The following is a 42,463-nucleotide window of genomic DNA, read 5'->3' as shown; positions in this document are numbered from 1 at the left end:
CGACTCGGTGTCGGGGTTGAGGCCGTCCGGTGCGCGCCGACCGCTCGGCTCACCGCGGTCGCTCGGCCCGCGGTCGTGGGCGGGGGGGGGGGGGGGGGGGCCCGGGGGGCCGCGGGGGGGGGGGCGGGGGGGGGCCGGGCGCCCCGCGCGGGCCGCGGCCGCGCTGCCGCCGCCGCCCGCCCCGCCCCCCATCCTGGCCGGACGGCTGCACCTGCCGAGCCCCGCCCAGGCCGACCCCGACCGTCCCCCCGTACCCGACACCACCCCCGGCGTGGGCCCGTCCGACATGGAACCGGCGGACGTGGGCCGGGCAGATGTGGACCTGGCGGACGTGGACCCGGCCGAGGTCGAGCTGGCGTATCGGGGGTGGCTGCCGGCCTGGCGGATCTGGGCGTCGCGCGCGCGGGCGGACAGCGAGCGACGGGCTCTGCACAACACGTTGCACGCCCTGGCCGCCCGGCTCGCGCAGGAAGGCGACGCGCTGGAGCTAGTGCTGGCCACCGGTCTGCTCACCTGGGCTCCGCCGGATGGTCCGCCCATCCGCGAGCATCTGCTGTCGACCCGGGTGCGCTGCGAGATCGACCCGGTCACCTCCGACATCCGGGTGCGGCTGCCGGCGGACGCGACGACCCGCCTCGCCGATGGCCACCTGCTCGACGGTGTCGCGTCGTTCCACCGGGAGCGCACGAACAACCTCCACGATCGTCTGCGGCACCGCGCCCCGGCACCGCTGGGCCCGGACGACACTCGGCTGCTGCGCGAGTGGCTCACCCTGGCCGTGGACGTCCCCGCCGCCGGCTTCGACCCCCAGACCGCTCCACCGCCACCGCCACCGGCCACCGCTGCGGCCGCGGCCTCGCGAGCCGGCGGCGGGAGCGGGCCGCAGGTGACGTTCGCTCCGGCGCTGGTGCTGCGGGTGCGCGACTCGGCCGCGCTGCTGAGCTACTACGAGCGGATGCTGGACGCGTTGCGCGGTGACGGTCCGCCGCCGCTCGGACTCGCGCAACTGGTGGCGACCCTGGACACGGACGAGCGGCTCGCGTGGCTCGCCGCGGAAGGCGCCACCGACGGCGCGGTGCTCGGCGCCGACCCGTTGCTGCCGCTGCCCACCAGCCCCGAGCAGGCCCTGGTGCTGGAACGGCTGCGCCATGACAACGGCGTCGTGGTGGAGGGACCACCCGGCACCGGTAAGACCCACACGATCGCGAACCTGATCTGCGCGCTGCTCGCCGAGGGCCAGCGGGTCCTCGTCACCAGCCAGAAGGCGCAGGCCCTGCGGGTGCTGCGGGCGAAACTGCCCCCCGACCTGCGCGACCTGTGTGTCTCCCTGACCGACACCGCCGAGGACACCGAGGACACCGGCGCTGCGAGCGGAACCGGCGGCGATCACCGCGCCGATCCCGGCGATGTCACCACCGGGATCGGCGCGCCAGAGCTGGCCCTGAGCGTGAGCGCGTTGGCCGCGCAGCGGGCCGCCTACCGCCCCGAGGCCCTCGACCGTCGCATCGCACGGGCCACCGAACGCCGCGACCAGGCACTACGGGAGCGGGACGCGCTGGCCGCACGCGCCCGGGACGTGCGGGCGGCCGAGGGCACGATCCACCCCGACACGGCGATCGCCGCGGGCTGGGGCGGAACCCGGGCGAGCGTCGCGGCCCGGGTCCGCGCGGCCCAAAGCGCACACGCCTGGCTGCCGCTGCCCATCCCGACCCCGGCCGGCCGATCCGTCCTCGCCACCGCCGGGCCGCCGCTGACCGACGACGAGGCCGTCGAGCTGCGCGCTCTGCTGCGCCGGTACCCCGCGGACCCGTCGAATCCCCCGCGTCCCACGGGTCACGTCGACGCGGACGAGTCGACGTGGCCGGTGCTGGCGGCCGACCGTTTCGCCACGTTGGTCGCCGCCGGCGCATCGGCCCAGACCGCGGCCGCGACCGCACGGGAGAACCTCACCCCGGCGGCCAGCGCCCTGCTCGCCACCCTGATCGCGGCCTCCCCCGCGTCCGCCGACGAGTTGCGTTGCGCCGTGCGCACCCTGCACCAGGCGCTGGACGAGGTGCACAGCCGCGCCGCCCGGGTGGCCGACCGGGCCTGGGTTCCGGCCGCTGTCCACGACGCGCTCACCGGTCACGACCGGCTGGTGTGGGCGAAGATCGACACGGCCGCGGAGCAGGTCGCCGAGGCTGCCCGGCAGCTGACCGAACTCGGTCTGCACGAGGTGCTGCTGCCCGCCGAGGCCACCAGCGGCGACGAGGCCACCGCCAGCGAAGAAATCACCGCCAGCGAAGAGGTCACCGTCAACGACGACACCACCGGCGACGCGGCGGTGCGGATGTCCGCACCGGCGGTGTTGTTGGCGCGAGGTGAGGCGCTGCGGGCGCACTTCGACGACGGGGGCGGGCTGCGCCGACGGTTCAAGGGGAAGGCCCAGCGGGCCGCCGGGACCCTGCTCGCGCAGGTGACCGTGGACGGACTCGCCCCGACCACCCCGGAACTGCTCGACCTGGTGTTGATCCGGCTGCGGGCGCAGCTCGCCCTGGACGCCGCCGGACGGGCCTGGGTGCTCGCCGGTCATCCGCCGCAGCCGGGTCTGCCGGTCGAGATCGCGGTGTCCCGGCTGCTGGAACGACACGAGGTGATCGAGGCGATCGGCGCCCTGGTGACCGCCCGCGACCACCTGCTCGCGACGGCGGCGAACCACGGCGACGAGGCCACCCCGACAGCCCCGACAGCCCCGATCGTCAGCGCCATCACCAGTGCCGAGACGATCGGCGAGCTTGCCGCGGCGCTCGCCGCCGAACAGCCGGCACGCGCCGCGGCCGCCGCCGAGGCGGAACTCACCCAGGTGCGGGACGACCACGAGCGACTCGCCGCCCATCCGGCGGCACCCGTCCCGCTGGCCGCCCTGCTCGCGGCCACCCACGCCCGGGACAGCGCCGCCTACACCGCCGCCACCGAACGGCTCACGGCCCAGCTGGCTCAGGACCGGGCCACCGTCCGGCGCGACACGCTGCTCGCCCGCCTCGACGCCGCCCATCCCGACCTCGCCCAGCGGCTGCGCACCGGGCCGACCGACCCGCCCACCGGCGGGAAGGATCGCGGCCTCGAGCTGGACGACTTCGGTGCGGCCTGGTCCTGGGGGCTGGCCACCGGCTGGCTGGACGCCACCCGTGCCATCGACCACGCCGGCACCGAGCCGAACAGCGCCCAGCAGCCGAACAGCGCGGCGCCGGCCGACCTCGACGCCGATCTGGACGCGGCCGAGGACGTCCTGGCCGCCGCCACCGCGGAACTCGCCGGCGCCCGGGCCTGGCGGCACTGCCTGGAGCGCCTCGGCGCCGGGCAGTCCGCCGCCCTGCGTGCCTACAGCGAGGCGGTCGCCGCGGGCGCGACCCACGGCGGACGGCAGGCCGAGCGCTACCGACAGGCCGCCCGGGAGGCGATGGCGATCGCCCAGACGGCCGTCCCGGCCTGGGTGATGCCGATCCGCGAGGTGCTCTCGACCATCCCACCGGTGCGTGACAGCTTCGACGTCGTCATCGTGGACGAGGGCAGCCAGGCGGGCCTGGACAGTCTGTTCCTGCTCTGGCTCGCCCCGCGGGTGATCGTCGTCGGTGACGACCGGCAGTGCACCCCGGCGGCGGTGCCCGGGCGTGACCTCGATGACGTCCTCGACCGGCTTGACGCCCTGTTGCCGGACGTCCCGGCCTGGCTGCGGGTCGGGTTCAGCCCGCGGTCGAGCCTGTTCAGTCTGCTGCGCACCCGGTTCGGTGAGGTCGTGCGCCTGCGCGAGCACTTCCGGTGCATGCCGGAGATCATCGAATGGTCATCCGCGATGTTCTACCGGGAGGCGCCGCTGGTGCCGCTGCGCCAGTTCGGCGCCGATCGCCTGCCACCGCTGGTCGCCCGGCATGTCCCGCACGGCTCCACCATCCCGACGTCCACCGGTCCGCGTAACCGGGCGGAGGCGGAGGCGCTGGTCGGGCAGGTGCTGCTCAGCGCGCAGGACCCCCGCAACGCCGGGCTGACCTTCGGCGTGGTGGTCATGGCGGGCCAGGCGCAGGCGACCCTGATCCGTGACCTGCTGGCCGAGCGGCTGTCCGCGGCCGAGCACCGGCGCCGCCGGCTGCGGGTCGGTACCCCCGCGGACTTCCAGGGCGATGAACGCCACGTCGTGTTCGTGTCGCTGGTCGTGGCCCCCTCGACCCCGCCGACACCCCTGACGACGCTGGAGTACCAGCGCCTGTTCAACGTCGCCGCCTCCCGCGCCCGCGACCAGGTCTGGCTGTTCCATTCGGTGGCCCTCACCGACCTCGATCAGCACGACCTGCGCCACAGCTACCTGGCCCACGTCCTGTCCACCACCCAGTCCGCGACCGCCATCCAGCTCACGGCGGCCACCCGGCCCGGCCGGGCCAGCGCGCCACCGGGGTCCCCGGACCCGCGGCTGGTACCCGAGGACCGTCCGCATCCGGCGTTCGGCTCGTTGCTCGCGCAGCGGGTGTACCGGCGGGTGGCCGGCCGCGGTTATCTGGTCGCCCCCCAGGTGGAGATCGGCGGGCTGCACCTGGACCTGGTGGTCAGCGGTGGACGGTCCCGCTTCGCGATCGGCTGCGACGATGACGCCGGCGACGCCGACATCACCCGGGGCTTCGACCGCGAGCGCGACCTGCGCCGGGTCGGTTGGCGGTTCTGGCGGGTGCGCCAGTCCGACTTCGAGCTCAATCCCGAGGCGGCCCTCGCCACCCTCTGGCCGCGCCTCGCCGCCGCCGGGATCACCCCCGTCCTCACCCCGCCGGACGCCACCCCGCGGACCGGCCCTACCCCGGACGGCCCCACCCCGGACGGCACCGACCCGGACGGCACCGACCCGGACGGCACCGACCCGGACGGCACCGACCCGGACGGCGCGGTGCTCTCAGACGGGGGTGCCGTCGGTCATCTCGTCCGACTCGCGCGCAACCGCGAGCCCGCGGGTCAGGTCGCCGTCGGACAGGTCCCGCCGCCCTGAACCCGCGCCGCCACCCGCGCTCGCGGTCGGCGGGTCCAGCGGTGTGGGATCCAGGCGTGTGTGGTCCGGCGACTCCGAGTCCACAGGCACGGCGTCATGGTGGTCGGGGTCGTCCTCGGTGGCACCGACGATGCGGGCGAAGGGCTGGCGGGCCAGCCGGGAACGGGCAGCCGGCGGTTCCAGGAAGTCGGCCCGGCGGATGCGACAGAAGGCCGTCTGTGGGCCCGGGCCGACGTGGCACACCCCGATCTGCGCGGCGGCCGACAGATAGGCCATGGCCTCGGACCGTTCCAGCCCGATCCGGCTGGTCAGGAACAGCATCGCCGAGCGGGCGGCCCGGCGGACCGCCTCGGACAGCTCGGCGTCGACACCCATCGTCACCCAGGCCGTCTCGGTCTCGACGAACGGTTCGCGCAGCGCCCCCAGCACCGCACCCGCCGCCCCCTCCCGCAGCGTGGACAACCGCAGGGTCGCCCGCAGCGGCCCCTCGAGCGCGGTCGCACCCAGCCGTCCTTCACTGAGCGCATAGTGCGGGTCGCCCACCGCGAACAGCCCGCCGGCCACCTGGACGGGTAGGTACAGGTGACCACCGACGCCCAGATCGACGCAGTCCAGCGCGCCTCCGTGCAGTCCGACCGATGTGGACGCGATGACCTCGGTGGTACTGTCCACCGCGACCGCCATGACGCCGAGAAAGGGCGTCAGCGGGAAGCGGGTCCGGGTACCGCCGACGCTGGTCAGCGCACCGAACAGCCGCCCACGGCGGCGTTCGATCGCGCAGAGGGTGGTGACGGTGCCAAAGCGCTGCCAGTGCCGCGCGCTGGCGCTCGCCTCGGGCGGTGGCCCCTCCGGAAACTCCCCGGCGAACAGCCCCTCGCCATGGCGACTCGACACGATGCCGTACCGCGCCCGCGGGTGCAGCGAGAGCACGTCGACGCGCAGCATGTCACCGGGCTCCGCGTCCCGGACGAACACCGGCCCGGTCACGATGTGCGGCGCGTCCACACCGTACTGGTGCGGCAGGCCGGACGCGGCGATCGCCCGCGCGTCCACGAGCACCTCGGCGGGCACCACGCCGAGACCGGCGAGAAAGGACTCGGGGTCACGACCCTGGTCACCGAGGATGCCCTCCTGGCTGACCGTGTCGATGGTGACGGTGGCACCGGGATCGATGGACAGGACCGGTCGGGAGCGGGCGTTCGGCAGTTCACCCCAGGTGACGGTTTCGGGGGTGGAGGGCAGATAATGTCTACCCTCGATCTTGCCACGGCCTGGTTGCAGCGCCACGGGCGGCTCTACCGGGTCCGGGACCGTCCGGGCGGGCTCCCACCGTGACGAGCCGCCTGGACCCACGCCCGCGCACCGTCCTGCCTCCCGGCAGGGGGTACGCAGGATGCACATCGACAGCGCAGGTTCACGCGCGTCACATTTTCAGTGGAATGTGACAAAAAGGTCACATATATGTTGCGATCACCGTCATTCCGAGGTGCGGAAGGTGGATGGCCCGTGGATGCGGACCTTTTTAGCCCCAGTGGTCCGCATGTGCGGGATCTGGGGGAGTTCGAACTCATCCGGGCGATCACCGCTCGCTTCGGTCGCAGCCCTGACGTCCTCGTCGGGCCGGGCGACGACGCCGCCATGCTCGCCGCACCCGACGGCCGCGTCGTCGTCACCACCGACCTTCTCGTCGAGGGACGTCACTTTCGCCGGGACTGGTCCGGCGGCGCGGACGTCGGCCACAAGGCCGCCGCCCAGAACCTCGCCGACGTCGCCGCCATGGGTGCCCGTCCCACCGGCCTGTTCGTCGGCCTGGCCACCCCCGGCTCCACCGAACTCGACTGGGTCCTGTCCCTCGCGGACGGCCTGGCCGCCGAATGCGCCCGCGCGGGCACCACCGTCGCCGGCGGCGACATCAGCTCCGCCGACACGATCATGCTCGGCGTCACCGCCCTCGGCGATCTGGGCGGGCGCGCGCCCGTCCTGCGCTCCGGCGCCCGCCCCGGCGACATCGTCGTCCTGGCCGGCACCGTCGGCCCCTCCGCCGCCGGCCTCGCCCTGCTCACCGCCACTGCCCGCACCCCGCCGGCCCCCGGCGGTGGTTCCCCGCGGCCCGCATCCGACGGCTTCAGCCCCACCCGAGCGGACGACGATTCCCTCACCGCCCGCGGCTGGGACCACCTCCTCACCGCGCATCGTCGCCCCCGACCGCCCTACCACCTCGGCCCCGCCCTCGCGGCCCTCGGCGCACGCGCCATGTGCGACGTCTCCGACGGGCTCCTCCAGGACGTCGGGCACCTCGCCGCCGCGTCCGGCGTACGCATCGACCTCACCACCGACGCCTTCCCGATCGACGACGCCCTGCGCGGCGCCGCCGACCACCTCGGCGTTGATCCCCTCGACTGGGTCCTCACCGGCGGTGAGGACCACGCCCTGGTGGCCTGCCTGCCCCCGCTTCCACCGAGCGTCGCGCTGCCACCCGGCTGCGTGCGGATCGGCTCCGTCCAGTCCGACGGAACGGGCGTGACCGTCGACGGACGCACCCCGACCGGTGTGGGCGGCTGGACCCACTTCGGCCGATCCACCTCGAACCACCCCGACCGACCACACTCGCCCGAGTGAACCGACCCACCACCGCGTAACAGCGCCACCCCCACCCGCACCGACCACCGCGACCACCCCTGATCGCCCGCCTGACCGCACCCTGATCAGCATCCCGACCGGCCCCGACGACCAGCATTCCTTCGCCACGGGAATGTCCGGTGCCGACCACGGCCCGACCGGCCTCGAGTCGACTCCGGATGGCCGACCCAGCCATCATCCCAGCCATTCCGAACACCCGGTCAGGTTGGCGCTCAACCCATTCAGCCGTCGTTCTTTCGGCCCATCCAGCGGTACCGGCTCCGCACGTGAACGCCCACCCGTTGGAACGCGAACAAAGCGCATATCGGACGTCTCGTACACGCCGACGATGACTGGTCCGGGCCGACCCTGCACCGCACCGCAGGCGATGGAAAGTCACCTGTCGCGACGGCGATGCCCATCCACCGGCTCACACCAGTCGGCGGCCACCACGGCAACGGTCGACGGCCACGGCGCCCAAGGCGCTCGGGAGAGGAGAAGTCCAGGTGCCGACCCGCCAGGTCGCCTCACGGGCGTAGGCCGCTCGAAGCGGCGTTCATTGGGTCCGGGGGCCATGATGCGGGCCGGCACTGACAAGTCTAACGGATAGTCGCGCCACCGTGTTCCCACCCGCATGACCTGGTCCGATGACCCGCGACCCGTCCATCCCGCCTGGCCTGGAGACCGCCTGCCCCCGTTGCTCCGCCCGCCCCGCCCACCCGGGGGTCACCCGCCCCGCCCGTCGAACATCGCCGTGCGGATCCGAGCACGCGGACCGCCATGGGACATACCGGACAGGGATGCCTCCACAGGCCCGTGTGGAGCTCCACTCCGCCGCGGACGACCTGGGCGCTCTCCATGGATCCGAGGCCGGTGTGATCGGGGTCGAAGCAGGCTCGCCGGGCACGGTGATCGTCGGGACAGGCGAGCCCGAATCGGGGATGGCGTCGAGGCTGGCGACGAGCACACCGTCATGAGCGCTCCTGGTGGTCTCGCGATGGCGCTTCGTGGATGACGGGGGCGGTCGAAGATCCATGGGAGGCGAGGCCGTCGCCGCGGACCGCATCCCCGCTTCGGGACCCTCGCCGCCAGCTCCAGGCGAACCAACCGCGCCGGAATCATCAGCCGATGTGGGAGACCCTCTCGTCACGAGGGCGCACGGTCGCGGGTCGGGGTCGAGGCCGGTGCGATCAGGCCTTCACGCGGTGGGAGCGGGGTGGCGGAAGCGGGCTTGTGGAAGCGAGGCACGCAAGCCGGACAGAGAGGGACAGGAAAGGGACGAGATCAGGACGAGATGATGGCCGGATCTGGGCGGACACAGGGCAGGAACCGGGCGGTGTCGGGACGGCGCCGGGTGGGTACCGAGGGTCCGTGTGACCGGACCGGGCAGGTCCGGTCGTACCAGCTCTGGCCGCAGCGGGTAGCCTGAGCAGACGGTGACAGAAGGGCCTTTCGGAGGCCGTGAAGTGAGACCGTGGATAGAGGCGAATGGCCCCGTGACAGCACCGACGGTTCCTGCGTCCGGACCTGACTTCGGACCCAACGAATGGCTGGTCTTCGAGATCTACCAACAGTTTCTCGAAGATCCGGAGAGTGTCTCGCCGGAGTGGCGTGAGTTTCTCTCCGACTATCGCCCGACCATGCCGCCGACGACTCCCGGCGCCACCGGAGCGCCGGCCGACGTCGCGTCGAACGGGGCACCTTCGGGCGGTGAGTCAGCCCACGACACACCCGCCGCCGCGCCGGCACCCGTGAGCACCGCCGGCCCAGCCGCGGCGCCGGCACCCCCGGCCCCCTCGGCCGCCAGCGCGGCTCCGGCCGTCAGCGCGACCAGGGCGCCGACAGCGCCCGCGGCCGCCGCACCGCGCTCGGAGCCGGCGCCCGCCGCGCGGGCCAAGCCCGCGACGAAGCCGGCCGCACCGGCCGCGGCCGCGAAGCCGGCGGCGTCGTCGGGGTCGGTCAGCACCCCGCTCAAGGGGGCCGCGGCCCGCGTCGTCACCAACATGGAGACGTCGCTGCACGTCCCGACCGCCACGTCGGTCCGGGCGTTCCCGGCAAAGCTGCTCGCGGACAACCGGATCGTGATCAACCGGCACCTGGCCCGCTCGAGCGGTGGCAAGGTGTCGTTCACCCACCTCATCGGCTATGCCATGGTGCGGGCGCTGGCTGACCATCCGGCGATGAACGCGTCGTACGCGGAGGTCGACGGCAAGCCCACGCACGTCCAGCCGGAGCATGTGGGGCTTGGCCTCGCGATCGACCTGGTCACCCCGAAGGGGCGCCAGCTCGTCGTCGCGGCGGTGAAGAACACCGAGACCATGGACTTCCGCGACTTCTGGGTCGCGTATGAGGACCTGGTCCGCCGGGCCCGGGCGAACAAGCTGACGATGGACGACTTCACCGGCGTCACGATCAGCCTGACCAACCCGGGTGGCATCGGAACCGCGCACTCGGTGCCGCGGCTGATGCAGGGGCAGGGCACGATCATCGGCGTGGGTGCCATGGAGTACCCGGCCGAGTTCTCCGGGGCGTCCTCGACGACCCTGGCCCGGCTCGCGATCTCCAAGACGATCACGCTGACCAGCACGTACGACCACCGGATCATCCAGGGCGCGCAGTCGGGTGAGTACCTGCGCCGGATGCACCAGCTGCTGCTCGGCCAGGACGGCTTCTACGACGAGGTCTTCCGCTCGCTGCGGGTCCCGTACGAGCCGGTGCGCTGGGTTCCGGACAAGGCGGTGGTGCACGAGGGCGACCTCGACCACAACGCGCGGGTGCTGGAGCTGATCCACGCCTACCGGGTCCGTGGGCACCTGATGGCCGACACGAACCCGCTCGAGTTCGCCATCCGCAGCCACCCCGACCTGGACATCATCAGCCACGGGCTGACGCTGTGGGACCTCGACCGCGAGTTCGCCGTCGGCGGTTTCGCCGGGCAGCGCACCATGTCGCTGCGCGACGTCATGGGGGTGCTGCGCGACTCGTACTGCCGCCGTGTCGGCATCGAGTACATGCACATCCAGGAGCCGGACGAGCGGGCCTGGATCCAGGCGCGGGTGGAACGCTCCGCCGAACGTCCCGACCCGGCCGAACAGCTCTACGTGCTCGAGCGGCTCGGTGCCGCGGAGGCGTTCGAGTCGTTCCTGCAGACGAAGTACGTCGGCCAGCGGCGGTTCTCCCTCGAGGGCGCCGAGTCGACCATCCCCACCCTCGACGAGGTGCTCGACCGGGCCGCCGACGCCGAGATGGACGAGGTCGTCATCGGCATGGCCCACCGTGGCCGGCTCAACGTGCTCGCGAACATCGTCGGCAAGTCCTACCGGCAGATCTTCGACGAGTTCGAGGGCTACCTCGACCCGCAGACCGCGCACGGCTCCGGTGACGTGAAGTACCACCTGGGTGCCGAGGGCGTCTACCGGGCCCGTTCGGAGCGCACGGTGAACGTCTCGGTGGTGGCGAACCCGTCCCACCTGGAGGCCGTCGACCCCGTCACCGAGGGTGTCGTCCGCGCCAAGCAGGACATCCTCGACAAGGGTGTAGCCGGCTTCACCGTGCTGCCCGTGCTGGTACACGGCGACGCCGCGTTCGCAGGGCAGGGGGTCGTCGCCGAGACGCTGAACCTCTCCCAGCTGCGCGGCTACCGCACCGGCGGCACCATCCACCTGGTCATCAACAACCAGGTCGGGTTCACCACCTCGCCCGAGTCGAGCCGCTCGTCGGTGTACGCCACCGACGTCGCCCGGATGGTGCAGGCGCCGATCTTCCACGTCAACGGGGACGACCCGGAGGCGTGTGTGCGGGTCGCGGCGCTGGCGTTCGAGTACCGCCAGGCGTTCCACAAGGACGTCGTGATCGACCTGGTCTGCTACCGGCGGCGCGGCCACAACGAGATGGACGAGCCGTCGTTCACCCAGCCGCTGATGTACGACACGATCGCCAGCAAGCGTTCGGTGCGCAAGCTCTACACCGAGGCGCTGATCGGCCGCGGGGACATCACCCGTGATGAGGCCGAGGAGGCGATGAAGTCCTACCGGGCGGAACTGGAGAAGGCGTTCGCGCAGACCCGGGACACCACCCCGTCGGAGAACGCGCCGCAGCCGCGGATCGTCACCACTCCGGAGGAGGCCGCCGCGGCCGCCGCCGTGAGCACCGCGGTACCACTCGAGGCCGTCAAGCGCATCATCGAAACGCAGATCACGCTGCCGGACGGCTTCACCGTGCATCCCCGGCTGCGTCCGCAGATCGAACGGCGCGCGCAGATGGTGGAGACCGGTGCGATCGACTGGGCGCTCGCCGAGACGCTCGCCTTCGGCACCCTGCTGCTGGACGGCCGCTCGGTGCGCCTCACCGGGCAGGACAGCCGGCGCGGCACCTTCGGTCAGCGCCACGCCGTCCTCGTCGACCGCAACAGCGCCGAGGACCACACCCCGCTGCGCACCCTGCGTCACGGTCTGAACGGCACCGAGAACCGTGAGGGTGTCGGCACCTTCTACGTCTACGACTCGCTGCTCAGCGAGTTCGCGGCGATGGGCTTCGAGTACGGCTACGCGGTGGTCCGCTCGGACATGCTGGTGCTGTGGGAGGCGCAGTTCGGCGACTTCGCCAACGGCGCCCAGTCGATCATCGACGAGTTCATCACCGCCGGTGAAGCCAAGTGGGGGCAGCGGTCCTCGCTGGTCCTGCTCCTCCCGCACGGCTACGAGGGCCAGGGGCCGGACCACTCCTCGGCCCGCATCGAACGGTTCCTGTCGCTGTGCGCGGACGGCAACATGACCGTGTCGGCCCCGTCGTCGCCGGCCAGCTACTTCCATCTGCTGCGCCGCCAGACACTGTCGCCGGTGCGCCGTCCCATGGTCGTCTTCACCCCGAAGTCGATGCTGCGGGCCAAGGCCGCCACGTCCACCGTCGAGGACCTCACCGGCGGCAGCTGGCAGCCGGTGATCGACGACCCGACGGTCACCGACCCGACAACGGTGCGTCGAGTTCTGCTCACCGCGGGCAAGGTCTTCTACGACCTGGCCGGGGCTCGGAACAAGCACAGCGACCCCCAGCGGTTCGCCCTGCTGCGCGTCGAACAGCTCTACCCGACCCCCGGTCCGGAGCTGGCCGCCGTGCTCGAGCGCTACCCGAACGTCACCGATGTCGTCTGGGTGCAGGAGGAGCCGGCGAACCAGGGCGCCTACCCGCACATGGCGCTCAACCTCGCCGAGTCGCTGCCCCGCAACATCCGGTTGCGTCGGGTCTCCCGGCGGGCCGCGGCCGCCCCCGCGTCCGGCTCGTCCCGGGTGCACGAACGCGAGCAGCAGGCTCTCGTCGAAGCCGCCCTCGACGACTGACCCACCGCACACCCGCACGGCACGCACGGCCAGACGGTCGCCGTCCGCTCTCCCCCCGGGAGTGGACGGCGACCGCTCGGCTCTGTGCCCACCGCCACCAGCCCGACGGCCACTGTCTGCTCGGACGGGTCACCGTCCAGCCTGCTGGTGGTCGTCTCCTCGATGGCCGTAGCCTGGTCGGATGGTCAACCGCGTGGCGGGCCAACCGGATGGGAGCACGGATGTACTTCACCGATCGCGGTCTTGAGGAACTGGTCGACCGCCGCGGCGAGGAGACCGTCACCTACGAGGGTCTCGCCGACGCGATGCGGGCGTTCGTCGACGTCCACCCGCAGTTCGAGGAGGCCGTGGAGCGCCTGGCCACCTGGCTCGCCCGCCCCGACGACGACGCAGACCTCTGACCGCGGGCCAGTACCCCTGACCGCGATCCGAGCCCTGACCGCGAGCCAGCCCGTGACCGGGGACCTCTCCCGGTCCCGTCAGGGAGTCAGGACGAGTTTGCCGAACACGTCGCCGGCGGCCAGCCGGGCGAAGGCGTCCCGAGCCCTCGCCAGCGGCCAGACCTGTTGGACGGGCGGACGGATACCGGTGCGTACCAGCAGCGCCAGCAGATCGACCAGCTCGTCGCGGCTGCCCATCGTGGAGCCGACCACCGACAGCTGCTGGAAGAACACCCGGTTGAGTTCGGCCGGCGGGTTCGGCCCGCTGGTCGCCCCGGAGACGACGATCCGCCCGCCGGGACGCAGCGCACGCAGCGAATGCCCCCAGGTGGCCGCGCCGACGGTCTCGAGCACCGCGTCCACGCGGCGCGGCAGCCGCGCCCCGGACTCGAACACCGCGTCCGCACCGAGCGCCGCCGCCCGCTCCCGCTTCCCGGCGTCCCGTGAGGTGACGAGAACGGTGTGCCCCACGGCCTTGGCGATGAGCACCGCCGCCGTCGACACGCCGCCGCCCGCGCCCTGCACCAGCAGCGTTCCACCGCCCTCAGCCGGCAGCCCCGCCCGCGACACCACCATCCGGTACGCGGTGAGCCACGCCGTCGGCAGGCACGCCGCCTCCTCGAAGGACAGCTCCGGCGGTTTGGGCACCAGGTTGCGCCGCGGCACCGCGACCGCTTCGGCGAGCGTGCCAGGATGCAGCTCGGACAGCAGCGTCCGCCGCGGGTCAAGCGTCTCGTCCCCGCCGCCCGCCGCCGGATCGCCGATCACCGCGTGGACGACGACATCCTCCCCCTCGGGGGTCACGCCGGCGGCATCACAGCCAAGAATCATCGGAAGCCGGTCAGCCGCAAGCCCCACCCCACGAAGGCTGAAAAGATCGTGATGGTTCAGCGAAGCCGCGCGCACCCGCACGCGCACCCAGTCCGCCGGCAGATCCCCCGGATCCGGCTGGTGCCCCACGGACAACGCCGCGAGCGGATCCTCGGGGTCGAGCCGAACTGCGGCGGCGGCAAGCACATCCGGAATCTACGACCGCCACGCCCCCCGCGCGAGCTCCTCCCCCTGGACGCGGGCGAGCTCGTCGGGTCGGACGGGGGCGAACCATCCCCCGTGGATGCGCGCGAACCGTCCACATCGGACGCGCCGCCGAACATGGACAATCCGCCCCGGCGCACGCACCTGACCCGCCGGTGTGTTGAACTCATCGCCGTGCCCACGACCAACGCCGACCCCGCGCACCATCCGGCGGTCAGCCCGTGGTGACCCACAGCGATGACCCGCGTCCCTCCACCGCGGAGTCCACCCCACTCGCAGACCTTGGTACCGGTCCCGCCGGCGACCCTGACGCCAGCCCCGGCGGCGAAGGTGACCTGGCCGGCGCCGGCGCCGGCCGCGGGCGACGTGGCGGACGGCGCCGACTGGGCTGGCGGCGGCATCGGGTGGCACCCGCCCCGGAGGCGCCGGTCACGGTCATGGTCGACGGGACCGCGGTCATCACCGTGGCGGCGGCCGACTTCGTCTGCTGCTCCTACCAGGGATGCGGCACGCTGCGCCCACTCGCCGAGGCGGTCGAGCACCGTCCCTGCCCCGGTTGCGGCCGGGTCTGACCGTCCGCCGCCCATCCCGCTCCTCGCCGCCCCCGCGGCGGATCCGACGGGATGTCCCGGGACCGCGAACGTCCCGGGACCGCGGACGGGCCGGGGACGGCGGACGGCCGCGGGAACCGGGGCGGATGCCCGGCAGGTCCCACGGCCGTCGGATGCCCTGTCGCCCCTTTCGGGGCGACAGGGCTGAAGAGCGGAAAAGAAGGGGATCGGGGAGAAACGGAAGGGACTAGCGGCGGGCGACGCCGTCCGCGCGAGCGGCGGCGGCCACGGCTGCGGCCACAGCCGGACCCACCCGGGCGTCGAACACGCTCGGGATGATGTGGTCCTCGCTCAGCTCGCCGTCGATCACGGCGGCGAGCGCGTCGGCGGCGGCGAGCTTCATGCCCTCCGTGACCCGGCTGGCCCGCACGTCCAGCGCGCCCCGGAAGATGCCGGGGAAGGCGAGCACGTTGTTGATCTGGTTCGGGTAGTCGCTACGGCCGGTCGCGACGATCCGGGCGTACCTGTGGGCGAGTTCCGGGTCGATCTCCGGGTCCGGGTTCGCCATCGCGAAGATGATCGCCTCGGGGGCCATGGTGGCGACGGCCGATTCGGGCACCTTGCCGGAGGACAGGCCGAGGAACACGTCGGCGCCATTGAGCGCGTCGTTGATCGAGCCGGTCAGGCCGGCACGGTTGGTCTCGGCCGCGAGCGCCGCCTTGACCGAGGTGAGGTTGTCCCGACCCGGGTAGATGATCCCGCGGCTGTCACCGACGGCGATGTCACCGATGCCGGCGGCCAGCAGGATACGGGTGACGGCGACGCCAGCCGCGCCCGCACCGGACACCACGGCACGCAGGTCGCCGAGGGTGCGCCCGGTCAGCTTCGCGGCGTTCTCCAGGGCGGCGAGGGCCACGATGGCGGTGCCGTGCTGGTCGTCGTGGAAGACGGGGATGTCGACGCGCTCCTGCAACAGCCGCTCGATGGCGAAGCAGCGGGGCGCGGAGATGTCCTCGAGGTTGATGCCGCCGAAACTGGGGGCCAGCCGCACCACGGTGTCGACGATCTGCTCGACGTCGGTGCAGTCCAGCGCGATCGGCACGGCGTCAACCCCACCGAACTGCTTGAACAGCGCCGCCTTGCCCTCCATCACCGGCAGGGACGCGGCCGGGCCGATGTCACCGAGACCGAGCACGGCGGTGCCGTCGGTCACCACGGCGACGGTGTTGGCCCGCCAGGTGTACTCGTCCGCGAGGGCGGGAGCCTCGGCGATCGCGGTGCAGACCCGCGCCACGCCGGGGGTGTAGGCGAGTGAGAGGTCCTCGCGGTTGTCCAGCGGCACGGTGAGGGCGATCCCGATCTTTCCGCCGCGGTGCAGCGCGAAGGCGGGGTCGTCGTCGGACGGCCGGGGGCTGACCGCGGCGAGATCCGCCGGGGCGCTGGTGGGAAGAGTCGAGTGGTCAGTGGTTGCGGTCACGGAGGCTGCTCCTCGGACAAGCCGGCGGTGGACCCGCTGGGGCGGTCGTGGTCCCTTTACCGGGGCCGCGGCTACAGGTCGCCCGCCCTGGCTGCGTGCGTCGTCCACGCAGAAGGCGAGCCTGAGTCGTCCCACCTCATGATGTGAGACAGGACAGGGACCGGGGGGTGGCCCGGGGGTAGGTTCAATATGGCACGCGGACCGTCACCGTACGCGTGGACGCATCGCTGGGCAGGCTGCCAGCGAGGCCGTGGCGAGGGTGTTCGGGCCGGTGCCGACACAGCGGGCGTCGACACCCACGCTGTCGACGCTGGCGGGGCTTTCGACACAGGATGGACGGCCAGCAGACGCACATCGCAGGACACCCGATGCACATCGGCGAGGCACGGCACTCCCATGTCTCCCACCCGAGGCAACGGTGACGCGGTCGGAAATCATCCGGGAGACCCGGATACCAGCCAGGTCAACGCCGCCCGAAGCCGGGAATCATTGGTGCATATCGGCGCCCTTCTGCATAGCTAGAGGATAGCTGTCGGGGCCTCCGGAAGCCCGTGATCGCAGCCCGCCGAACGCTCATCGGTGACCCGCGGATCAGCCCGCGGGCTGATCCGCGGGTCACCGAACCGACCATCCACCCCGACATTCACGCAGATCAGCGACATGATCGCGGGATCGGGGCGGGCGGGAGTCCGGTGCGGACCCCGGTGGCCGCGCGCCGCGAGGTCTTCACCACGACGCAAAGAACAATCGACCAGCCGGAATCCGGATGTTCGCGTGCGCGACGCCCGGGCCGCCCGCCCGTTCCAGCCGGGCGGCCCGAAGTCCCAGCCCAGAGCGTGGGTGACGACGCCGGACGAAACCGGGACAGCCGGCCATGACGCGGCCGCGACCGGGCGATGACCGCGCCATGGCGCGTAGCCGGGCCGATGCCGGCCCCACACCTACGAGCACCGACGGCCCGCCGGGGCGACGCGGACCGGGCCAGGCACGACACGCAGCGTCGCGGCCGGCGCCGGCATCCCACCGGCCGAGCCAGCCGTGCGCAAGCACCACACCTGGCCGCCAACGCATCCGGGCGGTGCGGTGCGGCCTGCGGGGACACGTCCGAGCGAACCGGTACCGTCCCAGTGGTGGAGATCAGCGAACTATCGGTCCCCGACGCCTGGGTGTTCACCCCGCGTCAGCACTCCGACAGCCGCGGGACCTTCCTGGAGTGGTTCCGCTCCGATGCGCTGGCCGAGGCGGTCGGGCATCCGCTGGCGCTGTCGCAGGCCAACCACAGCGTCAGCCGCAGCGGGACGTTGCGTGGTGTGCACTACGCACAGGTACCACCGGGTCAGGCGAAGTACGTGACCTGTATGCGCGGCCAGGTACTCGACTGCGTCGTCGACATCCGCACCGGTTCGCCGACCTTCGGCGCTTTCGACGCCGTCCTGCTCGACGATGTGGACCGCCGTGGGCTGTACGTCGCCGAGGGACTGGGGCATGCGTTCATGGCCCTCACCGACGACGCGGCGATCAGCTATCTGTGTTCGGCGCCGTACACCCCGGGCCGGGAGCATGGCGTTCATCCCCTCGACCCGGATCTCGACCTCCCCTGGCCAGCCGAGATCACACCCCTGCTCTCGGAGAAGGACGCCGCGGCGCCCACGCTGCGCGAGGCCGAGGCCGCGGGCCTGCTGCCGAGCTACGCCGAGTGCCAGGAGTTCTACGCCCTGCTGCGGTCCGGCCACGCACTCGGCGCGGCCAGCGCGTCGGCGGGCACCGGGGCCGGGGCCTCGAGTGCGGGCGCCACGGCGGGCGCGGGTGCCGGCGGCGCTCGTTGATCCGGGCGGCGCGGCCGGCGGACGTCCCCGCCATCCTGGCGCTGGTGCGCGCCCTCGCGGCCTACGAGCGGGAGCCGGACGCGGTCGCGATGACCGTGGACGACCTGCACCAGGCCCTGTTCGGCCCCACCCCGAGCGCTTCCTGCCTGGTCGCCACGGCGGACATCACCGCGGACACCACGGCGGGCGGTCCGTCCGCGCCGGTGGTGGGGTTCGCGATCTGGCATCAGACGTTCTCCACCTGGACCGGGCAGGCCGGCATGTACCTGGTGGACCTGTTCGTGCGGCCGGAGCACCGACGCGGCGGCCACGGCCGTGGCCTGCTCGCGGCGCTCGCCGAGATCTGCGTGCGACGGGGGCTGCGGCGCCTGGAGTGGGCCGTGCTCGACTGGAACACCCCGGCGCAGGAGTTCTACCGCTCGCTGGCCGCCGGCCCGATGAACGGCTGGACGACGTGGCGCCTCGACGGCGACGCCCTGCGCGCCCTGGCCATCCCCACCTGATCCGTCCGTTCACGGGCGGATGCGACCCTCCCCGTTCGGGCCCACCCGGGTTGGGGTGGACGAACCTTTCGATCACCCGACCTGCGGCACCCCCCGACGGCTGGGTACGGTGGAGGCGATGGCCAACGCTGGCCGCCGACGCGGGTACCCGGTACGGACATGAGGGACATCACGACCGTCCGGGTGGCGATTTACCGCGCCGGTTGGCGGGAAGACCATCACCCGCACCATGACTGATCACCCGGCTTCGGCCACCGCGAGGGCAGCACTCCTCGCTCTACGCAGGCTCTTTGGGGGTAGGAACGTGGATCCGACGCCTTCGTCCGGCGGCGCGGAGATCTCCGACACCATCGACGGCCCCACCGCCCACTCCGGCGGCCTGCGCGACGTCGTCGCGCTGACGCTGCCCGCGGCCAGCGCATATCTGACGGTGCTTCGCACGGCGACGGCGTCGCTCGCGGCCCGGCTCGACTTCACCCTCGACGACATCGAGGACCTGCGGATCGCCGTCGACGAGGCGTGCGCGCTGCTTCTCGTCTCGGCGGTGCCAGGCTCGTCGCTGGACTGCACGTTCACGCTGTCGCCGGGTGTCATGCACGTGCTGGTCACGGTCGAGAGCCTTGACCGTGAGCCGCCATCGGAGGACACCTTTGCCTGGACGGTGCTCAAGGCCCTCGCCGGCGACGTCGAGACCTTCACCGGTCCCGGCTCGAAGGTGAGCATCACGCTGCAGAAGCGTCAAGGGGTCCGGGCTGACCTCGGTGAGCCGCCCGCCGGGCACGTCCGCGGTTCCGGCGCGGCCAATGCGACTCCGCTGGGTGACGCAGTAGGTACGCCATGACATCAACCGGGAGAACTCCGACTCCACCCCGGACGGCACCCGACCAGGCCGGGCCCGCCGACCCGGTCGCCTCACTCAGCCAGCGGGCGGGCACCGTCGACGAGCATCCCGACGCTCCGCTGCGCGCCGCACTGCCCACCGCCGCCACCAGCGGCCACGGTGGTACCAGCCATGACGGTGCCAGCCACAGCGTTGCCGGCCATGACAGTGGCACCGCTGTGGGTGCCACGGCCCAGACCGCGGGCCCCGACAGCGCGCTCGGGCACCCAGCCACCATCGGTGGTCAGGCCAGCGGCAGCGGCACGACCACCGGCGCGCCGACCAGCGGCGGCGCTACCGACGCCGCCGTCACCGACAGCGACCCGTCGGCCGGCGGCAACGCCGACAGCACCGGCGCTGCGGCGCCGAGCGAGACCGCGAGCGCCACCACCACCGGCACCGAGCGGACCCACTCGCCCGACCGTGCGCTCGCCCGGGCGCTGTTCGTCCGGCTCGCCTCACTGCCCGAGGGCGACGCCGAGCGGGCCGCTCTGCGCGACCAGCTCGTGCGAATGCACCTGCCACTGGTCGAGTACCTCGCCCGCCGGTTCCGTAACCGCGGCGAGCCGCTCGACGACCTCGTCCAGGTCGCCACCATCGGTCTGATCAAGTCGGTGGACCGGTTCGACCCCGAGCGCGGCGTGGAGTTCTCCACCTACGCCACACCCACGATCGTCGGCGAGATCAAGCGGCACTTCCGGGACAAGGGCTGGGCGATCCGCGTGCCCCGCCGGCTGCAGGAGCTCAAGCTCTCGCTGACCAAGGCCACCTCGGAGCTGTCACAGACCCTCGGCCGCTCACCGACGGTGAGCGAGATCGCGCGGCATCTGCAGATGACCGAGGAAGAGGTGCTCGAGGGCCTGGAGTCGGCCAACGCCTACTCCGCGGTCTCCCTCGACGCACCGGACTCCGGCGACGACGAGGCGCCCGCCGTAGCGGACACCCTCGGCGTCCAGGACGAGTCGCTCGAGGGGGTCGAGTACCGCGAGTCCCTCAAGCCGCTGCTGGAGAAGCTCCCACCACGGGAGAAACGGATCCTGTTGCTGCGGTTCTTCGGCAACATGACCCAGTCGCAGATCGCCACCGAGCTCGGTATCTCCCAGATGCACGTCTCCCGGCTGCTCGCCCGCACCCTGGCCCAGCTACGCCGCGGCCTGCTCGAGGACAGCTGAGTCACCACCTGATCCCCGAGCCCGAGCCGCTTCCGCCCGCGTTCACGGGCGCCGCTGCCCGGGCCGCGGCGGGATGTCGCTGGGGTCATCCTGCTCGGACGGCCCGAGCCCGGCCGCGGCGAGCAGCGCGACCACGATCACCAGCGGAACGACGATCAGCGCCACACCATAGGTGTGTTCGCCGGCCTGGATGAGACCCCAGCCGACCGGCAGGCACAGCAGCTGCACGACGAGGGTCGGGGAGCGAAACGACCCGCTGCGGCGCAGCACTCCGATGGCCAGCGCGGCGACCCCGGCGCCACCGAGCAGCGCCAGCAGGCCGCCCATCTCCGCCCGGGTGACATCGTCGATACCCGAACCGAACCCCCGCAGGACCTGCAGCACGCCCAGCGCCAGCAGCGTGAGCGCCTCCAGGGCGAGCAGCAGACTCGCGATTCGCGCCGGCACCGGAGCGCTGCGTGCCGCCGCGCGCAGTCCACCCAGATGCCCCAGGGCGGGACGCCGCTGCCCGTCGCTGCTCGAACCCATACTGCGACACTATGCCGTAGGTCGCCCGCACCGGTCGCCGCGCCGGTGGCCTGTTCGGGGTGGCGCACGTCCGGGAAGTTCCGTCGATGTGAGAGTTTTCCCAGCCGACGCCTGACCTGGGTGGACGGACTACGGTAGAGGCATGCGAGGGCTGCTGGTCGTCAACCCCGTCGCGACCACCACAACCGAACGTGTTCGGGACGTCCTCGCTGCCGCGCTCGCCGCGGATCTCGCACTGGACATCATCCCCACCAAGGGCCGGGGCCACGGGGTGGAACTTGGGGCGCGGGCGGTCGAACTCGGCGTTGATGTGGTGATCGCCCTGGGTGGCGACGGTACCGTCAACGAGATCGTCAACGGTCTGCTGCAGAACGGCCCGGTGGCCGACGGCCCGGCCTTCGCGGTCGTCCCCGGCGGGAGCACCAATGTGTTCGTCCGCGCGCTCGGCTACTCCGCGTCCCCGGTCGAGGCGACCGGGGAGCTGCTGAACGCCCTGCGGGAGGGCCGTAGCCGGCGGATCAGCATCGGTCACGCCGAGTTCGGCGAACAGAGCCGCTGGTTCAGCTTCTGCTTCGGAGTCGGGCTCGACGCGCGCGTGGTGGAGCGGGTCGAGGCCAAGCGCAGCGGTGGCCGCCGCAACAGTTCCGGTCTGTTCCTGCGCGCGGCCGCTGCCCAGCTGCTCAGCGGTGCCGGCCGCCGCGCCCCCGTCCTCGAGCTGGAGACGACACCCGCCCACTCCCCCGGCTCCGCCGCCCGCCGTCAGGCGCAGGCCGACGAGGCCGAGGCCGAGCAGAGCGCGGCGACCGCCGAGGCCGATGACCGGGACGCGCGGATCACCCTCGGGCTGGTCTGCAACACCCGCCCGTGGACCTACCTCGAGCAGCGACCGGTCCTCGCCTGCCCGCAGGCCTCGTTCGACACCGGCCTGGATCTGCTCGCGCTGCGCCGGGTCCGCACGTCCGCGGTGCTGCGCACCGGGCGGCAGATGCTCGCCGAGGGCCGCGGACCGCACGGGCGCAACGTGGTGAGCCAGCACGACAGGGCGACGATCCACTTCCGCTCGGACGAGCCGGCGCCCATCCAGATGGACGGCGAGTACCTGGGCGAAAGCACCGACATCCGCCTCACCCATCATCCGCGGGCCCTGCGCGTCATCGCCTGACCCGCTCCACCAGGCTGACCCGCCCCGCCAGGCCCGTCGGCCCCGCCGGCCGCGGGCCGAGAGCGGAACTACTCGGTCAGGGCCGCGCGCACCCCCACCGGGTCGTCGCAGATCGCCCCGGACACCCCGGCGTCGCGCAGCGCGCGGGCCTCGGTGTGACCGGTCACCGTCCACACCACCAGCCGGATGCCGGCCGCGCGGGCCCGGGCGACCGCCGCCGGGCCGTGTGAGCCGCCCGAGCCAAGCACCGCGCTGGTGTGCGCGTGCAGTTCGGCGTGGCCGGCGGACTGGACGTAGGTGAGCCCGCCGCCCACCGACATCCGCGGCATGGTGAGAAACGCCGTGGTGACGGCGAGCTCGGCATCCCGGACGGCCTCGATCGCGAACCAGTCGAACGAGGAGACGGTGATGCCGCCCATGCCGGCGTCGAGGTCGGCCGGGTCCGGGCGGGTACCGATGTGGCCACGGGCGCGCAGCACGTCGACGAGGGCGCGCGCGGTGCGTTCGCGGGGGGCGTCGAAGTCCGGCTGGCCGGGCTGGTTCTTGATCTCGCAGATCAGGCGCCCGCGGCCCGCCCAGGCGTCGAGGACCTCGTCGAACAACGGGATGCCATGGGCCCGCAGAGCCGCGGTCGACTGGCGGATGACCGCTCGACCCACCGGACGCGACAGCCGGGCGTCATGCACACAGACCAGGTCGCCGTCGGCGCTGCGGCGAACATCGACCTCGACGCCGTCGGCACCGGCCCGCAGCGCCGCGTCCACGGCCTCGACCGTGTTCTCCGGACCTGGAACCCTACTACCCCGATGACCGAGTACCTCCATGGGCCCAACCCTGCCATCCGCGCCCAGGAGGTGTGTCGCGGCAGGCTGGACAGCCGGCGCCGGTCGCCCCTCAGGGTCCCCCACATGCACCGGGCGGACCGCCGATGCCGAGATGGCATTTTCCGCCCGTTCCAGGGCCTCTCAGCGGCCGTCTCCGGCCCGCCCAGAGCGCCCCTGACGCCTCGACAACCCCTGGCAACCAGTACTTATGTCCCGGCTGCATGCTGGGGAGAAGTGTCGCCGTGCGTGGCCCATCTGTGTCCCTGCCGGACAAGTGCAGGCCAGGGAGGGTGTGAAGACGCTTGCAGGTTCTTGCGCCCCTGCCCGTTCCGGTGGGAGGGTGGCGAATGTCCGTGGTGGATGCACGTGCACCTGGACTTACCGACCGCCAGGAACCCGCTCTACGGCTCGCCGTCGGGCCGAGCAGACATCCTGCTCATCCGAATTTCATCCGCGGCACAACCGTAGCGGCTCGCAAAGCGTCTCATGTGCAGTGTGGCCCGAGACGAGAGAGGGAGTTGGACGCATGGACTGGCGCCACAGAGCGCTCTGCCGTGACGAGGATCCCGAGCTCTTCTTCCCGATCGGTACTACCGGTCCGGCGGAACGCCAGGTCGAAGAGGCAAAGGCCGTCTGCGCGCGGTGTGCAGTCACTAGTGACTGTCTGAACTGGGCAATGGACACCGGGCAGGACTCCGGAGTCTGGGGTGGACTGAGCGAGGATGAGCGCCGAGCGCTCAAGCGCCAGGTCCGCCTTCGGGTTCGGACTGCCTGACCGCACCATCCCCGGTGGCCCTGTGCCACGGAACGGGGTGCACCATCCACCCGCGTCGGATCCCCGACATCCGCCCGCGGCGACCTCTGAGCGTCGGAACGCATCGGTTTCACGCCGACCGACCCCAGCGGCTCCCGCATGACGTCAGGCCACGTGGCGCGCCCCCGCGCCGACGAGACTGGCAGCAACATCGGCCGTTCTGTCCACGCGTCCGCCGCAGTGATGCGGCGCGACGCGGGCGGAGCGGCCGTATCGCTTTGTGCCCCTGCTACTCCCGCTGATGTTCCACCCGCCGGTGCCGTGGCCGCTGGTGCCGTGCTCGCCGATGCCAGGCCGCTCGCCGACGCCGGACTGTGGGCCGGCTCTGGCCGGTTCACCGAACGCGCCCCGGTGGAACGGGAACGCCGGGGTACACCGCGCGAAGCGGAACCTGTGACGAAGGCCACGGCCACGGCTCCCGCGCGTAGGCATGGCATAGCGCCACACCGACCGCGAACGAGGGACACGGCTTGGGGATACCCGCCATTCGCACCCCCAAACACTCAACTTTCAGAAAGTGGGATCGACAGCAGCGCCTCGGTGCCGCACTTCGGCCCCGCCTGAAGCCGGATGGTGCCGTGCATCTCACCGAGCACCAGCTGGCGCACGATCTGCAACCCCAGCCGAGGCGAGTGCTCGAGCTGGAAGTCATCCGGCAGGCCGGCGCCGTCATCGGCGACGACGACATCGAGCCGACCGGTCGAGCGCTGCACGCGGATCTCGATCGAACCCGCCGATCCGTCGAACGCATGTTCTACAGCATTCTGCAGAAGCTCCGAGAGCACAAGGGCCAGCGGCGTGGCGAGCTCGCCGGGAAGGTGCCCGAACGAACCGGAGCGGCGGGTGTTCGCCCGCGCCCCGGTGGACGCCAGGTCCACCGTCACCGAGGTGATCTGGTCGGCGATCTCGTCGAAGGGGACGCTCTCTCCCAGGCTCTGCGACAGCGTCTCGTGCACGACCGCGATCGAGGTCACCCGCCGCACCGACTCGCGCAGCGCCGCTCGGGCCTCATCAACCTTCGTCCGACGCATCTGCAGGCGTAGCAGCGCGGCCACGGTCTGCAGGTTGTTCTTGACCCTGTGATGGATCTCACGGATCGTCGCGTCCTTGCTGAGCAGCATCGCCTCGCGTCGACGCAGCTCCGAGACGTCCCGCACGAGGACCAGCACCTCCCGGGTCGCCCCGGGGAACAGCGGGATCGCACGCAGCAGCACCACCGTGCTGCCGACCGCCGCCTCGACCTCGACAGGCCGACGCCGTCCGATCGCATGCCACACCGCGGGGGTCGTCGCCGGCAGGTTCAGCGCCCGGTGCACCGTGCGCAGATCCTCACCGGTGACGTTGCCGGTGTATCCGAGGCGGCGATAGGCCGACAGCGCGTTGGGACTGGCGAAGATGACCTTGCCGGCACCATCGAGACGCATCATCCCGTCGCCCACCCGCGGCGACTCCGGCAGCTCCGCCGAACTGCCCCGGAACGGGAACGCGCCTTCGGCGATCATGAGCGCCAGGTTGTTGGCACCTTGCAGATAGGACGATTCCAGGTCGCTCGGCGTGCGCGGATTGACCAGGTTGGTGTCCCGGGCGAGCACCGCGATGATCTCGTTGCCGTGCCGCACCGGGATCGCCTCGGTACGCACCGGCACCCCGCCGTCCCACTCCGGTTCGCCCTCGCGGGCGATGCGGTTCTCCCGCCAGGCGTTCTGCACCACCCAGCGGTTGATGACGACGCTGCCGACCTCGTCGTTGTGGTAGGCGGTCGGCCCGGTCGTCGGCCGCACCTGGGCCACCACCAGAAACTCGGTACCGCTGGTGTGACCACCACGACCCGAGGCCGAACCGGAACGGACGGGCACGAGCAGCAGCAGATCGGCGAACGACAGGTCGGCGAGCAACGCCCAGTCCGCGACGAGCGCGGCCAGGTGGTCGATGTCGTCATCGCTGAGGTCCGTGCTCGCGCGCAGCATGTCGGCGAGGGTTCCCACGGGCTGCACACTGCCAGACCGGTGAGTGTTGTGAGCTGGCGGGCACCCACATGCACCCCGGACGCGCCGTACGCTCGCCGTCGTGACCATCGACGACGCACCCGCGCAGGCCGGGCCGCCGGCTCCGTCACAGGCCGGGCCGCTGGCCTGGCTGGCCGACCACGCCGAGGCCCGCCGGGCCGCCGGGCTGCGCCGCGAACTCCGTCCGCGTACCGCGGGGCGGCCCGCGTCCGACGCCGTGCGGGTGGATCTGGCCGGCAACGACTACCTCGGCCTTGGCCGACACCCCGCTGTCGTGGCGGCCGCGGTCCGCGCCGTACGTGACTGGGGTGCGGGTTCCACCGGAAGTCGCCTGGTCACCGGGTCAACCACGCTGCACACCGACCTGGAGCAGGCCCTGGCCGCGCACATGGGGTTCGCGGCGGCGCTGGTGTTCTCCTCCGGCTACACCGCCAACCTCGGCGTTCTGACCGCGCTCGCCGGCCCGGGCGACCTCGTCGTGTCGGACGCGCTCAACCACGCCTCGATCGTGGACGCCTGCCGGCTCTCCCGAGCCCAGGTGGTGATCACCCCGCACGGTGAGACGGCCGCCGTCGCCGCGGCGCTGGGAGCCGGCGGCTGGCGACGGGCGATCGTCGTCACCGAGTCGGTGTTCTCCGCCGACGGTGACGCCGCCGACCTGCTCGCCCTGCACGACACCGCCCGGGCCCACGGCGCGCTGCTGGTCGTCGACGAGGCGCACGGCCTGGGAGTCGTCGGCCCGGGCGGCGGTGGCGCGGTGCACGCCGCCGGGCTCGCCGCGGAGCCGGACGTGGTGGCCACCGCGACCCTGTCCAAGGCGCTCGGCGGCCTCGGCGGTGCCGTCCTGGGTTCCACGGCGCTGCGCGACCATCTCGTCGACACCGCCCGGTCCTTCATCTTCGACACCGGACTCGCCCCGGCGAACGTCGGCGCGGCACTGGCCGCACTCGACCAGCTGCGGGCCCGACCGGAACTGGCCGAGACGGTCCGGGCACACGCGCGTCACCTCGCCGAGCTCACCGGCGCACCGACCCCGGCCGGGGCGGTCGTCTCGGTGATCCTCGGTGAACCCGAGACGGCGCTGGCCGCCGCCGCGGCCTGCCGGGCCAGCGGCGTCGCCGTGGGCTGCTTCCGTCCGCCCACCGTCCCCGCCGGCACCAGCCGGCTACGCGTCGCGGCCCGAGCCGACCTCACCGCGACCGACCTGGCCCAGGTCCGCGAGGCCTTCGCCGCCGCCGGCATCCTCGTGCCGGTCCCATGAGCGTCCTGGTCGTCACCGGCACCGGCACCGAGATCGGCAAGACCGTCGTCACCGCCGCCGTCGCCGCCCTCGCGTCCGACCGGGGCCGCTCGGTCGCCGTGGTCAAACCCGCGCAGACCGGCCTCCCACCCGGTGCACCCGGCGACGTGGACCTCGTCGCCGCGCTCAGCGGCGTCCGCGACGTCCACGAGGGAGCCCGCTACCCGGACCCGCTCGCACCGGCGACCGCCGCCCGCCGGGCGGGGCTGCCCGCTGTCGACCTCGGCGACGTCCGCGCCCATCTCGACAAGCTCGCCGCCCACCGCGACCTGGTGCTCGTCGAGGGTGCCGGCGGTCTGCTGGTGCGTTTCGACGAGCACGGCAGCACCGTCGCAGACCTCGCCCAGCAGCTGCGCGCGCCGGTGCTCGTCGTCGTGTCGGCCGGGCTCGGTACGCTCAACACCACGGCGCTGACCCTCGAGGCACTTGCCCACCGCGGGCTCGAACTCGCCGGTGTGGTGGTCGGCTCCTGGCCTGCCGACCCCGATCTGGCCTGCCGCGGCAACCTGGCCGACCTCGCGAGTCTCGCCGGCCGTCCGGTGGCTGGTGCGATCCCCGCCGGCGCCGGCCTGCTGGCCCCAGCCGACTTCCTCGCCACCGCCCGCCGCTCACTGGAACCGTCACTCGGCGGCACCTTCCGCGCACAGGACTTCCAGAACAGTCACCCAATGTGATGTACGGCACGTGTCGAGTGCTGAACGTGCGCGATGTCGCGTCCGAAAGGGGAACACCATCGCGCCCGGGGCCCGACAATGGTGGCGCCCACACCCACCATCCGGGCACGGCCACACCCGCCCGCCCGCCCGGACCCGACCACCGAGCAGCCGACCGTATCCGCCGTAGACCTCGCCAGGAGGCCACCGTGACCGCACCCGTGACCGCGTATCCCGCCCCCAAGGTGGTGGAGACCCCGCTGGAGCCGGCCGACGCCACGCTGGACGACGCTGCGCTGAGCGAGTCCGTGCTGGACGAGTCCGCCCTGGGCGAGTCCGTACTCGACGAGACCGTGCTCGACGAGGCCGTGCTCGACAAGACCGTCCTGGGCGAAGCCGTCCCGGATGATGCCGCGCTCATCGATGGCACGCTGGACGAGAACGCGACCGGCGGACCCGCGACGGCCCGCACCGATCCGGCGACGATCCTCGCCCACGCGCGCCGTGAGGTGCTCGAGGGCGGGCGTGGCCTGGACGAGGCCAGCGTGCTGGCGGTCCTGCAGCTGCCGGACGAGTCACTCACCGAACTACTGGCGCTCGCCCACGAGGTGCGGATGCGCTGGTGCGGACCGGAGATCGAGGTCGAGGGCATCATCAGCCTGAAGACCGGCGGCTGCCCGGAGGACTGCCACTTCTGCTCGCAGTCCGGCAAGTTCGACTCGCCGGTACGTTCGGCCTGGCTGGACGTACCGTCGCTGGTCGACGCCGCACGCCAGACCGCCGCCACCGGAGCGACGGAGTTCTGCATCGTGGCGGCCGTGCGCGGTCCCGACGAGCGGCTGATGTCGCAGGTCCGTGAGGGTGTGGCCGCGATCCAGGCCGCAGTGGAGATCAACGTCGCCTGTTCGCTGGGCATGCTCACCCAGACCCAGGTGGACGAGCTCGCCGCGATGGGTGTCCACCGCTACAACCACAACCTCGAGACCGCCCAGTCGCACTTCACCAAGGTCGTCACCACGCACTCCTGGGAGGAGCGCTGGGAGACCTGCGAGATGGTCCGCGCCGCCGGCATGGAACTGTGCTGCGGGGCGATCCTCGGCGTCGGCGAGTCCCTCGAGCAGCGCGCGGAACTCGCCGCCCAGCTCGCCCGCCTGGAGCCGGACGAGGTCCCCCTGAACTTCCTCAACCCGCGCCCCGGCACTCCCTTCGGCGACTACCCGCCGGTCCAGCCGCGGGACGCCCTGCGCGCCATCGCCGCCTTCCGCCTGGCGCTGCCCCGCACCATCCTGCGCTACTCGGGCGGCCGGGAGATCACCCTCGGCGACCTCGAGGCGCAGGGCATGCTCGGTGGTATCAACGCCGTCATCGTCGGCAACTACCTGACGACCCTCGGCCGCCCCGCCGAGGCCGACCTGAAGATGCTGGCCGACCTCAGCATGCCGATCAAGTCCCTCCAGTCCACCCTCTGATCACGACCGTCAGCGTCAGCGATGCCGTCGCTCTCAGCATCACCAACGGCCTTCCAGGCGTCCGATATATGACGAAATGTGCTTTTCCACGGTGCGGCGGTGCGCTTCGGCACCCGCGAATCGCGGCCAGGTGGCGGCCACATTCAGCGCATGCCGAGGGTTGTTCAAGGATTTCGGCCTCCCCAGCCGAATAACCCTCGGCATGTGGCCGAATAACCCTCGGCATCCGACCCAGGACCGGCGCGCCGACCGCAGCTGACTGCGGACGGTCGCTCAAGGCTTCGGAAGGTCACCAACGGCCGAGGCGGAGAGGGCGTGACGGGGAAGGCAAACTCCTTCGCAGCCGCAATAATCCCCTACGCGCATGGACGGACACCCTGGGCGACAGAGGCCCTGGGTGACGGGGAGTCTGGACGTTCGGGGAGTCTGGACGACGGGAATGCGGAGGTATCGCCGCCGTGATTCCGTACACCCGTGCGGGTCCACGTTGAGGCGTGTACGACGCCCCCTCGGCGTCCCCGCCGAACCCAGGACCTGCGATCCCGCGCATGCGGACAGGATGATGTCAGCCCCTGGCACCGACCCGGGACGCCCATCTCCCGGCGCGAACGGCGGACGTCGACATCCCGGCGCGAACGGGAGACATCGACCTTGTGGCACGGACGGGAGACGTCGGCATCCCGGCGCGGGTGGGGGGCGTCAGGCGTTGGTGGCTGTCATGAGGCCGTGCTCGGCGCAGCGGGCCGACCAGCCGCCAGGGGTGACCTGCACGACCATACGGCGGCGGCAGATTCGGCAGTACCGCGGTGGCTCCAGCTCGCGGGCCCGCGCACACGCCTCATGGTTCCCCACACCAGCTAGCTGACCACAACGGTCACAGAACGAGGCGTCCATGAACATCAGCTTAAGGCATGGCACACAGGTGTCACCCCGGGTACCCGACCGGCGGCAGCGTACCCCGCATCAGCGAGGACCAGCGGACGGTGACGAGGGCCTGTAAGGGCCCCACGACGACGACAGTCGGACCAGCAGGCGCCAACGATGCTCGGGGGCCGACGGACGTCCACACGCGCCGACACGCGCAGACGAGCGCCGACACGCGCAGACGGACGTAGGCGAAGATCAGCGGACGCCGGCGAAGATCAGCCGGCGGCGACGGGCTCGACGACGGCGATCAGGTCGCCGTCCTGGACGACGTCGCCCTCGGAGACTGCGATGCGGGCCACGGTGCCGCCGTCCTCGCTGATCACGGGGATCTCCATCTTCATGGAGTCGAGGATGACCAGGGCGTCTCCGGCCGCCACCGCGTCTCCCTCGCCGACGACGACCTTCCACACGTTGGCAACCATCTCCGCGCGGACCTCTTCGGTCATCGACGCCCCCTTCAACGGCGGTAGGCCACGGGCCGGGCGGCCGCGACCCCGCGGGTCATGGAGCCCACCAACGGTGAGCCCGCGAGAAGCGTAGTGCCCGCAGCCATCCGGACCAATGCCAATCGCCGACCAGGGACGTCCGTCCAGCGGTGGATCGGGGCGCGAACAGCAACGACGCGCGCGACTCGCCCGCCCGGTGTTGGGAACGAATACCGCAAACCCGCAGACTACGCATGTGCTCGTACTTGTCGTGCTGACTCTGGTGATCGGGTTGGGCGTGGGACTCGCCCGCGGTGGAACGCTCAGCGCCCTCGCCCGCGTCCATGTCCAACAGCCGTTGTTGTTCGCCGCGTTGATCCTGGCAGTCGCGGTCGGCGGGCTCGTACCGGCGTTGCACAGCGTGGCCTGGATCGTGGCCGCTGTGCTCGCGGCGCTGTTCGCCGGGATGAACAACCGCCTGCCAGGCCTTGGCCTGCTGGTCGCCGGCATCATCGCCAACGCCGCCGTGATCACGGCCAATGGTGGGCAGATGCCGGTTTCGCTGTGGCAGGCCCAGCATGCCGGGGTGCCGGCGAACGACATCCTGCGCTCGGCCTTCCACACTCCCGCTGACGGCGACACCAGCCTACGGCTGCTCAGCGACATCATCCCCTTCGCGTTGCCGGGGGTGCCCGCGGTCCTGAGCATCGGGGACGTGCTGATCGCGGCCGCGCTCGGCGTGTTCGGCGCGGTGACCCCGGTCCGTGCGTGGCGGACGCTGCAGGCGCGGCGCAACGCCGCCCTCGCCGGTGCCCTGCCCGCCGCCTACGGCGGACCGCCTCGGCCTGGTACCCGGCGCAGCGCGAGCGGCGTCCCGGCCTACGACGACCTGGCCGACCCGCAGCTGGCCGACCCGCAGCTGGCCGACATGGACCCGACCACGGACGACTCCTGGGAGTACGTCAGGATCACTAACCAGCGTCGCACCAGCACCGACGGCTCAGACGAGCCTGACGAGCTCGACGCGCGCGAGGAGCTCGACGGCCAGGACGATCCGGGAGACCTCGGCGACCTCGGTGGTCAGGGTGGTCAGGGCGAACCTCAGGACCTGGGCGGTCGTGCGCATCGGGGCGTTCCGCCGGGCCCCGCGGAACCCGCCGACGATCCCGCGTTCGATGATCGTGGTGGCGGTCCGCTCGATGGCTGGCTCGATGACGATGCCCACGCGGACCACGCGGCATCGGAAGGCGCGGACGCGGACCTCATCGCCCCAGACCGCACCGACCTCGACCCACCTGACCTCGACCCCACTGACCTCGATCGCACCAGCCTCGACCCCACTGGCCCGGATGGTCCCGATGCTCGCGACGCCGATACCCGCGTGACGGGTCCAGGCGGCACCGGTCCGCGGCGGGCGGGCTCGGGCGGCACGGGTCCGCGGGGGACGGGCTCGGGCGGCACGGGTCCGCGGGGGACGGCTTCGGGTGGCGCTGGGCTGGGCGGGGACGGCATGGGCGGCGACGGGTACGACCCGTACGACATCTCCGTCTTCCGCGCGTCCGAGGAACGGACGTCCGGCGGTCGTGGGGCGAAGGGCGGCGGGAGCGAGGCCGGCGGGCACCGTCTGCGGCCCTCCGACGCCGGGGTGAGCGAGACTGACCCGTCCGGCCTGGATGACCCGTGGGGCGATGGGCCCACGCCGCGCCAGCCGGGGGCCACGGCACGCGGCTGACCCGACGGCCGCGCGGGCTGGCACGATGACTGCTGTATCCAGTGAAGGGAAGGAGGATGTCATGGCGAAGAAGAAGCGCAAGCGGCGCGCACGGGCCAAGCACAAGGCCAACCACGGCAAGCGCCCCAACACCTGATCAGATCGGCGGGTCGTGCTTGTTGGCGCGGCCCGCCGCTGGGCGGCGTGAGCGCCGCCGGATGGCCGGGTACCGTCGCACGGCCACCCGGCCCGCACGGCTACTCGGCGCGGAACTCCCCGGCGTCGACGTCGACACGGGCCGCCCGCAGTCGGGCGAGCACGCTCGTTCGCAGGGTCTCCGGCGCCCGTTCCCCGCCGCACTTGCGGGCGACGAGCATCTTGACCTCACGTTCGAGGCCGAACTCGCGCAGGCACGGGGAGCACTCGTCGAGGTGGGAGCGGATCAGGTTGTGCTGGCCGCCGTCGCACTCCCCGTCAAGGTAGAGGAACACGGCGTCGAGCACCTTTCGGCAGTCGATCTCGTGTTCACCGCCGCAGCTCACGACGCACCACCTTCGACGTCGGTGGAGCCCGCGGGAACCAGCCCACGGTCGGCCGCGTACTGCTCGAGCGACTTGCGCAGACCCCGGCGACCGCGATGCAGCCGGGACATGACCGTCCCGATCGGCGTGCCCATGATCTCCGCGATCTCCTTGTAGGAGAAACCCTCGACATCGGCCAGGTAGACCGCCATCCGGAAGTCCTCCGGGAGGGCCTGCAGCGCATCCTTGATGTCGCTGTCGGGCAGATGCTCGAGTGCTTCGGTCTCGGCGCTCTTGAGGCCGACGGAGGTGTGCGACTCCGCCTCGGCGAGCTGCCAGTCCTCGACCTGCTCGGTCGGGCTCTGCAGCGGCTGACGCTGCCGACGGCGGTAGGTGTTGATGAAGGTGTTCGTCAGGATCCGGTAGAGCCAGGCCTTGAGGTTCGTTCCGGCCTGGAACTGGTGAAAGGCCGCGAACGCCTTCACGAAGGTCTCCTGAACGAGATCCTCCGCGTCGGCCGGGTTGCGGGTCATCCGCAACGCGGCGGCATACATCTGGTCGAGGTACGGGAGAGCGTCGCGCTCGAAGCGCGCACCCCGCTCCTCGGTGGTCTCGTCGACCAGGATCATCCCCTCACCGTCGTCTGCGCCGACAGCGGGCCCGGCGACCGCGGACCCGGCCTGTGGCGCGGCGGGCCGCCCGGAAACGGATCGCCTTCCCGCCGAGGACGATACCCCGGGCACCGCACCATCGCGCGGTGATGTGGGCCGTGATATCCGCCCAGGTGACGCCTGCTCACGGGCCGGCTGCTCGGACGGCCGCCCGTGCGATGCCTGCTGTTGCAGGGCGCTCGCTGGAGTCATGTGACCTCCGCTACCTCGTCTGGCCTCCTGGTCAACCGGACCCGGCTCTGGATGATTCCCGCCCCGACGTCCGACCCGGGCCCGTGCCGGGTCATATCCGGGCGGGGTGCGGGACGTCCGGCGGGCCGAGCGGGCCGAGCGGGTCGAGCAGGTCGAGCAGGTAGGCGGCGCCCACATGGGCGGCTTCGGCGACGGCCTCCTCGGGCTCCCGCCCGTCGCGGACACGGGTCCGAAACGAGTGGTCGCCGCCCCGGACGAGGTGCAGGCGGCGTTCCCGGGACGCGTCCGGCTCGGGCCGACCGAAGGGATCGCGTTCGCCCTGGACCACCAGCACCGGCAGCCCGACCTCGTCGAGTTCGTGCTGACGGGACGGTTTCGGCTCGCCGGCCGCCGTCCGACCCGGCGGGCACAGCGGGAAGCCGAGCGCGAGCACGCCCCGGGCTCCCAGCGGTCCTGCGACCCGCATCGCCACCCGCGATCCCATCGACACCCCCGCCAGTGCGAACGGCCGCCCCGTGTCGGCGACATGCGTGCTCACCGCGGCCAGCGCGACGGCGTCCAGTCGGGCCGCCCGGTCGGGTGCCCGCCGGCCGGCCACCCGGTAGGGCATCTCCAGCCGTCCGATCCGCGCGCCCCCCGCGGCCAGGGCCGTGGCCAGCGCGTTGAACAGGGGTGTGTCCACACCGCTACCGGCACCATGCAGAAACACGACTGTCGGGCCGTCGCCGGGAACCAGACGCAGCCGCCCACCGTCGACTGCTGTGTGGACCTCTGTCGCACCCTCCCGTCCGGGCCCCGCCGCCGGTCCGGATTCGGTCGTCACAGCGGCCGGGACGCATTGCCGGGACGCAACGGGGAAAGACCCCGCGTGGTCCGGCTCGGAATCTGTCAGACTTCCACCGTGACTTTGTGACTTGCCTCTCATCAATGCCCCTTGAAGGGTAGGAAAAGCTCCATGCTGCCTGGCCCCGCCGCGGACGCGGGATCGTCTCGAGGACGAGCGCAATCCCTGGTCTGCGAGGCTCCGACGGACAGTGACGACCCGTACTGGGCGTTCTACGAGGAGGTCGCGGCCGCCCAGCTGCGGGAGTGGTTGCCCACGCGGCCGGGGCGGGTGCTCGACGTCTCCGGGCCGCGGGCCAGGTTCGCCCGGCAGATGGTCGGGGCCGGCCATCAGGTGGTCCGGGTGGTGACCGACGCTGTCCCCACCGATCTGCGTGAGCGCGGCGGTGCCACACCCGGCGCGGGGGGTGGTGGGGCGCTGCGTCCGGTCGTGGGCGACGCCCGGTCGCTGGACTGGTTTCACGCCGACTCGTTCGACGCGGTGCTCGCCGAGGCGCGGGCACTGTCGTTCTGCCTGGCCACCGAGACCACTCTCGAGCAGATCCACCGGATGCTGCGCCCGGGCGGCCAGCTGCTGCTGTGCGTCGACTCGCTGCTGCTGGGGCTGGCCCGGCTGGCCGAGCAGCACCGGTGGGCGGAACTGTCCGACGTACCCCGTGCGGATGTCGTGCTGGTACCCGCCGACGACGGCACGATAACCCGGTGTTTCTGGCCCGAGGAGCTGCGCGCGCTGCTGTCCAGCGCCGGCTTCGAGGTCGACTGGATCCGGCCCCGGACAGTGCTGTCCGCCGAGGCCGTCACCCGGGCGCTCGCCGAGGACGTCTCCTGCTTCCCCACCCTGGTCCGGACCGAGGTGGAGCTCTCCGCCGAACGTGAGGGCGAGTCCATCGGCATCCATCTGATCGCCTCCGCCCGCCGCCCCCGGTGACGTCCGGCGGACGGGCCCGGGGGGTCCGCGGCCGCACCGGGGCGGCCTGAGGTCAAGGTGGCCGGCCGGTGAACGGGCTGTGGGCCGGCGGGGCGGGGGGAGAGGCGGTGGCCCGGATCGGGCCGTTCATCCGGCATGCTGGCAGGGTGAGCATCCTGACCGGTACCGAGCACGCCGATACCCAGTCCGATCCGTGGCCAGCACCGACGGCGGCGCGGCCGGTGGTGGCCGTCGTACCGGTGCCGGGCGCCAAGTCCGGCACCAACCGGGCGCTGGTGCTGGCGGCGCTGGCCAGCGGCGAATCCCGGCTGCGGGGGGCGCTGCGTTCACGCGACACCCTGCTCATGGCTGGTGTGCTGCGGGCGCTCGGCGCCGAGGTCGACACCGACGGGGTGGACTGGACGGTCCGCCCGGCCCGGTCGACGCGGCTGGCCGCGGGCGCGCGGGCCGACTGCGGCAACGCCGGCACGGTCGCCCGCTTCACCCCGGCGCTGGCCACCCTGCGCGAAGGCGACATCGTGTTCGACGGGGACACCCGGATGCGCGACCGCCCGCTGACTCCCCTGCTTGGGGCACTGCGGCGGCTGGGCGCCGACATCGACTCCGACCGGATGCCCTTCACCGTCCACGGTCACGGCGGGTTGCCCGGCGGCGAGGTGGAGGTCGACGCGTCCAACTCGAGCCAGCTCATCTCCGGTCTGCTGCTCGCCGGTCCGCGTTACGACGCCGGGGTCACGGTCGTGCACCACGGCTCCCGGCTGCCGTCCGGCCCGTACCTGGACATGACGGTGGCGGACCTGCGCGCGGCCGGCGCCACGGTGGATGTCGACCCGCCCGCGGCCGGCGGCACCCGGCGCTTTCGGGTGGCGCCGGGTGAGCTCCTGGCCGGTGAGAAGGTGATCGAGCCTGATCTCAACAGCGCGACCGCGTTCCTCGCCGCCGCGGTCGCCACCGGCGGGCGGGTCGTGGTGCCCAGCTGGCCGGATGTCACCGAACAGCCCGGACGGATGCTGCCCGCGTTGTTCGCGGCCATGGGTGCCTCCACCGAGCGCACCGAACGGGGCCTGGCGGTCACCGGTGGTGGCACCATCCACGGCATCGATGTCGACCTGAGCGACTTCGGCGAGGCCGCGCCGGTGCTGACCGCGCTCGCCGCGCTGGCGAGCTCACCGTCCCGGCTACGCGGCATCGGTCACCTGCGGCTGCACGAGACCGACCGGCTCGCCGCGCTCGCCGAGGAACTGGGCCGTCTCGGCGCCCGGATCACCGTGACCGACGACGGGCTGGCGATCGACCCGGCGCCCCTGCACGGTGGACGGCTCGACCCGCGCTCCGACCACCGGCTCGCGATGGCCTACGCGGTCGTCGGGCTGGTGGTGCCCGGGGTCGAGGTCGATGACATCGCCACCACCGGCAAGACCGTTCCCGACTTCCCCCGGATGTGGTCGGCGATGCTGGCCGACCAGACCGACCAGACCGACCAGGCCGGCCGGTGACCCGAGGTCGTGCCGTGACGCGGGTCGGCTCGGTCTAGCGGGTCGCGGCGATGCCCCGAGAGCTCGACGAGGACGACGTCCGCATCCGTCCCGGTCGGGGGTCACGTCCCCGCACCCGGCAGCGGCCCGACCATGCCGAGGCCGTGCCGGCGGTCGTGGTCGGTGTCGACCGCGGCCGGTACTCCTGCCGGCCGCGGCCGTGGCCCGACCGGCTGGTCGCGGCGGTGCGCGGTGGGTCGATGCGCCGCACGTCCGTCGTCGTCGGCGACCAGGTGGCCCTGGTCGGGGACCTGTCCGGCACCGACGGGGTGCTCGCCCGCCTGGTTCGTCGGGAGGAGCGCACCAGCGTGCTGCGGCGCACCCCGGACGACACCGACCCGGCCGAACGGCCGATCGTGGCGAACGCCGACATCCTGGTGATCGTCTGTGCCGTCACCGATCCGGTGCCCCGGCCGGGCCTGATCGACCGATGTCTGGTCGCCGCCTATGACGGCGGTCTGGCGCCGGTGCTGTGCCTGACCAAGGCGGACCTCGCCGACCCCGAAACGATCACCGAGCTGTACCGGCCGCTTGGCTTTCCGGTCGTGGCCACCCGGCCCGACCAGGACCTCACGGACCTGCACAGTCTGCTGACGCAACGGGTCAGCGTGCTGTTCGGGCACAGCGGGGTGGGCAAGTCCAGCCTGGTCAACCGGCTGGTGCCGGCCGCCGACCGGGCGATCGGCGAGGTCAACGCGGTCACCGGACGCGGCCGGCACACCTCCTCGGCGGCCGTGGCACTGCGGTTGCCGGCCGGCGGCATGGTGATCGACACACCGGGGATACGGTCGTTCGGGCTGGGCGCGGTGTCGCCGGCCCGGGTGCTGTCGGCCTTCTCCGATCTGGCCGCCGCGGCCGCGTACTGCCAGCCGGGATGTGAACATCTCGCGCCGTCGGCGGACTGCGCGCTGGACTCCGCCGTCACCGGGGGCGGTGCCGACGCCGCGCGGCTGGCGAGCCTGCGCAGACTGCTCGCGGCACGCGCGACACCGCTCTGACCGCGCCGATCGGAGATTCGTCACACTCGTGGGTCACACGGGTTCCGGGCGCCCTTCGCAGCGACGCGTGACCGGGCTCGGCTCGTAGTCTCGCAGGGTGACCCCGCCTAACCCCACCTCCGTGGGTTCCGAGTCCCCCGAGGTTCCCGACGCCGTCACCGTCACCGTCGCCGACGATCTCGCGCTTGCGCTGAGCCTCGCGGACGCCGCCGACCGGCTCACCCTGTCCCGCTTCCAGGCCGTCGACCTGCACGTCGAGTCAAAGCCGGACAACACCCCCGTCTCCGACGCGGACACCGCCGTCGAGGCCATGATCCGCGAGCGGCTCGCCGTCGCCCGGCCCGGTGACGCCGTCCTCGGTGAGGAGGAGGGCCTGGTCGGCGGCGACTCCCGACGGCGCTGGATCCTCGACCCGGTCGACGGCACCAAGAACTTCGTGCGGGGCGTTCCGGTCTGGGGCACGCTGCTCGGTCTCGAGGTGGACGGCGAGATGGTCGTTGGTGTGGCCAGCGCACCGGCGATGAGCCGGCGCTGGTGGGGGGCCCGGGGCACCGGAGCGTTCACCCGCGACGCCACCGGCGACACCCGCGCGTTGCGGGTGTCCTCGGTGACCCGGCTCAGCGACGCCTTCCTGTCGTTCGCCTCGATCGAGGGCTGGCGGACCGCCCGTCGCCTCGAGGAGTTCCTCGACCTGGCCGACCAGGTCTGGCGCACCCGCGCCTACGGCGACTTCTGGTCGCACATGATGGTGGCCGAGGGTGCGGTCGACCTTGCCTGCGAGCCGGAGGTGTCGCTGTGGGACATGGCCGCCCTACAGGTGATCGTCGAGGAGGCCGGTGGTCGGTTCACCGACCTGACCGGAACACGCGGCCCGGGGCACGGCACGGTCCTGACGACCAACGGCCTGCTGCACGAGTCGGCGCTGCGCTCGTTCAACCGCTGACCACCTGGCGTCACCCGCCGGGACCACCCACCACCAGCCCCAGCACCACCCACACCCGCGACCGCGACCGCGACCGCGACCGCCACGACCATGGCGGCTCGACCGGCTGGGCCTGCTGATGATCGGCTTCGCACATCGTGGGTCGCCCGCCCCGCATCAGCGGGAGAACGCCATGCCGGCGTTTCGCCGGGCGCTGGCCGGCGGGGCGGGTGGCCTGGAGTCCGATGTCTGGCTGACCGCCGACGGCGTGCCCGTCCTGCACCACGACGGGGCGCTCGGGCCGCCGGGGCGGCGGCGGCCGATCGCCACCCTGGCGGCCCGGCAGCTGCCGGGATGGTTGCCGACGCTGGCCGCGTTCTACCACGAACTCGGCGCGTCGTTCGGGTTGTCCTTCGAGCTCAGTCTGGACCTGAAGGGCCCGGACACGGGTTTCGCGCCCAAAGCCGATTCCGTCATCGCCGTCGCCCGCGCGGCCGGCGGCAGCGCGGCGGTGGGCCACCTGTGGCTGTGCGGCCATCTCACGCAGCTCGCCGACTACCGGGCCCACGACCCGGACGTCCGGCTGGTCAACTCCGCCTCGCTCGAGGCCGTCCGGGCCGGTGGGGGCCCCGAGGCCTACGCCGAGCGGCTCCGCGCCGCCGGCATCGCCGCACTCAACCTGCGCACACGGGAATGGACCCCCCGCACCGCCGGCATCGTCGCGGTGCTCCACGAGCGGGGCCTAGCCGCCTTCGGCTGGGACGCCCAGCGCACGGCCACCCTGCGCCGGCTGGCCGGATACCGGCTCGACGCCGTCTACAGCGACCATCTGGACCGGCTGGTGCGGGTGACCGGCCGACGACCCGGTACTCCCCCGGCCGACGATGCTCGACCGCCCTCGCCCACCTGAGCGCCGGGACGGCCACCTGGACGCTGTGACAGCCATCCGGGCGCTGTGACGCGCGGAACCGCCGCACCGGCACAATGAGCCAGCTGGCCAACGGCGCTGTCGACATCAGAGCGGCCATCGAGGACGGCAAGGCCACGCAAAGCATGATGCGCAGCGTGACCGACTACATGACCGACGATAAACCTGTGCGTTGTGTTGACTTCGGCGAGGTATAGCCGCCGGCGATCGGCGAGCGCAACGAGGTTAGCCGCCCGGCGGGACGAACCAGCCGATTGGCCGCCGAGCGCGATTAACGCACAACCCGCTGCGGATGAGCCCCGGACTCGCTACGGACACTTTCCTGACACCGCGATGGCGGATGACTCCGCTCAGTCCTCCTCCGTGGCCTCGCCAACCTCGGCGACCTGCAGCATCTGCTCCGGAAACCCGGTGCGTTCCGCTACTCGCTCGACCGAGTAACCCTGCCTCACCAGGTCACGAGCCTGTTCCAAGGTCCAGCCCCGCCCGGGGTCAACCCGGCGAACGACCACTTCACTCGCCTGGCGCCGTTCCTGCGGCCAGCTGAGTCGTGCACGGCGTGCCAAGAGTCGACCTCCGCGATTTGACGACTTTGGTGTTACGTCACCAAGGATAGGCCATATTGACAGCGGCCTGCCCACCTGAACTCCATGATAGTAGCTGGCGACCTGTTAATGCAGACCAGCTCCGAAGAGCGCACATCACACGAAGTCCAGGCCGCCCGAACAGGCCGCCACGCCCGAACAGCACCCCTTGGCCGAAGGGAACCAGGAACTGTACCGAACCAGCAGCCACTTCCGCGGTGTCTCTGCCGGACGAAGGCTAGTCGGCCAGTACCGCCGGGCGGCCGGACTCCCAGGCCATCCGGATCAGAACTCGATGTTGCTCATCACATGCTTGATCCTGGTGTAGTCCTCAAGTCCATAGACCGACAGATCCTTGCCGTAGCCACTACGTCCGAAGCCGCCATGTGGCATCTCCGCGACCAGCGGCAGGTGGGTGTTGATCCACACACAACCGAAATCCAGCCGCCGCGCGACCCGCATCGCCCGGCCGTGATCGCGGGTCCACACACTCGAGGCAAGGCCATAGTCGACCCCGTTGGCCCAGGCCACCGCCGCGTCCTCGGTGTCGAAACGCTGCATGGTGATGACGGGCCCGAACACCTCCCGCTGACTGAGCTCGTCGTCCTGGCGTAGCCCCGCGACGACGGTGGGCGGGTAGAAGAAACCGGGTCGACGCAGGGACGCCCCGCCGGTGAGAACCTCGGCATGTGCGGGCGCCCGCTCGACGATGCCGCTGACCCGGGCGAGCTGGTCGGCGCTGTTGAGTGGCCCGTAGTCGACGCCCGGCTCGTCCGGTGCGCCCGTGGTGGTGCTCTGGGCGGCCTTGACCAGGGCCGCGGCGAGCGCGTCGTACACACCGTCGGCGGCGAGCACCCGGGTCGCGGCCGTGCAGTCCTGACCGGCGTTGAAGTAGGCCGCCGCGGCTATCTCGGTGGCCACCTCGCTCGGATCGACGTCGTCGAAGACGATGACCGGCGCCTTGCCGCCGAGTTCCAGGTGCACCCGCTTGAGCGTGTCGGCCGCCGCCCGCGCCACCGCCATCCCCGCCTGCACACTGCCCGTGATCGACACCATCGCCGGCCCGGGATGGGCGACCAGGGCCCGTCCGGTGTCGCGGTCACCGCACACGACGTTGAGCACGCCGGGCGGGAGGAACTCCGCGGCGATCCGGGCCAGCAGCAGACTGGACGCCGGCGTCGTCTCGGCCGGTTTGAGCACGACCGTGTTGCCCGCGGCGATCGCCGGGGCGATCTTCCACACGGCCATCATCAGCGGATAGTTCCAGGGCGTGACCTGCGCGCACACCCCCACCGGCTCGCGGCGCACGAAGCTTGTGTGCCCGGCCAGGTACTCGCCGCCCGCGCGGCCCTCCAACGTGCGGGCGGCCCCGGCGAAGAAGCGGATCTGGTCGGCGCTCGGCCCGACCTCCTCGCTGCGGGTGAGCGCCAGTGGCTTACCGGTGTTGGCGCTCTCCACCGCGGCGATCTCGTCCGCCCGCTCCTCCACCGCGTCCGCGAGCCGCAGCAGGGCCCGGGCGCGCTGCGCCGCGGGAGTGTCGCGCCACGACGGGAACGCCGCTGTGGCCGCCTCGACGGCCGCGGTCACGTCGAGCGGTCCCGAGCGGGGCGCGTGGGCCACCGTCCGCCCCGTCGCCGGGTCCACGATCGGGGTCGTCGTGCCCTCGGCCGAGGGC

At 72.3% G+C, this 42,463-nt stretch carries 34 protein-coding genes; 22 read left to right on the top strand and 12 right to left on the bottom strand.

Going from position 1 to position 42,463, the window contains the following annotated elements:
• Positions 1 to 301: 301 nt before the first annotated feature.
• Complete coding sequence (locus MXD61_RS19885; protein ID WP_248814969.1) at positions 302 to 5,008, top strand: AAA domain-containing protein; 4,707 nt, start codon at positions 302 to 304, stop codon at positions 5,006 to 5,008.
• Here the strand turns inward: MXD61_RS19885 and MXD61_RS19880 are convergent.
• Positions 4,916 to 6,295, bottom strand: coding sequence for an acetamidase/formamidase family protein (locus MXD61_RS19880; RefSeq protein WP_248814968.1), 1,380 nt, complete (start codon positions 6,293 to 6,295; stop codon positions 4,916 to 4,918). The two genes, MXD61_RS19885 and MXD61_RS19880, sit on opposite strands and share 93 nt — an antisense overlap.
• A gap of 174 nt (positions 6,296 to 6,469) precedes the next feature.
• Between MXD61_RS19880 and MXD61_RS19875 the strand changes: the two genes are divergently transcribed.
• The 3 genes from MXD61_RS19875 to MXD61_RS19865 all read left to right on the top strand — a co-directional run bounded on the left by MXD61_RS19875 (position 6,470) and on the right by MXD61_RS19865 (position 13,364).
• Entirely contained in the window at positions 6,470 to 7,627 is a 1,158-nt protein-coding gene (locus MXD61_RS19875; protein WP_374629238.1) for a thiamine-phosphate kinase, read from the top strand.
• A gap of 1,496 nt (positions 7,628 to 9,123) precedes the next feature.
• Complete coding sequence (locus MXD61_RS19870; protein WP_248814966.1) at positions 9,124 to 12,963, top strand: multifunctional oxoglutarate decarboxylase/oxoglutarate dehydrogenase thiamine pyrophosphate-binding subunit/dihydrolipoyllysine-residue succinyltransferase subunit; 3,840 nt, start codon at positions 9,124 to 9,126, stop codon at positions 12,961 to 12,963.
• A gap of 221 nt (positions 12,964 to 13,184) precedes the next feature.
• Positions 13,185 to 13,364 (top strand): DUF6104 family protein, encoded by a 180-nt coding sequence (locus MXD61_RS19865; RefSeq protein ID WP_163547123.1) that lies wholly within the window; start codon positions 13,185 to 13,187, stop codon positions 13,362 to 13,364.
• 78 nt (positions 13,365 to 13,442) lie between these two features.
• On the opposite strand, the gene MXD61_RS19860 is transcribed toward MXD61_RS19865, so the two are convergent.
• Positions 13,443 to 14,420 carry a zinc-binding dehydrogenase gene (locus MXD61_RS19860; RefSeq protein WP_248814965.1) on the bottom strand — a complete coding sequence of 326 codons (978 nt, stop codon included), beginning with the start codon at positions 14,418 to 14,420 and terminating at the stop codon, positions 13,443 to 13,445.
• A 239-nt stretch (positions 14,421 to 14,659) separates the two neighbouring features.
• On the opposite strand from MXD61_RS19860, the gene MXD61_RS19855 reads away from it, so the two are divergent.
• Positions 14,660 to 15,010 carry a hypothetical protein gene (locus tag MXD61_RS19855; RefSeq protein WP_248814964.1) on the top strand — a complete coding sequence of 117 codons (351 nt, stop codon included), beginning with the start codon at positions 14,660 to 14,662 and terminating at the stop codon, positions 15,008 to 15,010.
• A gap of 226 nt (positions 15,011 to 15,236) precedes the next feature.
• Here MXD61_RS19855 and MXD61_RS19850 read toward each other — a convergent pair whose 3' ends face one another.
• Entirely contained in the window at positions 15,237 to 16,466 is a 1,230-nt protein-coding gene (locus MXD61_RS19850; RefSeq protein ID WP_308222798.1) for an NADP-dependent malic enzyme, read from the bottom strand.
• 1,130 nt (positions 16,467 to 17,596) lie between these two features.
• Here MXD61_RS19850 and MXD61_RS19845 point away from each other — a divergent pair.
• The 4 genes from MXD61_RS19845 to MXD61_RS19830 all read left to right on the top strand — a co-directional run bounded on the left by MXD61_RS19845 (position 17,597) and on the right by MXD61_RS19830 (position 20,847).
• A complete protein-coding gene (locus MXD61_RS19845; protein ID WP_248814963.1) occupies positions 17,597 to 18,292 on the top strand; it encodes a dTDP-4-dehydrorhamnose 3,5-epimerase family protein in 696 nt (231 codons plus the stop codon).
• The gene (locus MXD61_RS19840; protein WP_163547128.1) at positions 18,289 to 18,795 is read left to right on the top strand and encodes a GNAT family N-acetyltransferase; all 507 of its coding nucleotides are present in this window, start codon (positions 18,289 to 18,291) and stop codon (positions 18,793 to 18,795) included. The genes MXD61_RS19845 and MXD61_RS19840 overlap by 4 nt, the downstream gene beginning before the upstream one ends.
• A 304-nt stretch (positions 18,796 to 19,099) precedes the next feature.
• Positions 19,100 to 19,636: an anti-sigma factor gene (locus MXD61_RS19835; RefSeq protein ID WP_163547130.1), complete on the top strand. Its 537-nt coding sequence runs from the start codon at positions 19,100 to 19,102 to the stop codon at positions 19,634 to 19,636.
• Complete coding sequence (locus MXD61_RS19830; RefSeq protein ID WP_248814962.1) at positions 19,633 to 20,847, top strand: RNA polymerase sigma factor SigF; 1,215 nt, start codon at positions 19,633 to 19,635, stop codon at positions 20,845 to 20,847. Before MXD61_RS19835 ends, MXD61_RS19830 begins: the two co-directional genes overlap by 4 nt.
• 42 nt (positions 20,848 to 20,889) lie before the next feature.
• On the opposite strand, the gene MXD61_RS19825 is transcribed toward MXD61_RS19830, so the two are convergent.
• The gene (locus MXD61_RS19825) at positions 20,890 to 21,375 is read right to left on the bottom strand and encodes a hypothetical protein (RefSeq protein ID WP_248814961.1); all 486 of its coding nucleotides are present in this window, start codon (positions 21,373 to 21,375) and stop codon (positions 20,890 to 20,892) included.
• A gap of 142 nt (positions 21,376 to 21,517) precedes the next feature.
• Between MXD61_RS19825 and MXD61_RS19820 the strand changes: the two genes are divergently transcribed.
• On the top strand, positions 21,518 to 22,537 hold the full coding sequence (locus MXD61_RS19820) for a diacylglycerol kinase family protein (protein ID WP_248814960.1): 1,020 nt from the start codon (positions 21,518 to 21,520) through the stop codon (positions 22,535 to 22,537).
• 68 nt (positions 22,538 to 22,605) lie between these two features.
• Here the strand turns inward: MXD61_RS19820 and MXD61_RS19815 are convergent, their stop codons facing one another.
• Positions 22,606 to 23,361 carry a glycerophosphodiester phosphodiesterase gene (locus MXD61_RS19815; protein ID WP_248814959.1) on the bottom strand — a complete coding sequence of 252 codons (756 nt, stop codon included), beginning with the start codon at positions 23,359 to 23,361 and terminating at the stop codon, positions 22,606 to 22,608.
• A gap of 526 nt (positions 23,362 to 23,887) precedes the next feature.
• Here MXD61_RS19815 and MXD61_RS19810 point away from each other — a divergent pair.
• Positions 23,888 to 24,136 carry a WhiB family transcriptional regulator gene (locus tag MXD61_RS19810; RefSeq protein WP_163547139.1) on the top strand — a complete coding sequence of 83 codons (249 nt, stop codon included), beginning with the start codon at positions 23,888 to 23,890 and terminating at the stop codon, positions 24,134 to 24,136.
• Positions 24,137 to 24,678: 542 nt separating this feature from the next.
• On the opposite strand, the gene MXD61_RS19805 is transcribed toward MXD61_RS19810, so the two are convergent.
• Positions 24,679 to 26,142, bottom strand: a complete 1,464-nt coding sequence (locus MXD61_RS19805; RefSeq protein WP_175084378.1) for a sensor histidine kinase — start codon at positions 26,140 to 26,142, stop codon at positions 24,679 to 24,681.
• Positions 26,143 to 26,242: 100 nt separating this feature from the next.
• On the opposite strand from MXD61_RS19805, the gene MXD61_RS19800 reads away from it, so the two are divergent.
• The 3 genes from MXD61_RS19800 to bioB all read left to right on the top strand — a co-directional run bounded on the left by MXD61_RS19800 (position 26,243) and on the right by bioB (position 29,603).
• On the top strand, positions 26,243 to 27,442 hold the full coding sequence (locus MXD61_RS19800) for an 8-amino-7-oxononanoate synthase (protein ID WP_248814958.1): 1,200 nt from the start codon (positions 26,243 to 26,245) through the stop codon (positions 27,440 to 27,442).
• Positions 27,439 to 28,155, top strand: coding sequence for a dethiobiotin synthase (bioD, locus tag MXD61_RS19795; RefSeq protein ID WP_248814957.1), 717 nt, complete (start codon positions 27,439 to 27,441; stop codon positions 28,153 to 28,155). The genes MXD61_RS19800 and bioD overlap by 4 nt, the downstream gene beginning before the upstream one ends.
• 410 nt (positions 28,156 to 28,565) lie before the next feature.
• Positions 28,566 to 29,603, top strand: coding sequence for a biotin synthase BioB (bioB, locus tag MXD61_RS19790; protein WP_251080273.1), 1,038 nt, complete (start codon positions 28,566 to 28,568; stop codon positions 29,601 to 29,603).
• A gap of 699 nt (positions 29,604 to 30,302) precedes the next feature.
• Here the strand turns inward: bioB and MXD61_RS28965 are convergent.
• Positions 30,303 to 30,497, bottom strand: coding sequence for a hypothetical protein (locus MXD61_RS28965; RefSeq protein ID WP_251734189.1), 195 nt, complete (start codon positions 30,495 to 30,497; stop codon positions 30,303 to 30,305).
• A gap of 248 nt (positions 30,498 to 30,745) precedes the next feature.
• Entirely contained in the window at positions 30,746 to 30,976 is a 231-nt protein-coding gene (locus MXD61_RS19785) for a biotin/lipoyl-binding carrier protein (RefSeq protein ID WP_248814956.1), read from the bottom strand.
• 235 nt (positions 30,977 to 31,211) lie between these two features.
• On the opposite strand from MXD61_RS19785, the gene MXD61_RS19780 reads away from it, so the two are divergent.
• On the top strand, positions 31,212 to 32,687 hold the full coding sequence (locus MXD61_RS19780) for a DUF5317 domain-containing protein (RefSeq protein WP_248814955.1): 1,476 nt from the start codon (positions 31,212 to 31,214) through the stop codon (positions 32,685 to 32,687).
• Between the two features lie 61 nt (positions 32,688 to 32,748).
• Positions 32,749 to 32,823, top strand: coding sequence for a 50S ribosomal protein bL37 (locus MXD61_RS28960; RefSeq protein ID WP_369809780.1), 75 nt, complete (start codon positions 32,749 to 32,751; stop codon positions 32,821 to 32,823).
• Positions 32,824 to 32,923: 100 nt separating this feature from the next.
• On the opposite strand, the gene rsrA is transcribed toward MXD61_RS28960, so the two are convergent.
• The 3 genes from rsrA to MXD61_RS19765 form a co-directional block, all read right to left on the bottom strand.
• A complete protein-coding gene (gene rsrA, locus MXD61_RS19775; RefSeq protein WP_163547149.1) occupies positions 32,924 to 33,208 on the bottom strand; it encodes a mycothiol system anti-sigma-R factor in 285 nt (94 codons plus the stop codon).
• The gene (locus tag MXD61_RS19770; RefSeq protein ID WP_374629232.1) at positions 33,205 to 34,050 is read right to left on the bottom strand and encodes a sigma-70 family RNA polymerase sigma factor; all 846 of its coding nucleotides are present in this window, start codon (positions 34,048 to 34,050) and stop codon (positions 33,205 to 33,207) included. The genes rsrA and MXD61_RS19770 overlap by 4 nt, the downstream gene beginning before the upstream one ends.
• 91 nt (positions 34,051 to 34,141) lie before the next feature.
• Positions 34,142 to 34,759 carry an alpha/beta family hydrolase gene (locus MXD61_RS19765; RefSeq protein ID WP_374629230.1) on the bottom strand — a complete coding sequence of 206 codons (618 nt, stop codon included), beginning with the start codon at positions 34,757 to 34,759 and terminating at the stop codon, positions 34,142 to 34,144.
• A gap of 246 nt (positions 34,760 to 35,005) precedes the next feature.
• Between MXD61_RS19765 and MXD61_RS19760 the strand changes: the two genes are divergently transcribed.
• From MXD61_RS19760 to MXD61_RS19735, 6 genes are all read left to right on the top strand, one after another.
• On the top strand, positions 35,006 to 35,821 hold the full coding sequence (locus MXD61_RS19760) for a class I SAM-dependent methyltransferase (RefSeq protein ID WP_248814953.1): 816 nt from the start codon (positions 35,006 to 35,008) through the stop codon (positions 35,819 to 35,821).
• A gap of 146 nt (positions 35,822 to 35,967) precedes the next feature.
• A complete protein-coding gene (gene aroA / locus MXD61_RS19755; protein ID WP_248814979.1) occupies positions 35,968 to 37,317 on the top strand; it encodes a 3-phosphoshikimate 1-carboxyvinyltransferase in 1,350 nt (449 codons plus the stop codon).
• Between the two features lie 50 nt (positions 37,318 to 37,367).
• A complete protein-coding gene (rsgA, locus tag MXD61_RS19750) occupies positions 37,368 to 38,354 on the top strand; it encodes a ribosome small subunit-dependent GTPase A (RefSeq protein ID WP_248814952.1) in 987 nt (328 codons plus the stop codon).
• Between the two features lie 97 nt (positions 38,355 to 38,451).
• Positions 38,452 to 39,297, top strand: a complete 846-nt coding sequence (hisN, locus tag MXD61_RS19745) for a histidinol-phosphatase (protein WP_374629229.1) — start codon at positions 38,452 to 38,454, stop codon at positions 39,295 to 39,297.
• 118 nt (positions 39,298 to 39,415) lie between these two features.
• The gene (locus MXD61_RS19740) at positions 39,416 to 40,186 is read left to right on the top strand and encodes a glycerophosphodiester phosphodiesterase (RefSeq protein WP_248814951.1); all 771 of its coding nucleotides are present in this window, start codon (positions 39,416 to 39,418) and stop codon (positions 40,184 to 40,186) included.
• Positions 40,187 to 40,260: 74 nt separating this feature from the next.
• On the top strand, positions 40,261 to 40,401 hold the full coding sequence (locus MXD61_RS19735; protein ID WP_163547161.1) for a hypothetical protein: 141 nt from the start codon (positions 40,261 to 40,263) through the stop codon (positions 40,399 to 40,401).
• A 672-nt stretch (positions 40,402 to 41,073) separates the two neighbouring features.
• Here the strand turns inward: MXD61_RS19735 and MXD61_RS19730 are convergent.
• Positions 41,074 to 42,463: gamma-aminobutyraldehyde dehydrogenase (locus tag MXD61_RS19730; RefSeq protein ID WP_248814950.1), on the bottom strand; the 1,390-nt coding region annotated here is incomplete at its 5' end.

The organism is Frankia sp. AgPm24, from assembly GCF_023243055.1.
Lineage (GTDB): Bacteria > Actinomycetota > Actinomycetes > Frankiales > Frankiaceae > Frankia > Frankia umida.
Note: the sequence above shows the minus strand (reverse complement) of the source record. Positions and strands in the feature narration are given on the sequence as shown.

What these genes read in the sequence shown, in the direction of transcription:
- MXD61_RS19875 (WP_374629238.1), top strand. Translation starts at nt 6,470, where the DNA reads ATGTTGCGATCACCGTCATTCCGAGGTGCGGAAGGTGGATGGCCCGTG.
- MXD61_RS19865 (WP_163547123.1), top strand. Translation starts at nt 13,185, where the DNA reads ATGTACTTCACCGATCGCGGTCTTGAGGAACTGGTCGACCGCCGCGGC.
- MXD61_RS19830 (WP_248814962.1), top strand. Translation starts at nt 19,633, where the DNA reads ATGACATCAACCGGGAGAACTCCGACTCCACCCCGGACGGCACCCGAC.
- MXD61_RS19825 (WP_248814961.1), bottom strand. Translation starts at nt 21,375, where the DNA reads ATGGGTTCGAGCAGCGACGGGCAGCGGCGTCCCGCCCTGGGGCATCTG.
- MXD61_RS19820 (WP_248814960.1), top strand. Translation starts at nt 21,518, where the DNA reads ATGCGAGGGCTGCTGGTCGTCAACCCCGTCGCGACCACCACAACCGAA.
- MXD61_RS19815 (WP_248814959.1), bottom strand. Translation starts at nt 23,361, where the DNA reads ATGGAGGTACTCGGTCATCGGGGTAGTAGGGTTCCAGGTCCGGAGAAC.
- MXD61_RS19810 (WP_163547139.1), top strand. Translation starts at nt 23,888, where the DNA reads ATGGACTGGCGCCACAGAGCGCTCTGCCGTGACGAGGATCCCGAGCTC.
- MXD61_RS19805 (WP_175084378.1), bottom strand. Translation starts at nt 26,142, where the DNA reads ATGCTGCGCGCGAGCACGGACCTCAGCGATGACGACATCGACCACCTG.
- bioD (WP_248814957.1), top strand. Translation starts at nt 27,439, where the DNA reads ATGAGCGTCCTGGTCGTCACCGGCACCGGCACCGAGATCGGCAAGACC.
- MXD61_RS28965 (WP_251734189.1), bottom strand. Translation starts at nt 30,497, where the DNA reads ATGGACGCCTCGTTCTGTGACCGTTGTGGTCAGCTAGCTGGTGTGGGG.
- MXD61_RS19785 (WP_248814956.1), bottom strand. Translation starts at nt 30,976, where the DNA reads ATGACCGAAGAGGTCCGCGCGGAGATGGTTGCCAACGTGTGGAAGGTC.
- MXD61_RS19770 (WP_374629232.1), bottom strand. Translation starts at nt 34,050, where the DNA reads ATGACTCCAGCGAGCGCCCTGCAACAGCAGGCATCGCACGGGCGGCCG.
- MXD61_RS19760 (WP_248814953.1), top strand. Translation starts at nt 35,006, where the DNA reads ATGCTGCCTGGCCCCGCCGCGGACGCGGGATCGTCTCGAGGACGAGCG.
- rsgA (WP_248814952.1), top strand. Translation starts at nt 37,368, where the DNA reads ATGCCCCGAGAGCTCGACGAGGACGACGTCCGCATCCGTCCCGGTCGG.
- MXD61_RS19740 (WP_248814951.1), top strand. Translation starts at nt 39,416, where the DNA reads ATGATCGGCTTCGCACATCGTGGGTCGCCCGCCCCGCATCAGCGGGAG.
- MXD61_RS19735 (WP_163547161.1), top strand. Translation starts at nt 40,261, where the DNA reads ATGAGCCAGCTGGCCAACGGCGCTGTCGACATCAGAGCGGCCATCGAG.